This window comes from Pseudomonas sp. PDM20 (assembly GCF_014852575.3).
GTDB lineage: Bacteria > Pseudomonadota > Gammaproteobacteria > Pseudomonadales > Pseudomonadaceae > Pseudomonas.
This window is the reverse complement of sequence record NZ_CM181224.1, coordinates 1979298-2036266: the sequence shown is the minus strand read 5'-3', so window position 1 is coordinate 2036266 and position 56969 is coordinate 1979298. Positions and strand designations below refer to the sequence as shown.

The window sequence follows — 56969 nt, the reverse complement described above, 5'->3', positions numbered from 1 at the left end:
GTTGCCATGAGCCCCAGGCAGAAACGCGAAAGCCCCGACGTGCGGGGCTTTCAGCGTGCTCAAATTGGCGGAAGCGTAGTCCGCCAGCCGTGAGTCCCAGAACATCCCTCGATATCCAACAGCCATTTGATAACAAAGGAATTTCTCCTTTCAACCGTCCCATAGCGTCTTGCAGCGTTTGGCAGAATCCCGCTATAAGACGTGGGTAGAAATGTGGGTATCAATATGACTCGAGGCATCAACAAGCTTTCCGCTCTCGCGGTACAGAAGGCCAAGGAACCGGGCTACTACGGCGACGGTGGCGGCCTATGGCTTCAGATCAGCAAGCTAGGCGGCAAGTCCTGGGTGTTTCGCTATACCCGCCATGGCAAGACCCGGGAGATGGGCCTTGGGCCGGTGCACACCGTTTCCCTGAGCGATGCCCGCCTGAAAGCCCTCGAGCACAGGAAGAGCCTGCTCGAAGGTACCGACCCGCTGGAAGAAAAGAAGGCCAAGGCGCAACTCGCCAAACTGGAGGCTGCGCGACACAAGACCTTCAAGGAATGCGCCCAAGCCTATATCAAGGCCAATCGGGCCAGCTGGAAGAATCCCAAGCACGTCCAGCAATGGGAAAACACCCTCGAAACCTATGCCTTCCCCATCATTGGCGAGTTGGCCGTAGGCACCGTTGACACCAACCTGGTGTTGAAGGTGCTGCAGCAAGAAGTGACGTCAGGAAAGGAAACCGCGCAGTTCTGGTATGCGAAGGCAGAGACGGCCAGCCGGCTGCGAGGCCGTCTTGAAAACATTCTCGACTGGGCAACTTTCCGCGGCTACCGCCAGGGAGAGAACCCTGCGCGCTGGAAAGGCCACCTGGAGCACGAGCTACCCGCACGGAGCAAGGTGCAGAAGGTTGAACACCATGCCTCCCTCCCCTACACGGAAATTGGCAGCTTCATGAGCGAACTCCGGAAGCGCCCTGGCATCTCTGCTCGAGCGTTGGAGTTTTCCATCCTTACGGCCTCTCGCTCAGGGGAAGTGCGCGGTGCGCAGTGGGACGAGGTGAACCTCAAGGAAGGCGTCTGGACAGTGCCAGCAGAGCGAATGAAAACCGGCAAGGAACACGCGGTGCCGCTTTCGTCAGAGGCGATACAACTGCTGGAAAACGTCCCAAGAGTGGCCGACAGTCCCTATGTCTTCCCATCGCCAAAGGGCAAGCAGCTCTCGGACATGTCGCTTACGGCCGTCTTGCGGCGCATGGAACTTGGGCATCTGACCCAGCACGGCTTTCGCTCAACCTTCAGGATCTGGGCGGCAGAGCAAACGCACCATCCACGAGAAGTGTGCGAGCATGCTCTTGCACACAAGCTGCCGGACAGTGTCGAGGCCGCTTACCAGCGCGGGACCTTATGGCCAAAACGGATCCAACTCATGGGTGATTGGGGTGTTTACTGCTCACAATCCTAAGCAAATCGCTCCTCAAAATCGGAGGCCTAAGCAGGCAGCTTTCGGCCGATTTTGTTGAAAAAGTCCCGACTGCGTAATTGCATTGCACTTGACCACCCAGTTGCATTGCCGTTGACCAGTCAATTGCATTCGTGCTGACCACCGTTTGCATCCGACTTGACCTGTACCCAGAAGAGGCGGCCGGCAGAGAACGGCCACATGCGGGCTTCCATATGAGGCTGAGATCGGGATCCTAGCGCTCGTGGAGCAATTTCCCGCTTGGGCGTGCAAATTGAATTGCGCTGGCTCGTGAAAGGGAGGAAGGTGGTAAAACTTTGCGCCCGAGCCCTGGCGGAATCCCTCTTCCACTGTTCGGTCGTCACCGAGGATGGTATGGACCACGAACGCTTCACCCGTGGACTGAACATCGCAGCGTGCTGCTTGAGTGTGGCGATGGAAGATATCTTGGCCGAAGAATACGTATCTGACTCTGCAGCCTCAACGCAGCGCCTCTCGACAATTCGCCAAAACATCCAAAGCTGCGCTCTAATTCTGCAGTCACTCCAGATGCACCAAAAGAAATCGCAGCGACCGAGCATATCCGATCACTGGGACTGTCTCCCTATCTCAGATAAGGTATGCCAATGCAGTTCTAGTTGGCCTTCTGGTCTCCGATCTCGACGGAGCACTGCTGCACGCCACTGACGATGAGAACTTCAGTTCCGCACAATTCACCAGGAACACAACACCGAAAGCAGTACGGTCTGGCGAACAGACCCCACAAGCCCAAAGGCCGCATCCCAATGCGGCCTTTTTCATTTCCTGTGTCCTGTCCTGAATAAGGTTTACACCTTGGCCCTTATTTCAGGAGAGTTGCGATGGCAGAAGGTGTGCGGCGTAGCCAGCGTGATTACACGCTAGCTTTTAAACTGGCGGTGGTCGATCGGGTCGAAAAGGATGAAATGAGTTACAAGGAGGCTCAGGCCCGTTTTGGCATCCAGGGTCGCTCGACGGTGCAACGCCCCTCAAACGGGGCTAGCTAGGTGCCTTCATGTGCTTTGGAAAGTTTTCAGCGCCTTGGCGTTGGGAATGCGGCAACTCCTGAGGCCTGGCCATAACGATAGGCCTCGACTTTTTTCTGCTATACGGCTAAGTGCCTTTCACCTTGGGCTTAGCTTGCTGCTTAACCCACTGCCCCTTTTGAGCATTCCGATTCCAGGCTGTCTCACCTGCTGGAATTTTTTCGATCCTGCCTCCTTTCGACAGGAATACATCAACCTGAACGCTTAGAACGTTTCTCGCTTCATTTTCCGGAGAACCTCTCACAGCATACCTCTCAATGGGGAGCCCTTCAGCTGAAGAACCTGCCGGGACTATACAGGTGCTCGTCCACAATCACAGCAAAGGCGACCGACCGTCGAATATCAGGGCTCAGCCAAAATATTGCTATCTAATCCCTGCAACATCTGTATGCTGACTTAGCTGCCTGTTAGGTTTAGCGGTTCCGTCTTGATGTTTAGTCTGTTTGATCTCCATCTCCTCGGCTTCTCTTCACTTTGCATCCAGTCTAGTCAGGCCTAATGCCTGAAACTTTACATACCTTGGAGATTCACATCATGGCAACCCGCCAAACCGGTATCGTCAAATGGTTCAACGCTGATAAAGGCTTCGGTTTTATTACCCCTGAAAACGGTCCGGACGTCTTTGTTCACTTCCGTCAGATCGAGTCCAGCGGCTACAAGTCCCTCGATGAAGGCCAGAATGTCAGCTTTCTCGTAACCGCCGGCCCCAAAGGCCCGCAGGCCGAGCAAGTGCAAGCCATGTAAGGCTACTGTCGCACCTGAAAGCCCCGCATCGCATTGCGGGGCTTTTTGTTTTCTGTAACCGAAAATCTCCAGTTTGATTAGAAAGACACCTGTGACCTGCCCCCAGTTTTAGTATCGCTACCTAGTTAGTAGGCCTTGGGGTTGATATCAATTTTTCCTGTTTCGGCTGCTGCTGGCGAGTTCGCCAACTTGCAGCAAATTCTGCAGGGTAAGATTGCCAATACCGACCGACTCCTTGGCGAAGGCATCGACCATCGTTAGGCATTTGATCCGCCGCCCGGTGCTCAGTGCATCGAAGACGAAGTCCATCGACCAGACCTGGTTTGGTGCGTTTGGCAAACTCAGACGTTCGCGCTCCACCGCGACGCCGTAGCGGCGCCGCAGCCGTTTCACCATCAAGCCGGCAGCGCGGTACAGGCGATAGATCCGCTTGTGGTTGACCTGCACACCGGAACGCCGCAGCAGGAAGCGTCAAACCAAGGCTCGACGCTTCGACTGTTCAAGCTGCTCGCAAAGTGAGCGCCAGTCTGTACGTTAGGGAGCGTTAGTGCTGCCTCTCAGTCACCCACTTCTCGCCAGGCCATTCTAGCTAGGGGATCTTGGTGCGGTGACGTACAGACCCCTCCTCCAGGCCGGCTGCAACCTACACAAAGACAGGCCATTGCCATGCAGTGGAAGGAGGCATCAAATGTTCGAAGCTCTCGTACTAACGCTACTGGCCCTGTGGGCACTAGGGTTGATCACCTCGTACTACATGGGAGGACTGATTCACATTCTGCTGCTCGTGGCAATCGGACTGGTGGTGTATCGATTCAGACGAAGACCGCTGCCGTAACATCTGTACATTGCACCAAGGCTCATTCCGAGCTCGCACCGTTACGGGCAGTCGGCAGGCAGACGATGGCAACCCAGGACCATTGCGTCGAAGCGTCGCCATGCATCCCTCCACAGACTTCCGAGTTGAGTGCCTCCGCACGGACTGCCCTGGCGCCGGGTACGCCGCGGGCGAGCATCACGGCACGCGCACGCTCGGCATCGTTATGCAAGGTCCCACGAAGAGTGACCACTCCGTCGCAAGTGTTCACTGCAACGGCCGAGCCACGGATGTCCTCCATGGACACCAAGGCCAGCATCACTTTGGTGGTTATCCAGATATCGTCGGTGGCCAGGCCGAACTCCGTGGCGAAAACCCTGCAACGTCCGTCATTCACCGGCGCCTGCCCTGGGCTCTTCGATTCGACCTCCACCTTCGCTCGAACGACCGATGCCTGCGGTAACGGTCGTGCCCCGGTGATCCGGTTGTCCACCGAGATGATCCCCGCAACGCCCATGGCGATACGCGCAGCCAGCCTCCTGGCCCCCCCGTCGTCGACGCGCCCGCTCAAGATGGCGCGGCGTGCCTGCACGAAGGCTTCCAGGTTGCTGGTACGCAACTCGGGGCGTTGCGCATACCCCGTGAGAATCGATATCTCCAGGCGTATGTCGGCAGCGTCCTGCGCCCCCTGTTCGGCGGCGATGGGCGCAGCGCTCGCGGCCAGCAAGAACCCTGCGAAAAACCCACGCACGATCGTACCCGGCCTGAAAAGCCTGCATCCCATGGTCCTCGCTCCTGAACTTGATATTTAAATCATGCCACCGGCGAGTTCCAGCATCGGTGCGCTGGCGTACCCTTGAGCTCGCCTCGGCGCCCCTGCTGCGGTAGCGCTCTGTACGCTTGCGCACAGATACCGGGGGTGCTCATGCGTAGGCTGGAGCCAGGTCGCAAAGAGGCGGCCCTTTTCCAGGAGAATCGCCATGGCCGGCTATCGCCATCAGGTATCGGGCGTGTTTGCCCACCGTGCACAGGCCGAAAGCGCACGTGTCCGGTTGAGCGAGCGCGGAATACACGACCGGCAGATGCGGATACTCGGCGCCGAGGACCTGCCTCCTGCTAACGGCTCCAGACAGATCAAGCGCACACTCCGGCAAATACTAACAAGTGGTGCGGTCGGGACTCTGCTCGGCTTGGCGGTGAGTACGCTGACCGCCATCGCCCTGACCCGCACCAACGCCGGGCTGTTCAGCGGCCCCCCGCTGGTTCTTGTGGGCTGGGGAAGCGCCCTAGGCGCCCTGCTCGGAGGAATGATCGGAACTTCGGCGAACGCCGGCCAGGTTGACAGGACCTTCCGCTATGCCATTGCCCATGGCGACGTCGTCCTGCTGGTGGAGACCCTTTCGGAACGCGAGACACTGCTCGCCCGCGACACCATCGAAGCCTCCCTAGGCGTCGGTACGCACATGGACATCAGCCTGGTCTGAACCTGCGCAAGAGCAGGCCGGGCTTAGCCAATGGGCGCCCCTTACGACGGAGCCCTTTCATCACCGACCAGTCGGTGCTCCCCAGGTTACCCAGGGTAGCGGGGCGCGGCTGGCAGCCAACGAGGTTTTCCCATGAGACCACCCCGGCAACTGCACGACCTCGGCCAGAGCCTGTGGCTGGATAACATCACCCGCGAGCAGCTCGACAGCGGCACCCTGCGCCGCTACATCGACGAGCTCTCGATCAGCGGGCTGACCTCCAACCCGAGCACCTTCGACGCCGCCATCGGCAACGGCAGTGCCTATGACGCCGGTATCCGCGAAAAAGCCCAGGACGGGCTCTCCGGCGAGGCGCTGTTCATCGAACTGGCCCTGGAAGACCTGCGTCGCGCGGCGGACCAGTTGCGTCCGCAATTCGAGGCGAGCCACCGGCTCGACGGCTGGGTGTCGATGGAAATCTCGCCGAACCTGGCCGACGACAGCGCCGCCAGTCTCAAGGCGGCACGACACATCCAGAGCCGGGCCGCGCGGCCCAACCTGCTTGTGAAGATTCCCGGCACCCGCCACGGCATCCCAGCAATCGAGGACGCGATCTTCGCCGGCGTGCCGGTCAACGTCACCCTGCTTTTCTCTCCAGAACACTACCTGGCTGCCGCCGAAGCCTACCTGCGTGGTATCGAGCGACGCATCGCCGCCGGCCTGGATCCGCGGGTCGGTTCGGTCGCTTCATTGTTCGTCAGCCGCTGGGACGTGGCGGTGAACGACCAAGTATCGGCCGAACTGCATAATCGCCTGGGCCTGGCCATCGCCGGGAAGACCTACCACGCCTATCGCCAACTACTCGCTTCGCTACGCTGGCGCCGCCTAGCTGCGGCCGGGGCACAACCTCAGCGGCTGCTCTGGGCCAGCACCGGCAGCAAGATCCCCACGGTCGCCGATACCTTCTACGTCGAGGCCCTGGCCGCACCAGACACGATCAATACACTGCCAGAGAAAACTCTGCAGGCGTTTTCTGAACACGGTTCGCTGACGCAGACCATGGCCGAGGACGGTGCTGACGCCGAAGTGCTGCTCGCGCGCTTCGGCCAGGCCGGAGTGGATATCGGCGCTCTGGCGGAACGCCTGCAGAAGGAAGGCCTGGAGGCATTCATCAAATCCTGGCGGCAGTTACTGCATCGTATCGACGAGAAGAGCGCGGGCTTCGCCCCGCGCCGACGCTGGGTAAAATGACCGCCATCGGGCCGCCAGAGTGCGCTAACGCACTGACGGCCGCCCCCATCACTGACAAAGTACTGACTCCGGCCGCCACGAGCACGGTATGTACCGGCTCCGCCATCCAGCGGCCCTTCCCTTGCGCTACCGTTGGAGCGTGCCCCGTGAACGAAGATCAAGTGAAAGGCAAAGTCAAACAGGTTTCCGGCCAAGTCAAGGAAACCACTGGAAAGGTGGTCGGCAACAAGTCGCTGGAGAACAAGGGCAAGGTGCAAAAGACGATCGGAAAGGTCCAGGAAAGCGTTGGCGACATCAAGGAGGATATCAAGAAGGGAATCTAGCCTTGGCCATATGGTAGGGACAGGCCACGGCCTGCGATGCCTGACTGGAGGCAGTGAAAAAGGCTCCGCCTCTTACCCGATGATCGTTGTGAGGCGGAGATCATCAAAACACTCTGTCGCGGTCGCTTGGCGATACACAGCAGTGCCACCTCCAAGCGACCAGGAAGGTCCCCCATGATCACTCACTTCAAAGTCGACGGACACCTGGCCTGCGGCCGCCATGGCAGCAACCTCCTTTCCACTGGCGAACCTAGCCGCGTGAAGTGTCGCAACTGCAGAGGCACCGAGGCTTTCCAGAGAGCCCGCAAGGACATGAGAAATGCCGCGCGCAGAGCCACCCGCAAGTCTCTGAAAGTCCATACGAAGCAAAGCTGGCGTGCATTCTGGCTGGAGAAGCTCACTGAGATGCCCGGGTTGCAGCGCCTCCCAAGAGGCTTCAGTGGCCAACCGTACATCTAGTAGTAGCCACCGCCCAGGCAGCCAAGCCTGGCTGCACCGTACCGGCACCCTCCACATCGGTCCCGTTCTCGATTCCCCGCCTCCGAAGCCAGGGGCGTCGTTGGCGGGGCTATTATTATCGGCCGTCGCCGGCATCAGTGTCTCTGTCGGGGTAATGGCCATGACCGGTCGTCAGGCCGCTCAGCGCTTGATCCTGGAAATTTTGGTCCCCTCGATACTGATGCCGGCCATCAGCCCCTGCTGGTCGAAGACGAAGGCATAGGCGTCATCCTTCAGCGTCGAGGTCGAGAGGTTCTTCGCCACCCCCTCGTCCACCACCACCACGGTGGGCCCAACGCCGATCTCCCAACCTTGGGTGGTGCTGACGTACTGGACGGCCTTCTCGGTCATCAGGAACACAACATAGCCATACGACTGGGCGCCCGCCTGCAGGCCCCAGGAACCGGTCACGGAGTTGTAGTAGCCTTCGACCTTCGAGCCCTTCAGCAACTCGCCTTCACCATAGCTGCCGCCGAACACCAGGCCTGCCTTGATGACCTTGGGGAACACCAGCACAGCCTTGGCATTGTGGGAAATGGTCTCGGCGAACGGGGTGGCCTTGTAGAGGATCTGCAGGGCCTGGAGGGAGTCCTTGTCCAGGTCCTCGGCAGTGGCCCCCCTCGCATCGGTCATGAACCCCGCCGAGACGAGCGAGAAGAAGGCAAGCATGAGCAATGGAACGAAAGTTCGTGAACTGATCATCGTCGTACTCCACAGGTAGATGAGGACTCGGTCATGAATGGCCTGCGCTTGCAGGTCCACGCCCGAGTACCCGGGTGATAGCACCGATGCACATCGCGGCGTGTCGATCATGATGTGGGGAGAATGGCAATTCTTCCGTACGCTAGCGCACCCACGGCACCAGGACTCCCCCGGCGTTACACGCCTTCCGTGCCTATGGAAACGCCATGACGGCCGGTGTTCGGAATCACTGCTCAGCAGACGGGTCATCGTCGTCGGGAAGGAGAATGTTCTTCAGTTGCGGCCACTTCGAACCGTAGCTCGTCGGCTCCTCCAACGGCACAAACGCCGGCTCCTCCGGGGGCTGTACCTCGTCTGGTTTGCCGCCGGCTGCCTTGCAGCTGCCACGGGAGGAATAGCGTTCAGCAGCCGATTCATATCACTGAGCCAAGGGAATGCCCTCGCCTGTCGACGGCTTCTCGATGGTGGATTCAATACGCTTGCACATGGTGCTCTCCAGGTACGGCTTCGGGTTTCAACAACAAAACGATGAACGAAAATCGCCGCCGCGTCGGTGCGTAGGCGTACAGACCAGGCCCACCATCGGCTGCAGGACGAAACAAGTTCATCGCGCAGTTGCGCAGAAGCTCGAAAAATGGACAGCCTCACCCTGAGCACCCAGCAGTACCCGCCCGACGCGGCGCCAAGTGCACCGCAACGCCTGTATCTGCAGAAACTCAGCGGTGTTCGCTACCTGGACATCCTCGAGATCGACGACACCTACACCCTCATACCGGCCTACGGATGCACCAAGCACGTAACGGGCGAAGACCTGACTAACACCGATGCCTGGAAAAAGCAGCATTGAACGGCAGCCCCCGGCCCAGTTGCAGCCTCTTGCCGTAACCGGTGGGCAAATGTTCGATAGCGTACCGACTGGCCCTACCGATGCTGCAAATCTTGATTCCCCGCAGCCCTTCAATGACGAGGGGCGCAAGACAACAGTGAGGCCGCCATGAACAAGTACACGCCCACCGAACACGGCGCGATCGAGAAAGCACCGAACCAGCAGCGCCGCACCGAGCACGACTCCCCCCTGGCCCACCGGGCCGAACGTTCTTCAGACGGCAAGCCGCGGGAGAGCAGTCCGGCCCCCGCCACCACGACGGAACCCACGAACCGGGGGAGAAAACCGTTACGGGCCAGCGATCAGAAGGGCTAGACGCGTTTCCGGAGTACCAGGGCCTGGCGGTCGTAGCCCACTCCCGACGGTACGTAAGGAGTCAAAGACGATGCTGACATTCCAAGATGCAAAACAACGGCTCATGTCCGCCTTCACGCCCTTCACCTGTACCCCCTCCAAGAGCTGGGATGGCTCGTTGAGCCTGCTTTCAGGAACCCGGGGACGGGAGCCATCGAGACCTTCGTCACCGCCATCGGACCTGAGCAATGGCAGAGCGAAGTCGCCATCGCACGACTCATCGGCGAGTTGCGCCTGGAGGCAAACACCTGGAATTGCGGCCATTTGTTTGCCGACGACTTGGAGCACGACGCGAACGAACGGCCCCCAGAACAATCACTGGAGGCAGCATGAGTACCTTTACCATCGAAGGCTGGTGCAAGGCTGGCAACGAACAGAAGGCCGTCGCGCTGGAAGGCATCCACTTCTGTCTGAATGGCAACGATCACCTGCTGCTGGAACAGGCGCAGGAACGCCTGCAAAGAACCCGTGAGCCGGACGTCATGGTCTACATCAACCTGGCCACGCTGGAACTGCGCCTACCGCCAGGCTATGGTCCCTTGTCCGACTGCGGGATGCGCGTTTACCTGGACTCGACCCAGCGCGGTCAGTTCCACTTGGTCGGCCACCGGGCCAGCGACGGCAGCCTCATCTATAGCAACGCGGTGCTGATTGATCAGTTGATCTAGATACGGCCACCCCGCATGACCACACTCGAGCCGGCGCTAGCAACGGTACTGGCGCGATCCAGCATACGCCATGACGGTACCCGGAAGACTTTGACAGCGGGCTAATTCTCCGACCATTTGCGCGCGTTTTCCGCGCGCGTGGCCGGGTCGTCCGCCCTTGGTGGTTGCCGGAGCGAACTCCTGGCAGTGCTTGCACTCACCCGGCCCCAAGCCCGCCGACAAAGTACCAAGGCGTGCCGCCATTGCCGTTTGAGAGCGGCCGCCACGGAGCGTTTCATGATACCTGCGGCTCCTGGCTCATCAGATCATCATCGCCGCGGGCGGCGTGACGTTCCGCTTCGGGGGTTCCCTTCGATGCCGTCGATGGGCGGGGCAACTCGGTATCCGCGGCCTGACGAAGAGCCTCGTCGGCGCGGGTCTTCGGGTTGGAGTAGTTTTCCGCCGGGGACAGCCGAGGTGCTTCGTGGCGGGGACCTTGTGGGTGGGATTGCCCCTTCGGGCGACTGGAGTCATTGTTCGGGCCTTGCTTGCCTGGCTTGTCCATGGTGACCTCTTGGCTCATCCCGCTCTCGCATCATTGCGAGGCGTCGGGGGTACTAACAATGGCAGCCCGCGGCCACCATGTCGGTGCGTTAGCACGCATACCCGGAGGCCAGAATTGTCTTCGCGGTGATCCTGTCCCCGTCGACCTCGGCCCGCCCCGCATCGGGGTGAGCGACCGGACTCGGCCACTGGGTGCGCTACCGAACAGACAGTGGAAGTCCGGGCTCGCAGGGTAGATACGCGACAGATCGCCTGGCGATCCCATCTCCAGGACGAAAAAGAGATGACAGTTGCGCTTTCCAGCCTCGAAGAAGGAGTACCCTGATGCCGACCGACCATTCGGATGCTTTCGTCTTTTTCGGCGTGCGGGGCGACCTGGCGCAAAAGAAAATCTTCCCGGCTCTGCAGGCTCTCACCCGTGCCGGCGAACTGGACATGCCGGTCATCTGCATCGCCCGCGCGGGCTGGACTTCGGGGCAGTTGCAGGAATGGGTGCGCACCAGTCTCGAAGAACACGGTGGAATCGATCGCGACGCCTTCGTCCGACTATGCAGCCGCCTGCGCTACATCGATGGCGACTACGACGATGCGCAGACCTATGCCCGGCTCAGGCAAGCCTTGGGCGACGCGGTCCGGCCGCTGTACTACCTGGGCATCCCGCCGAGCCTGTTCGACAGCGTGGCCCGGGCCCTGGCTGAATCCGGCTGCGCCGGCAACGCCCGGGTGGTCCTGGAGAAACCCTTCGGCCACGACCTGCGCTCCGCCCAGGCGCTGAACCGCTCGCTGCGCGAAGTCTTCCCCGAGCCAGCGATCTTTCGCATCGACCATTACCTGGGCAAGGAGGCGCTGCTGAACCTGCTGTACTTCCGCTTCGCCAACGCCTTCCTCGAACCGGTGTGGAACCGCAGCTACATCGACAACGTACAGATCACCCTGGCTGAGCGCTTCGGCGTGCCAGGCCGCGGCCATTTCTACGAAGAAGTCGGAGCGATTCGCGACGTGGTGCAGAACCACCTGCTGCAAGTCATCGCCCTGCTGACCATGGATGCGCCGCAGGGTACCGACAGCCGCTCGATGCGCGCCGAGAAGCTGCGGCTGCTGCAGGCCATGCGCCCGATCGACACGGCGCAGGCGGTACGCGGCCAATTCCACGGCTACCGGGACGAGCCGGGCGTCGCGGCGCACTCCCAGGTGGAGACCTTCGCCGCCCTACGCCTGTACATCGATACTTGGCGCTGGGCCGGCGTCCCCTTCTACATCCGTGCAGGCAAGTGCCTGCCACTGACTGTCTGCGAAGTCCTGGTGACGCTCAAACGCCCACCGCTGGCAGTGTTCGACGCGCGCCCGAAGGCCCGCCCGAACTATTTCCGCTTCCGCCTCGGCCCGCAGGTCACTCTCGCTACCGGCGCCTACGTCAAACGCCCTGGCGAAGCGATGCGCGGAGAGACCGTGGAACTAGTGGCGCACCATGCCCCAGGCAATGAGGAGCTACCCTATCAACGCCTGCTCGGCGACGCCCTGCGCGGCGATGCCACCCTGTTCAGCGGAGACGAGTGCGTCGAGGCGGCCTGGCGCGTGGTCGAGCCTATGCTGTGCCAGCCAGGCGTGCTGCACACTTACGCCACCGGCAGTTGGGGACCTGCGGCCGCGGCCAGCGTGCTGGACAGTGGCGACGACTGGTACGACCCGCAAGCGGAGGCCCTTTCGCCATGCTGAAACCGGTCCCACTGGTCTTCCTCGTCGACGTCGACAACACCCTGCTCGACAACGACCGCTTCATCGACGACCTCTCAGCGCACCTCGTCCAGGCCTTTGGCAGTGAGCAGAGCAAGCGCTACTGGAGGGCCTTCGACGAGTTGCGCAGCCAGCTCGGCTATGCCGATTACCTGGGCGCCGTGCAGCACCTGCGCAACGGCTGCGACAACGAGGAGGAGTTGCTGCGGATGTCCAGCTTCCTGCTCGACTATCCGTTCCGCGCACGGCTGTATCCCGGCGCCATGGCCCTGCTCGCGCACCTACGCACGCTGGGCCAGACGGCGTTGCTGTCCGATGGCGACATGGTCTTCCAGCCACGGAAGATCCAATGCTCCGGGCTGTGGGAGGCAGTCGGTGGCCAAGTCCTGATCTACGTTCATAAGGAACGCATGCTCGCGGCTATGCAGCGCCGCTTCCCGGCCCGCCACTACGTGATGATCGACGACAAGCCACTGCTGCTGGCAGCGATGAAACGCGCCATGGGTTCACGCCTGACCATTCTGTTCGTCCGCCAGGGCCACTATGCTGCCGAAGCCATCAACCGCCGCATCTCACCAGCGGCGGACATCAGTGTCGAACGCATCGGCGACCTCTGCGCACTGAACATGTCGGACCTGAGCATCGCCGCAGCGACCGACCTGGCGGCCAACGAGGACATGCCATGATACCGGCCCAGCAACTGCACGACCTCGACCGGCGGGACACCGAGCCGGGCAAGGTCTCGGCCGGCAGTCTGCCCCGGCACGCTGGCCAGTTACAGGAGCCCCTCCCATGAGCAACGGCATCAGCCCCCTGGCCGGACAGTTGGCCCCCGCCGCGTCGCTGGTCGACGTCGCCGCCCTGCTCGCCGCCTACGCCGACCTGCGCCCCGATCCGGCGGAACCGGCGCAGCGGGTCGCCTTCGGCACCTCCGGGCACCGCGGCATCCCGTTCGAGCGCAGCTTCAACGAGTGGCACGTGCTGGCGATCAGCCAGGCCATCTGCGACTACCGCAGGCTGCAGGGCATCGACGGCCCGTTATACCTCGGCGCGGACACCCACGCGCTGTCGCAGCCGGCATTCGAGAGCGCGCTGGAAGTGCTCGCCGCCAATGGCGTGGAAAGCATGATCGCCAAGGGTGGCGAGTTCACCCCGACGCCCGCCGTGTCCCATGCCATCCTGGCATACAACCGCGGGCGCGGCAGTGCGCTGGCCGACGGCATTCTCATCACTCCGTCGCACAACCCGCCGGACAATGGCGGCTTCAAGTACAACCCGCCCGACGGCGGCCCGGCTGCCGACGAGGTCACCGGCTGGATCGAGGCCCGCGCCAACGCCCTACTCTCCAGTGGCCTGCATGGCGTGCGGCGGATGCCCTTCAGCAGCGCCCGCCTCGCCGCCAACACCCATGGCCACGACTTCCTCCACACCTACGTCAATGATTTGGTCCGGACCATCGATTTCGCCGCGATCCGCGCCGCCGGTCTGCACCTGGGTGTGGACCCGCTCGGCGGCGCCGGAGTGCATTACTGGCGGGCCATCGCCGAGCGCTACCGCCTGGACCTCGACGTGGTCAGCGAAACCGTCGACCCGACCTTCGGCTTCATGCCGCTGGACTGGGACGGCAGGATCCGCATGGACCCCTCCTCACCCTACGCCATGCAACGTCTGCTGGCCCTCAAGGACCGCTACGACCTGGCCTTCGCCTGCGATACCGACCATGATCGCCACGGCATCGTCACCCGCGGCAGCGGGTTGCTGCCGGCGAACCATTACCTGGTGGTGATGATCGACTACCTGTTCCGCCACCGCCCACTGTGGCCCCCCTCGGCGGCCGTCGGCAAGACTCTGGTCAGCAGCGCGCTGATCGACCGCCTGGCAGCCCACCTCGGGCGGCGCCTGTACGAGGTGCCGGTGGGCTTCAAATGGTTCGTCGACGGCCTACTCGACGGTGCTCTGGGCTTCGCCGGCGAGGAAAGCGCAGGAGCCTCCTTCCTGCGCCAGGATGGCACGGTCTGGACCACCGACAAGGACGGTATGGTCGCGGCCCTGCTGGCTGCGGAACTCACCGCGCGCAGCGGCCGCGACCCCGGCCAGCGCTACCGCGAGATCGCCGACGCGCTCGGCGACCCGCTGGCCGACCGCGTCGAGGCGCCGGCCAGCGCCGAGCAAAAGGCGCGGCTGGCGAAGCTCTCGGCGGTCCGGCTGAACGCCGGCGAACTGGCCGGCGAGAAGATCACCCAGGTGCTCGACCGCGCGCCGGGCAACCAGGCGCCGATCGGCGGCATCAAGGTATGCGCCGCCAGCGGCTGGTTCGCGGCGCGACCATCCGGCACCGAAGCGATCTACAAGATCTATGCCGAGAGCTTCAAGGACCCAGCTCACCTGCAGGCCATCCTGCAGCAGGCGCAGGGCATGGTCGACAGCGCGCTCACGAGCCCTTGAACCCCGGCTGCGGAGGCAATCATGCCCAGCGTCCTCGATCGGCAATGCATCGATACCCTGCGTTTCCTCGCGGTGGACATGGTGCAACGGGCCAACAGCGGCCATCCCGGCCTACCACTGGGCGCCGCCCCCATGGCCTACGTACTGTGGACCCGCTGGCTGAAAACCAACCCGGGCAACCCGGACTGGCCCGACCGCGACCGTTTCGTCCTCTCCGCCGGGCATGGCTCGGCGTTGCTCTACGCCTTGCTGCACCTCAGCGGCTATGACCTGTCCCTGGAGCAGTTGCAGCGCTTCCGCCAATGGCGCAGCCAGACTCCTGGCCACCCCGAGCGCGGCCATACCGCCGGCGTCGAAATCAGCACCGGGCCGCTCGGCCAGGGCCTGGCCAACGCGGTGGGCATGGCCGTGGCCGAGGCGCAACTGGCCGCGAGCTACAACCGCCCCGGGCACAGCGTGATCGACCATCGCACCTTCGCCCTGGTCAGCGACGGCGACCTGATGGAGGGCGTAGCCAGCGAGGCCGCCTCGCTGGCCGGGCATCTCGCCCTGGGTAAGCTCACCTGCCTATACGACGACAACAGCGTGACCCTGTCCGCCGGTACCGCCATCGCCTTCAGCGAGGATCGCGCACAGCGCTTCGCCGCCTATGGCTGGCACACCCAGGCGGTCGAGGACGGCAACGACCTCGACGAGTTGGAGGCCGCCCTGCGCGCCGCCCAGGCGCAGGTTTCCCGCCCCTCGCTGATCCTGGTGCGCACGCACATCGGCTATGGCTCGCCCGAGCAGGACAGTTTCAAAGCCCACGGCGCGCCGCTGGGGGTCGAGGGCGTGCGCCTGACCAAAGCCAGGTTGGGCTGGCCTGCGCAACCGGCGTTTCTCATCCCGGACGTAGTCCTCACGCACTTCCGCCTGGCCCTGCAACGCGGTGCCGGTGACGAGGTGGCCTGGCGCCAACGCATGGCGGCCTACGCGCAGGCCTTCCCGGTGCTGGCCAAGGAGCTGGCGCAACGCCTCGATGCGCAACTACCGACCGACTGGGACGCCGACATTCCGGTGTTTCCCACCGACGCCAGCGGCCTACCCAGTCGCGATGCCTCCGGCCAAGTCATGAACGCCATCGCCGCGCGGCTGCCGGCACTGGCCGGCGGTTCCGCCGACCTCGATCCCTCGACTCGGACTGCTCTCAAGGGGCTGGGCGACTTCAACGCGGCGCCGGCAGCGGGCGAAGACCTGCAAGGCTCCGATAGCGCCGGCTGGAGCCGCTCGGGGCGCAACCTGCACTTCGGCGTGCGCGAACATGCCATGGGCGCCATGCTCAACGGCCTGGCTGCCCACGGCGGCTTCATCGCCTACGGAGCAACCTTCCTGGTGTTCTCCGACTACCTGCGCCCAGCGCTGCGCCTGGCGGCGCTGATGGGCCTGCACCTGGTCCACGTGTTCAGCCACGACAGCGTGGCCCTTGGCGAGGACGGCCCGACCCACCAACCGGTGGAGCATCTGGCCAGCCTGCGGGCGATCCCCGGCCTGCTGCTGATCCGACCGGCCGACGCCAACGAAACTGCTGTGGCCTGGCGGGTCGCCGTCGAGACCCGCGACCGCCCGGTGCTACTGGTGCTCAGTCGGCAGGCGCTGCCGACACTCGACCGCATGCGCTACGCCGCCGCCGAGGGGCTCAGGCAAGGCGCCTACGTGCTCAGCGACCCGGTGACCGGTCCGCCCGAACTGATCCTCCTGGCCAGTGGCTCGGAGGTAACGCTGATCCTCGCCGCCGCCAGGCGCCTGGCGGGCAAAGGCATCGCCGTGCGCTGCGTCTCGATGCCCTGCTGGGAACTGTTCGAAGCGCTACCTCAGGCCGAGCGCGAGGCTGTGCTGCCGTCTCAGGTAACGGCACGGCTGGCGGTCGAGTTGGGCGTGCGCCAGGGCTGGGAGCGATACATCGGCGCCCACGGCGAGATGCTCGGCGTCGAGCGTTTCGGTGCCTCGGCGCCGGCCGAGGTGTTGCTGCACGAATACGGCTTCAGCGTGGACAACGTCTGTGCCCGCGCCGAGGCGCTGCTCGCCCGCTGCCACACAGGCCCTATTCCTTCCTGAGCTCGTGGCCACCGAACTGGTTGCGCAGCACCGCCAGCAGGCGATCGGCGAAGGACTCGGGGTCGCGCGAACGTAGCCGGGCGATCAGCGCGTGGGTGATGACCGGTGCCGGCACGCCCAGAGCGATGGCCTCGTCCACCGTCCAGCGGCCCTCGCCGGAGTCGGCGACGTAGGGCGCGATGTCGTGTAGGCCCGGGTGTTCCGCCAAGGCCTTGGCGGTCAGCTCCAGCAACCAGGAACGTACTACGCTGCCATGGCTCCAGATATCCGCCAACTGCTGCAGGTCGAGGTCGAATTCGCACTTGTGGCGCAGGATCGAGAAACCTTCGGCATAGGCCTGCATCAAGCCGTATTCGATGCCGTTGTGCACCATCTTGGCGAAGTGCCCTGCCCCGGCAGGGCCAACGCATCCCCAGCCGCGGTCAGGCACCGGCGCCAGGCATTCGAACAGCGGGTACAGGCGCTCCACCACCGCCTCGTCGCCACCGATCATCAGGCTGTGGCCCTCAGCTAGGCCCCAGACGCCGCCGCTGGTGCCACAATCCACGTAGCCGATGCCATGTCCAGCGAAGGTCGCGGCCCGGCGCAGGCTGTCCTGGTAGTGGGAGTTGCCGCCGTCAACCAGCGTATCACCGGCCTGCAGCAGCGGCAGCAGGCCATCCAGGGTGGCGTCGGTGACCTCGCCGGCAGGGACCATTAGCCAGAGCACCCGCGGCGGCTGCAACTTTGCTACCAGTGCGGCGAGGGACTCCGCGGTTTGCGCGCCCTGCCCTTCGAGGGCCTTGCGGGCCTCGATCCTGGGATCGAAGCCGACCACCGGGTGCCCGCCGCGCCGCAGGCGCTGGGCCATGTTGGCGCCCATGCGCCCCAGTCCGATCATGCCGATTTTCATGGGAAGTCCTCCTTGCGGGCCGTGGGTAATCGTTCAACGCTCCAGCCAGCGCATCAGGCGCGCCCTGATCCGGGCCGACAGGCGAGTCCGAGTGTAGGCGTCGGCCGCCATGCGGATCGCCTCGGCCTGGGTCGGGTAGGCATGCATCACCCTGGACAGGCTACGCAGGCCAATGCCCGCAACCATGGCCAAGGTGACCTCGTTGATCATGTCGCCGGCATGCCGGGCGACTATGGTCGCGCCGAGGATCCGGTCGCTGCCTTCGCCGACGTGGATTTTCACGAAACCGTCGGTTTCGCCGTCGGTTACCGCACGGTCAACCTCGTGCATCGGGATGGTGAAGGTCTTCACCGGGATGCCCCGCTCGTTGGCCTCGCGCACATAGAGCCCGACATGGGCGATCTCCGGGTCGGTGAAGGTGCACCAGGGCACGACCAATGCGCTCATCCGCCGGCGGCCGCGGAACAGCGCGTTGTGCACGGCGATGTGTGCCGAGGCCGCCGCCGTATGGGTGTACTTGTGTTCCAGACAGACATCGCCGGCAGCGTAGACATTCGGGTTGCTGGTGCAAAGGAAATCGTCGACGCGGATGCCGTCAACGGCGCCGTGGTCGATGCCAGCGGCTGCCAGACCTAGCCCCTGCACGTTCGGCGAGTGGCCAATGCCGGTGAGGATGGTGTCGACCGCAAGCGTGTGCCGATAGTCGTCGCAGAGCAGCTCGACGCGCTTCTCCCCCGCCACCGCGCACACGCCCAGTATCTGGGTGTTCAGGCACACCGCGATGCCGTCGCGGGCGAAGGCGTCGGACAGCAGCTGCGCGGCATCGCGCTCTTCGTTACCGAGGAACAGCGGCATGTCCTGAACGATGGTGGTCCGTGAGCCGAGACGGCAAAAGGCCTGGGCCAGCTCGCAGCCCAGCGGGCCGCCACCAATCACCAGCAACCGCCGTGGCAGGTCGAGGAGGTCGAAGACGTTCTCGTTGGTCAGGTAGCCGGCCTCTGCCAGACCGGGAATCAGCGGCACACTAGGCCGGGCACCGGTGGCGACCAGAGCCTTGCGGAAGCGCAGCAGCTGCCCCTCGACTGCCAGCGTATCGGAGTCGACAAAACACGCCTCGCCGAAGAACAATTCGACGCCCAGCGCGCGCAAGCGCAGCGCCGACTCCGCCGCGCTCAGGTGGCCGCGAATATGCCGTACGCGTGCCATCGCCGCGGCGAAATCGACCTGGATATCCCCTGGTATTCGCGCGCCATAGCGCTGCGCATCGCGCATCTCGGCGTACAGACGGGCCGTACGGATCAACGTCTTCGAGGGCACGCAGCCATCGTTCAGGCAATCGCCGCCGATCAGCCGGCGTTCCACCAGGGCCACTCGCGCCCCCAGCGCCAGCGCGATTTTCGCGGCAGCCAGGCCGGCCGGACCGGCACCAACGATCACCAAGTGGTAGCGCCCGCTGGCGCGGGGGTTGCGCCAATGCAGTGGGGGCACGTTGGTCACCAGGCCCGTCTTGGCGGCAGCTTGCGGAGGCCGGTCATCGTCGGCCATCAGTTCGCTCCCCATGCACCAGCCAGCCGCCCTGGAAACCGGCGCGACGTAGGCCGGTGCGCAGATAGGGTGAGCGCCGCATCAGCTGCCAGAGCCCCTGGTTGCAGTGGTTCTCGATCATCAGCAGGACGATGCCCTGGTCCAATCCAAACTGCCCGGCAGACACCCAGGCACGCCCATCGGCTCCAGCCAGGCCTGGGTTGAAGCTGCTGGCCAAGCGCCCTTCGCGGCACATTTCCGGGTAGCACGCGAGCATGTGCCGTAGTGCTGGCAGAACGATTTCTGCGGCGAAGGGCAACGACGCCAGCAGCGCCGGCGCCGACAGTGAACCGTCATCGGGGCCGTAAGGCACGCCGCGGGCGGCATAGCCGAACAGCCGGCGGCGTTCGTTGGCTTGGTCGGTCTGTTCGTCGCTCGGCCCGTCGCAAGCCGACAGGCCCCAGCAGTTTTCCGCGTAGCCGGCAAACCCGTGTGGGTTGTGCCGCGCGTACTCGCGCTGGATGTAGGTGGCACGCCGGCTGTTCTCGAAGTAATCCGAGCGTTTCTCGCCCATGAACGGGTCGCGAATGCCGCGGAAGTCGATCCAGGCATGGGAGAACTGGTGGATGAACAGCGGCCCGGCATACAGGTAGTCGTGGTCGTAAAGGTTCTCCCACTGGTAGGTGGCGGTCCAGGCGCGGTAGCCGTCGGCAGCTATCGGCTGGCTGGGCGAGCCGAGGGCCAGCACATACAGCAGAATGGCCTCACTGTAGCCCTCCCAGCCGTAGTGCAGGAAGCCACACTCAGGCTTCCAGCCCTGACGGATGGTCGCTTCGCCGCCCTGCGCCCAACACCAGTCGACCCGCCGGTAGAGTTGCTCGACCAGATCGCGCAGTTCGTGTTCCGCGGCGTTGGCTCCGCTGAAGAACTCGCTGGCGGCGAACATCCCGGCGATCAGCAGCGCGCTGTCGATCATCGACAGTTCCGAACGCCAGGCCCGCGCGCCGCTACGGAAATCCAGAAAGTGGTAGTAGAAGCCCTTGTAGCCGCTGGCCATGGGGTCGTCGCTCTGCTCGCTGCTGGCGAAGAAGCGCAATGCCGCGAGACTGGAGCGCAGCGCTTCGACACGAGTCAGCCAGCCGTGCCGCACCGCCAGCGGGTAGGCGCTCAGGGCAAGACCGACCACCGCGATGCTCACCGGAGAGTCGGGCCGCGAGGTGTCGGCCACCAATCCGTTACGCGGATTTAGGTTTTCCCGGAAGTAGCTGAAAGCCGCACGCTGCAGGTGCTCCAGCAGCGCCTCGGCGGGCAGCGTGGAAAGTCGCGTCGGCGAATACGGGCTGCAAAAGTCCATTTCGCCGGCTATGACCGGAGCATCCGCTCGATCAGCAGCACCAGGGCGAGTAGCGCAAGGATCAGCAGGACGTGGATGAAACCACCCAGGATGTGCGAGGTCATCATCCCCAGCGACCACAGGGCAGCCAAGACGACCACTATGCCTTCGAGCATGCCGATTCTCCTCCCCTACCGCTGGCAGGGTTGCATGACAGCCCCAGCGTGCACGCCCGGAGCCGTGCTGGTCTGTGCGCCAGCGTACCCAGGAGCACTGGCTAACGGCGGCGCCAGGTGTATGCTGAACGGCGGGTGAGGTGAAAGGCTTCCACCGAGAAAGGATACGGCTATGCAAGAGTCCCCTTCCCCCCTGCAGAACCATTTGCTGGCCGCATTGCCGAGCACCGTGCAGGAGCGCCTGTTCCCCCACCTGGAGCTGCAGCACCTCGCCCTCGGCAAGGTTCTCTACGAGTCCGGGGACGCCATGCGCCACGTGTTCTTCCCCACCGACGCCATCATCTCGCTGCTGTACGTGATGGAAAACGGCGCCTCGGCGGAAATCTCGGTGGTTGGCAACGAGGGCCTGATCGGCGTCGCGGTGTTCATGGGCGGCGAAAGCACCCCGAGCCGGGCCATCGTGCAAAGCGCCGGCAATGTCTACCGGTTGTCCGGGCAACGCATCAAGGAGGAGTTCAACCGCCACGGCGAGATGCTCCAGCTGATGCTCCGCTACACCCAGGCGCTGATCACCCAGATGGCCCAGACTGCGGTGTGCAACCGTCACCACTCCATCGACCAGCAGCTCTGCCGCTGGCTGCTACTGTCCCTTGACCGCCTGCCGAGCAACCAGTTGACCATGACCCAGGAGCTGATTGCTAACATGCTCGGCGTACGCCGCGAAGGCGTCACCGAGGCCGCCGGCAAGTTGCAGAAGCAAGGGGTGATCGAGTACAGCCGGGGGCGCATCACCGTGCTCGACCGGGCCAAGCTGGAAGAGCTGAGCTGCGAGTGCTACGCGGTGGTGAAGAAGGAAACCGACCGCCTGCTGCCCTATGTCCCCACTTGGCCATCCGTCCCCTCCGGGGGGCAACGACGCAAGGAGTAGGTCCGCAGCAATCCGGCGAACTCGTGCAGCGCATGCAGTTGGCTGGCCTCCGCCTCGCTCACCCACTGCACGATGGCCTCGCCCAGCCCTGGCCCGGCGGCCCTGGCCCAGATCCGCTGCAGAGCCATGCGCCGTTCGTAGGCTACGCCCAGTACCCGACTCACTTCCAGCGTAGCGTTGACGAGCGCCTGCTGGTGCTCGTCGAGCAAGCTCGGCTCGCGCCCCAGCAGCCGCCGCGCGCGCCGGATCAAGCGACGCAGCGAGGCGTCGGCATTGGCCAGCTCCTGCGCCACCAGCGGCGCCATGACCTGCTTGCGGTACTGCGCCATGACCTGGAAGCGATCGTTGAAGATGGCCATGGCGGTGTCCGCATCCAGGCTCCGCTTGCCCTGCAGCCGATAGGCGACAGGCGCCACCCTTAGCGCCCGGGCCAGTCCCAGGCCGCTGAACAGGCGGATCCATGCCCAGCCCAGGTCGAATTCCCAGGATTTCACCGACAACTTGGCCGAGTTGGGATAGGTGTGATGGTTGTTGTGCAGCTCCTCGCCGGCCACCACCAGGCCCCAGGGCACCAAATTGGTGGCGGCGTCGCGGCATTCGAAGTTGCGGTAGCCGACGGCATGGCCGAGGCCATTGACCACGCCGGCGGCCCAGAAGGCGATCCACATCATCTGTACGGCCCATACGGTCAGGCCCGCCACACCGAACAGGGCCAAGTCGAGCAGCGCCATCAGCATCACCCCGCCATTGGGGAAGCGGCTATAGAGGTGCCGCTCCAGCCAGTCGTCCGGGCAGTTCTTGCCGTACAGGCGCAGCGTCTCCGGGTTCCTGGCCTCTTCGCGATACAGCTCCGCACCTTGCCAGACAACCCGGGACAGGCCCTTGTAGCGCGGACTATGTGGATCTTCGGCGGTTTCGCAGCGGGCGTGGTGCTTGCGGTGGACGGCGGTCCACTCGCGAGTGAGCATTCCGGTGCTCAACCATAGCCAGAAACGGAACACATGTTTCAGCGCGGCATGCAATTCCAACGAACGGTGCGCCGAGTACCGATGCAGGTAGAGGGTGACGCTGAGCGTGGTGAGGTGGGTGAGCAGCAGCGTGACGGCAATCAGTTGCCACACCGATAGATCAAGAAGGCCGGAATACCACATGGCGGCGTTGCCTCATGGTGAGTGCGGATGGCCCTTCGTGGAGCCACCCGCATGGCACTAGGCTCCGACTCCCGAGATCAGAGCCGCCGGCCCTGTAGCACCCGGAACACCACGGCCATGAGTGCCAGAATCAGCAGGATGTGAATGAAGCCTCCCAGAGTGTACGACGAGACCACCCCGAGCACCCACAGGACGATCAATAGAACCGCAATGGTTTCGAGCATTTTGACACCTCCGCTATCGACAGCTTCAGTCTGGGCAGCCCGGGCGCGCGTGTCTGTTCGTCAACGTACGCAGGAAAAAGCATCGAGGCCGGAGTCATTCATCAGGGGACGGCGCGCGCTCTTCCTGATCCTGCCGGAGCGGCGCGGCTCCGGTCCGGAGTTGGCGGATCAGTACCGCAGTCCCTTCGCCTGCACCTCCCTGACGCCCCGCACGTTGGACGCCAGCTCGATGGCCAGGCTCCGTTCCGCTCGGCTGCCCAGCCCACCGCTGAGGGTGACGATGCCATTGTGGGTGCTCACGGTAATATCCGAACTGCTGACGTTGCGCGAATACAGCAGGGTCGATTTCACCTTGGTGGTGATCCAACTGTCGGAGATGCCCTGCCCGGCGGCATTCACCGTGCTCTTGCCGGTGGCCAGCGCAGTTTTCGGCTGTTCAGCCTTGACCTGGATGCCGTTGTCCACTGCAACGACACCCTGGGTGGTCGAAGCCAGGCGGCCGGCCGCGGTACGTGCGGCGGAACTCGTGGCGGTGCCACGCAAGGTCACCTTGCCGGCGGTGGTTTCGACGTTGGTCGACAGGCCATCGGTGTATTTGCTCCACAGCAACTTCGACTTGACCGCGGTGGTAATGCTGGCGTCGTCGATCGTCTGGCCAAAACCACGGACGCCATCCTGCTTCGGCGGCAGATAGTCGGGCTTGACCAGGATCTGGTTGTCCACCGACTTGATCCCCTTCACCCCCATGGCGATCTGCGTCGCCAGGTCCTTGCTGGTGCTTTCCTCCACGGTGCCGCGCACGGTGGCCTTGCCGTCGAGCACCGAGACCTCGAGGCCGTTGTCACGCAGGTACGGGCTCAGGGAGTAAGTCGTGGCGATCTGCGATTCCTGCCGCGCGTCCATGACCTCTTGCGAGGTCGGGCTTGCGGCGAAGGCCGGGCCGCCCGCCGCCATCGCCATGGCGATGCAGGACGCCACCTGCAGTTTGCGGAAATAACTGTGCATGCTGTTTCTCCACCAGGGATAGCGTTGCGTCCGCCCCTGGGCGGCCCCGTCCCTGGGACCTGCCGCCCACTGCAGCACACGGCAGCACACGGCAGCACACGGCAGCAGCAGGACGGCAGGTTCGTACCTAGGGTTGGTGCAAGGTGCTGTGTCGGGTATACGCGCCACAACGGCACGTCGGCGACGTCTGTGGCCATCAGGTTTCCTTGGGCTCGGCCTTTTTCATGCCAGGCTTGGTTTCCTGCGTGCGTTCCGTGCGGGTATCGGTCGGTGACTGCGGATGAGTCTTTTCAGCGGCCTTGGGAAGGCCGCTACCAGGGTTGTGCTTGTTCGTTCTGTTCATACTGACCTCTGTGTGCCGGGATTCGCGAAACTGCGAGGAAACCGGGAATGAGACAGTGACAGGCGTGCCCCCGGGCGTCGGTGCGCCGACGCATTTATCCGCAGCAAAAGGCTGCGATAGCGCCCGGAGACCTGCCCTACGTGCGCTAGCAGACAGACCGCCGCTGCCGCCGTTACGGATGCTAGAAGCTCAGTCCGAAGGCCCATTCCCGAGCCTTCGCCCTCACCGATCGGGGACCAGCATGAAGCTGCTCAAGTTGGAGCACAGCCCGGCAGCCTACCTCGCCGACTTCATTCTCTATGGCCTGGCCAGCCTGGCCCTCGCGGGCCTGCTCGCAGCTTTCTGCCCACCCGTGCTGCGTCTGCAGAGCCTGCTCCTCGCGCTGCTCGGCCTGCTTGGCTGGACGCTGCTCGAATACCTGCTGCACCGCTTCGTGCTGCATGGCCTGCAGCCATTTCGCGACTGGCACCTGCAGCATCACCGACGCCCCACCGCGCTGATCGGCATACCCGCGCTGCTCAGCGCCCCGCTGATGGCGCTGCTGGTGTTCCTGCCGGCCCTGCTGCTGCTCGATGTCTGGCGCGCCGGGGCGCTCACCCTCGGCGTGCTCGTCGGCTACCTGCTCTACTCAATCACCCATCACGCCCTGCACCACTGGCACGGCATAGACAATCGCTGGCTGTCACGGCGCCGGCGCTACCACGCCTGGCACCATGGCACGCTGGCGCAGCCTGGCCACTACGGGGTGACCAGTGGCTTCTGGGACCGCCTGCTGGGCAGCGACCGCCAGGCGCTGGTGCGCGGCCGGCCCACACCGGGCGCAGTGAAGGCGGCCGGATTGGCGCCACCACGCTCGCTGGCCGCCGAAGCCGCGGGCCGGTTGTTGCAACGCCTGCTGCGCGGTACCGGCGCGAGCTTCGCCATCCGCCTGTGGGACGGCGACGAACTGCATTTCGGCAACGCCGGGGCACCGCGCTTCACCCTGGTCTGCCGTACTCCCGCGGCGGTCCAGGCTCTGGTGCTGGGGCACGACCCACTGCGCCTGGTCGAGTCCTACTTGCGCGACGACATCGACGTCGAAGGCGACCTGTTCGCCGCCATCGGCATGAAGGATTTGCTGCAGGACAACCCACTGCCCTGGCACCAGCGCCTGCGCATCGGCCTGGAGGCCTTGCGGCTGCCTTGTGCCGGCAGCGGCGAAACCCTCACCGGAGGCTACCGGCGCCCGGTGAGAAGCCATACGAAGCAAGAGAACCGCGACGCCATCGCCTTTCACTACGACGTCTCCAATGCCTTTTACGGCCTCTGGCTAGACGCCGACATGGTCTATTCCTGCGCCTACTTCGAACACCCCGGCGACAGCCTGGAGCAGGCCCAACACGCCAAGCTCGAACACATCTGCCGCAAGCTGCTGTTGCAACCCGACGAGCAACTGCTGGACATTGGTTGCGGCTGGGGCGCGCTAATCATCCACGCCGCCCGCTATCACGGCGTGCGCGCTCACGGCATCACGCTCAGCCGCAAACAGCTGGAATTGGCCCGCGAACGCATCGCCCAGGCAGGCCTGGACGACCGGGTGACGGTGGAGCTGTGCGACTACCGCGACCTTGAAGGCGCCGCCCGCTACGACAAGATCGCTAGCGTCGGCATGTTCGAGCACGTCGGGCTGGCCAACCTACCGCTGTACTTCGCCACCATGCAGCGCCAACTCAAGCCTGGCGGGCTGTTCCTCAACCACGGAATCACCAACACCCGCGAGGGCTGGAAAACCACCACCGGCACCCGCTTCATCAACCGCTACATCTTCCCCGACGGGCAACTGGATAGCATCGGCAACATCCAGCGCGCCATGGAGCGCGCGGACTTCGAGATCACCGACGTCGAGGCCCTGCGCCGTCATTACGCGCTGACACTCAGGCACTGGGTCGCGCGCCTGGAACAGCACCACGCGGAGGCCTTGCAGCACGTCACCGAGCCAATCTACCGCACCTGGCGCCTATACATGGCGGCCAGCGCGCTGGAATTCGAAGCCGGCGGCCTCGGCATCTACCAGATTCTCGCCAACCGCCGCGCCGACGGCGCCGCCAGCCCGCTGCCGCTGACCAGGCGGCACCTGTACGCACAGTGACAGTGCCAAGGGTATCGCATAGACGAGTGAACGCCCCACGCGCAGCGTCAAGAGAGCCCCCATCATCGCACCGTCGGAGGTCCCACCATGAACCCCATCACCCTGTTCATCGTCACCGTACTCACGGCCATCGGCGCCGTGCTCTTCTACAACGACCACCTGGCGGCCGGCATCGCCCTGCTGGCCAGCGCCCTGGTGGTCTCGCAGGCACTGAAGATGGCCAATACCTGGCAGAAATTCGTGGTGCTGCGCGCCGGCAAGCTGCAGGGTGTCCACGGCCCGGGCCTGTTCGTCATCGTTCCGGTGCTGGACAGCGTGGTCGCGGTGATCGACGAGCGCATCCAGACCACCGCCTTCAACGCCGAACAGGCGCTGACCCGCGATACCGTGCCAGTGAACGTTGACGCCATCATCTTCTGGCACGTGCATGACGCCCGCAAAGCCGCGCTGGCAATCACCGATTACCGCCAGGCCATCGACCGCGTGGCGCAGACCTCGCTGCGCGAGATGATCGGTTCGTCGATGCTCGCCGCATTGCTTTCCGACCGCCGCAGCTCCGACCGGCAGCTGTGCCGAGAGATCGGCGAAAAGACCCTGGAATGGGGCGTGACCGTCACCTCGGTGGAAATCCGCGACGTGGCCATCCCGGAAGCCTTGCAGGATGCCATGTCGCGCCAGGCCCAGGCCGAACGCGAGAAGCAGGCGCGGATCATCCTCGGCTCGGCCGAGGCGGAAATCGCCGGGCGCTTCGTCGAGGCCGCCAAGGTCTATGCCACCCAGCCCTCGGCCCTGCAGTTACGGGCGATGAACATCATCTACGAGACCACCAAGGAACGCGGCACGACCATCCTGATTCCCAGCGCGATGGTCGACAGCATGAACCCGGCCGCCGTCGCCGCGTCCCTGGCGGCACAGCCAGGCGTGGTCTACGCCGGTGTCGGGCCGGCGTACGAACGGCCCCATGGCAATGGCCAGACGCCCGAGGAAAGACGCCAGGCCGCCCGCCTCAACGAAGCGCTGTCAAAGGAACAGTTGTAGATGGTGCTCGCCCGTCTCCAGCCGGACGCGTATCGTGCCCTCATCGCAAAGCAGCGGCCTGTCGTCGAGCAGCGCCCGCTGTATTCCCCGACAGCGCAGTCCGGCGGACACCAGGCTGATCTCGTAGCGGCAGCCTTCCAGCGAAACAATGGCCTCGAAGCCCGGCCAGTCCCTCGGGATGCACGGGTCCATGACCAAGTTCGCGCCCTCCCGGCGCAAACCGAGAATGCCCTCCACGCCTGCCCGGTACATCCAGGCGGCGGAGCCGGTGTACCAGCTCCAGCCACCCCGCCCGATGTGCGGGGCGACAGAATAGACATCGGCGGCGACCACATAGGGTTCGACCTTGTAGCGCTGCACTGCATCCGGCGTAAGCGCATGGTTGATCGGGTTGAGCAGCGCGAACAGCCTGGCGGCCTTGTCGCCCTCCCCCAGGCGCGCCAGCGCGAGGATATTCCACATCGCCGCGTGGGTGTATTGCCCGCCGTTCTCGCGCACGCCCGGCGGATAGCCCTTGATGTAGCCGGGGTCACGCTGCGTGTGGTCGAAGGGTGGGGTGAACAGTAACGCCAGGCCGTCTTCCTGGCGGATCAGCCAGCGCTCCAGGGCATCCATGGCGATGGCCGCGCGTACCGGGTCGGCGCCGCCGGAGAGCACCGCCCAGGACTGGGCGATGGCGTCGATCCGACATTCCTCTCCGGCTGCCGTACCTAGCCAGGCGCCGTCGTCGAAGGTCGCCCGGCGATACCACTCGCCATCCCAGGCGTCGCGCTCCAGGGCGTGCTGCAGCCCCCCCGCATGTTCGCGCCAGCGCTCGGCACGTTCGTCGTCACGGCCATCGGCCAGGGCGGCGAAGCGCTCCAAGGTATGCAGAAGCAGCCAGCCCAGCCAGACGCTCTCGCCCTGGCCACCTGCGCCGACGCGGTTCATACCGTCGTTCCAGTCACCGCCTCCGATCAGCGGCAGGCCGTGGGCGCCGGTCAGTTCCAAGCACTGGTCGAGGGCGCGGGCGCAGTGCTCGAACAGCGAGGCGCTCTCCTCCGCCGGCAGCGGCTGGAAGAACGCATCGCTCTCGCCGGGGTGCAGTTGCGGCCCTTCGATGAAGGCTACCGACTCATCCAGTACAGCACTGTCGCCCGAAGTCTCGATGTAGCTGGCACAGGCATAGGCCAGCCAGACCCGGTCGTCGGAGATCCGCGTACGCACGCCCTGCCCCGTCTGCGGCAGCCACCAGTGCTGCACGTCGCCCTCGACGAATTGCCGGCCGGCGACGCGTAGCAGATGGCGGCGGGTTTCCGCCGGGCAGGCGAACGACAGCGCCAGGCAGTCCTGCAGCTGGTCGCGGAAGCCATAGGCGCCGCTGGCCTGGTAGAACGCCGAGCGCGCATGGATGCGGCAGGCCAGGGTCTGGTACAGCAGCCAGCCATTGAGCATGAGGTCTATGGCGCGATCCGGTGTGCGCACCCGGACCGCGCCGAGCAGCCCTTCCCAGTGCGCAGTCACCGACGCGAGCAGCGCATCCAGGTCGGCCACGCGGTAACGCTGGAGCAGTTCGCGCACCTCACCGACTGAACTGGCCTGGCCTAGCAGGCCCAGCACCTCGACCGACTCGCCGGCAACCAGTTCGACCACGCACTGCAGGGCCGCGCAGGGATCGAGCCCGGAGCCGCAGGCCCCGGTCAATGGCACAGAGCCCAGCAGCGCCTGTGGCGCCGCCAGGCTGCCGGTATAGCCGATGAACTCGCTGCGGTTGGCGCTCCAGGCGCTCTGCCGGCCGCCGAGGTCGGCGAAGGCTAGCGGGTCGGCAAAGGCGATACTCCAGGGGTTGCGCGCCAGCAACGCGCCGCTGGCGGCATCCACCTCGGTCTGGATGAACGGCGCCGATGACCCGCGCGCGGTCCCTAGCACCCACTCCACGTACGCCGTGACCGAGAGCCGGCGCGTGCGTCCGGAGGTGTTGCGCAGGGTCAGCCGGGAGATTTTCAGCGGATCGTCCAGCGGTACGTACTGCAGCAGTTCCGCCTCGATGCCGTGGGCGCAATGGCTGAAGCGGCTGTAACCGAAGCCGTGTACACAGTGGTAGACCCCTCCATCGCGGATCGGCTGCGCGGTGACACTCCACAGCGCCCGACTCTCCTCGTCGCGGATGTAGAAGGCCTCGCCCGGCGGATCGACGACCGGGTCGTTGGACCAAGGGCTGAGCTGGTTGTCCCGGCTGTTGCCGGCCCAGGTGTAGCCACTGCCCTCGGCCGAGACCTGGAAGCCGAAAGCCGGGTTAGCGACTACGTTGATCCATGGCGCCGGGGTGGTGCGCTCGCCGTCCAGGTCGATGCGGTACTCCCGGCCGTCGCGGTCGAAACCGCCCAGGCCGTTGAAGAACTCCGGCCGCTCGCCGTTTTCACCGGCGGCCGCCGGCAAGACCGGGGCGATTGCCTGCGCATGCCTGGTCGGTGGCACGCGCAGCTCGGCCGGCGGCAGGTGGCTGAGCTGTGCTGCGATCAAGCCGCGCCGTGCCGGCAGGCTGACCCGCGCCACCGATTGCAGCAGCTCCCGTGCTTCCAGCGTCATCAGGTCGGCGCGCAGGGTATACACGCCACCGCGCAGGGCCTGACCGTTGGCACGCGGACGCGACGGGCTGCTGCGCACGGCGGTCTCGATGGCCACCTGCAGGTCCTGCACATAGGACGAGGCGCGTTCGTTGACAATCACCAGGTCGATGTCCAGGCCCTTCATGCGCCAGTATTCGCGGGCACGCAGCAATTGCCGCACCAGTGCCAGGTCCTCGATCTCGTCGATGCGCAACAGGACGATCGGCAGGTCGCCGGAAATCGCTAGCGGCCACAGCCCCGACTGGCGCCCGGCGCCGCGCCGGAGCGCCTCGGGCGGCGCGCGGAAACGCCGGTCGGCGTACAGGATGGGCGCAGCCAGGCGCTGGAAGTCCGCGGCTTCCTCGACGTCGATGCCGAGGTCGCGCAGCTCTACCTGGGCCTGGGTCCAGGCCAGGGTCTTGGCGCGTTCGAAAGCGCTGCGCTCGTGGTGCTTGTCGATCAGGTCCAGCAGCGCCTCGCGGGAGCCCGCCACCAGGGTCCAGAACGCCACCCGCGCGACCTTGCCCGGCGCCACCCGCAGGCGCTGGCGCAGCGCGAAGATCGGGTCGAGAACACTGCCCTGGCTATTCGACAGCGGCCGGTGCGCATGGATAGCCTGCGCTTCGCGCAAGCTGCGGCCTCTGCCGAGGAAGCGGGCGCGGTCGGACTCGTACTGCGGCTCAGCGGTCAGCTCGCCCTCGACCACAGTGAAATGCGCCGCCCACACCGGCTTATCACCAGGCGAGCGCGGGCGGCGGGTAGCCATCAGCGCGCCGAACTCGGCGAGGTACTCGGTCTGCACGAACATCCGCGAGAACACCGGGTGGGCAGCATCGGCGGCCGGGGTCGCGAGCACCACCTCGGCATAGGAGGTCAGCTCGATTTCCCGCGGGCGGCGACCGTGGTTGGTCAGCGAAACCCGTCTCACCTCGCCGTCGTCCTCGCCGGACACCAGTACATCGAGGGTGGTCACCAGCGAAGCGTCGCGCTGGATGAACTCGGCGTGGTCCTCGTCGAACAGCACCTCGCCGTTCTCCACCGCCTGCCCGCTGGGCTGCATGGTTGGCGACCACAGCGCCCCGCTCTGCATGTCGCGCAGGAAGATGAAGCTGCCCCAGTCGTCGCGGGTGGCATCCTCGCGCCAGCGGGTCACGGCGATATCGCCCCAACGGCTGTAGCCGCCACCGGTGGCGGTGAGCATCAGCGCGTAGCGGCCGTTGGAGAGCAGATGGGTAATGGGCGGTCCGCCGAGCGCAGCCTCGACACGGCGCAGCGTCGACACCTCGCCACGGCCCTCTCTGGCCGACACCGTGACCTCCTCAGCGCGCGGATGGGCCAGCGCCACATCGCGCGGCACGCGCTCCTGCAACAGCAGCTCACTGGCCTGGATCATCGGCTCGCGGTGCAGGCGGCTACGCATGCACCCGTCCTGCAGAGCATTGGCGATGGCGACGATGCTCATGCCCTGATGGTGGGCCATGAAGCTTCGCACGATCGCCACGCTTTCCTCGTCCTGCAACCGCGAACGGGTGAAGTCCAGCGCTTCGTAGTAGCCGTAGCGGCCGAGCGCACCGATATCAGACAGTCGTTCGAAATTGCGCTGTGCCGCCTGCGGGTCGACCATCGCCGCCAGTGCCGTGGCATAGGGTGCGACTACCACGTTCTCGGCCAGCCCACGCTTGAGGCCAAGCCCCGGCACGCCGAAATTCGAATACTGGTAGGTGAACTCCAGGTCGCGGGCGTTGTATGCCGACTCCGAAATGCCCCAGGGGATGCCCAGGGTGGTGCCATAGGCCTGCTGCTGCGCCACCACGCACCAATTGCTCCGCTCCAGCAAGCTGCCGGCCGGTGCGCGCATGACCAGCGATGGCATCAGGTACTCGAACATCGAACCGGACCAGGAGATCAACGCCGAACCACCGGCCACTGGTGTCGCGGTACGGCCCAGATGGAACCAGTGGCGGGTCGGTAGGTCGCCCTTGGCGATAGCGAACAGGCTGGCAAGGCGCGCCTCGGAGGCCAGCAGGTCGTAGCAACTCGGGTCGAGGCGATTGTCGTCCACGGAATAGCCGATCGACAGTAGCTTGCGTTCCGGGTTGAGCAGGAAGCCGAAGTCCATCTCCAGCGCCAGCCGTCGGGCAGTGTCGGCCGCGGCCTGCAGGCGCTCCGCCAGAGCGTCCCGATAGACCGGCAGACGATCGCGGCTGTGCTCGACCAAGGCCTTGCGCAGGGCCTCGATCCAGTACAGCAGGTCGCTCACAGCGCCCTCTTCCCCAGTCGGCACCAGGCAACCGGCCGCCTTGGCAGCCTTCTCGGCCAGGCGCCCGAGGCTCGGCAGCAGCACATCGAGCGCCTGCGGACCGCTCAGGGCAACGTGGATTTCTTCCAGCTCGGCCTGCAATTGCCGCAACGGCTCGCCACCGACCAGCGGCTGCCCAGCGATGCCATTGGTGACCTGTAGCGCCAGTTGCAGGTCATCCAGCAGGCCCTGACGCGCCTGGGCCACCGTTGGCTGGTCGCACCATTGCTCGCAGGCATTGGCGAGCACGATCAGGTGCCCGGCGAGGTTGCCGCTGTCTACCGAGGACAGGTACATCGGATCAAGGATGCGCAGGTCTCGGGTGCCGTACCAGTTGAAGAAATGGCCGTGGCTGCGCGGTAGTTTCTCCAGCACCGCCAGGGTGCCCTCCAAGCGCGCCAGCGTCTCGTGGGCGCCAGCCCAGCCGAAATCGCGCGCGGCCACCGTTGAGAGCAGGTAGAGGCCGATGTTGGTCGGCGAGGTGCGATGCGCCAGTACCGGCTTAGGCTGCTCCTGGAAATTGTCCGGTGGCAGCATACTGTCCGCCGGAGTAACGAAAGTCTCGAAGAAACGCCAAGTACGCCGGGCAGTCAAGCGCAGGGCCTCGGCGTCCTCCAGCGACAGGCTCAGCCGCTGGGCCATACGAGTTGGCCGGCTGCTGTACCAGGCGAGAACCGGTGCGCCCAGCCAGAGCAGCGTCAGCGGCAGAACCAACGGCCAGTTCGTCGGCGCCAGGGCTAGCCCGGCGAGCCCCGCCAGCAATGCCAGCGTGGTGCCCGCTGCCATCTGCCGGTAGCTGCCGCACCAACCGGGCATTGGCCGGCTCGACGACTGCGCGGCCGTGGTCCACTCCAGCAGGTGCCGTTGGCTGACATACGTTCGCCACAGGGTACGGACAATAGCATCGCCCATGCTCCATGCCTGGTTGGGCAGAAAGGCCAGCGACAGAAGCATCTGCAGCGCAGTACGGCGTAGGTCGGCCCCGAGCATGGCGAAGTGACTGCGCAGGCAGATCGCCCTGCGTGCCGGCAACAGCGCGCAGGCGATCGGTAGCAAAGAAGGGATCGCCTGGGTGACCAGCACCAGCAGTGTGGCGAGCAGCGCCAGGGGAAGCGGCAGCCACCAGCAGAGCAGCAGGCTAGCTAAGGCGAAGGGTGAGACCAGCGAGCGACGCAGGTTGTCGAGCATCTTGCAGCGGCCGATCAGCGGGACCGCATGCGGTCCCGTCCAGTGCCCGAGCATCCAGGGCAGCAGTTGCCAGTCGCCGCGGGTCCAACGGTGCATGCGCTTACTAGCCACGTCGAAGCGCGACGGCGACTCCTCGACCACCTCGACGTCCGAGGCCAGCCCCGCGCGGGCGAAGATGCCTTCGAACAGGTCGTGGCTGAGCAGGCGATTATCCCCTACCCGGCCGGCCAGCGAGGCCTCGAAAGCATCCACGTCATAGATACCCTTGCCGGTATAGGAACCCTCGCCGAACAGGTCCTGATAGACGTCCGATACGGCCGCCGCGTATGGGTCCATGCCGGCGGGGCCAGAGAACACACGCTGGTACAGCGAGCCCTCGCCGCCTATCGGCAGCGACGGCGTCACCCGAGGCTGGAGCACCGCGTGGCCGTTGACTACGCGTTGCAGCGCCGCGTCGAAGCGCGGCCGGTTCAACGGATGGGCCATCTTGCCGATCAGGCGTATCGCCGCCTCCCGTGGCAGGCGGGTATCGGCGTCGAGGGTGATGACCAGTTGCACGTGGGACGGGACCCGTGGCGGCTCCCCGGCGACCGGCAGGAAGCTGGTATCGGTTGCGCCACGCAGCAGGCGGTTCAGCTCATGCAGCTTGCCGCGCTTGCGCTCCCAACCCATCCAGCAATTCTCGGCGGCATTGAAGCGCCGACTCCGGTAGAGCAGAAAGAAGCGCTGGCCGTCGGGGCCGGGGCCATAGCGTCGGTTCAGGCGCTCAATCGCCTCGGCCGCCACCGCGAGCAAAGGCCCATCGCTGTCCAGTACCTCCTGTTGCGCATCGACCCCATCCAGCAGCAGGACGAACGCCAGGTCGCCGCCGATGCCCGCCAGATGGTGCACCTCCAGACGCTCAATCTGCTCCAGCAAGTCGGCCTCGCTGGTCAGCAGCGTCGGTACGGCGACCAGCGTACGCAAAGCCTGCGGTACGCCGCCCAACAGTTCCAGCGCCGGCAGGGTTATGGCGCCGAAGCTCCAGGTGACCAGGCGGTTGATCAGGGCGGTTGCCGCCTCGGTCACCGGCACGCACAGGCACAGCAGGAACGCCAGTATCCAGCCCCAGGGGAGTGCCGGGCGGTATAGGAGCTGCGCCGCCAGCACCAGCAACAGGGCGCTGAGCAGCAGGATGGCGCCGATGTAGCCGCCTATGCCCTGGCGTACGTTGAAGCGACTCAGGCACAGACGCAACGGCGCGCGGAACGCGATGGCACGTTCCAGCGCCGGACGCCCCTCGGCAATCAGGTGAAAGCCCGGATCGGTGGCGCGGCGGGCCTCGACACCTTCCTGTCCGTCATGGGCAGCCCGGTGGGTGGCCTCCAGTACCTGATCGACCACTTGCAGTTCACTGAGCCTGCAGCCTCGTGCCAATTGCTCGATGGCGTTGCGATAGAGGTTGCGGGTTGGGAAATCCATGGCAGCAAAGGCACTGCCGGCACGCAGATGCGCATCCACCAGGCTGACGCTCTCGAACAGCCGGGCCCAGTCGATGTCGGAAATCAGCCGCATGCTGGTGATCACGTTGCGTACCGTAACGTTCGAGGCACCCTGGCGTTGCTGCGCGTGTTGCACCACCTCTTCGACCGTGGTGCCCTGCTCGCGCAAGCGCTCCTCCAGCCAGCCGAGCGTGGGGGTCGTACGCGGATCCTGGTCGCGCAGGCGCTTGGCCAACTGCGCGGCGAACAGCTCGGACAGCGGCCCCCGCGGACGCTGAGCGATGTCCGCATCCAGCGCCGAACGGGCGCACCCGGCTACCAGCAGGCGGTCGGCCAGCGCATCGGCGTCGGCCCGGGTCTCCCGGCCGCTGCCGATCTGTTCGGCGAGCCGTCGCAGGTTCTCGATCAGCACGATGCGCAAGGTGATCGCCACCGCCCACAGCTCGCCGATGGTCAGCGGCTGGACGTGCTGGTAGGCAGTGATGAAGCGCCGCAGCAGATCCACGTCCAGGTGGCTGTCGGTATGTGCGACGAAGGCCCAGGCCAGCCCGAAAACTCTCGGGTAGCCGGCGAACGGCCCCTCGGCGAGCTTGGGGAGTTGCCGATAGTAGCCCGGCGGCAGGTCATCGTGGATCTCGCGGATCTGCTCTTCGACGATGTGGTAATTGTCCAGCAACCATTCGGCAGCGGGCACCACCGCATGACCACTCTCCAGTTCAGCGGCACTGGCCCGGTAGGCCGCCAGCAGGACAGCGGCGTTGTCGTTCATCCGAACATGCAGAGGCAGCACCGACGGCGGATGCTCAGTCACCTGCTGGGCAAGGGCCAGGCTTTGAGCATGCTGTTCGAGTCGCTCGACGCCGAACAGTTCTTCGCGCACAGGGGTCAGGCTGTCCCAGGGAGGGAATGAACGGCTACGGACAAAGGCCCGTCGAAAAAACGATGTCATAGGCAGGACTCCGGGTCCGTGGCAAAAACCTTGGCCCCTTCAACAAAAGGCAGGGTCAGCCATGACGGTGCAGATACTGACGCCTCGATTCGGGTGAACACTCGATAGGAAGCAAAGCGGCGCTGGGTACAGTTCAGGATCAGTCCCGACTGAAAAGCTTCTGCGCCATCCGATTGGCCTCATCGCGAGTCATGGAATAGCGCTTCTGCACCACACCCAAAACCTGTTTCTTTACCTGAATCACCTGTTTGAAGCGTTCCCGACTCCAGATCACCTTTATGGCGTCAACACGCCTCCGCCATTTGGCGAGCAGGCTGGCTTCAACAAGACATTCGAACGAATCGTTGCCAGTCTGGGGTAAGGCCGCCCCCCATGCGGGGGAGTATCTAAGGCCGAATGGTCAGCCCATTTGTCAGAATCAGGGGTGTCGTCCTTCGTCTTGGGCAAGTCGGGCGCTTTCGACTCAACAACTGCAGTCTTCACGTCGGAGAGCGGCCTGAACTCCTCGCCATCGATGGGTGCTTTCATGTAGACCTCTGAAGCGAACCGGCAACGCACGAAATTGTCCATTGTCGGTCTTCTCAGACTGACGGTCTTACCTGGCAATGTCGGTGCGCTGGCGCACTTACATCATCAGCACAACCCTCCGAATGAGGATAAGCACAACCGTCTCGCCGCTTATTGGGGCCAGTTCAGCCTCAGTTCTCGAGAGATGCCTGCCCCTATACCGAACTCACACCCCTCAGACATGAAGTCGACATATACACCCAAAGCAGGTCAGGCAAGGCTGGACTGCTCTCATTACTGCCGAGGCGGCCAACGCGACTCGGGCGACCATGAAGACATCACCATGTACGCAACGGCGCCCATGGCGGTGCCGCCACCGACGCCCCGCACCAGCGAACACAAACCGCGCATCCTGCTGCTGTACGGATCGCCCCACGAGCGCTCCTTCAGCAGACTGCTGGTGGAGGAAGCCGCGCGCCTGCTGGAGCACTTCGGTATCGAAACTCACCTCTTCGACCCGTCCAGCCTGCCGCTGCCTGATGACGCGCCCGTGGGTGCAGGAGCTGCGCGACCTGGTGCAGTGGTCGGAAGGCCAGGTGTGGTGCTCCCCCGAACGCCACGGCGCACTGTCCGCGGTATTCAAGGCGCAGATCGACTGGATTCTCCTAGCGCTTGGCGCCGTCCGCCCCACGCAGGGCAAGACGCTAGCGGTAACTCGCAGCGCATCAGCGAGGTATTCGAGGACTACCTGTGGGATGACCATGGCCGGAAATCCGAACAGTTCAGTGACAAGGGTATCCTGCGCTACCAGCGGCCTCTGGCTATATGCCTCATGCGCGTTGCTCTCGGGCGTCAGCACAAAGCGTGTTCCCGAGCAGACGCCATGCCGTAGTGATATTCGAGCGTCTCTTTCGAAATATGGGGAGCGAGCGCGTCCAGTTCGAAAGGAAGCTAGGGGAGTTCGAATGCCATGGGTGTTCTCCGTTTGCGATGGCAGGTGTCATCCGACAGGAGCTAACCGGCGGATCGCGAGGCGCCAACTCTGGAATCACTTCAGGGAATGCCGGTTGCGCACCGGCAGGCATATGCGCTCAGTTGGCGCGGAACTTGGGCAAGCCGATGTCGCCGCGGACAAAATTGCCCAGCATATAGCAGAGCGCGACTTTCAGGACGGATTCGTCCGGGCGGGCCTGTCCCTTGCACGCGATGCGCATGAGCTGGTGCGTGTACCAGATGATTTCCATCATCCGTGACCGGTCGATGGCCTCCACGCCGGAACCCCTGGGGCTGACCTCATGGCTACCGCCCTTGCGGGTGGCCGAGATCAACGCAAAGTTACTCATCATTGGCAGCCTGCTAATAGCCGTAACGTACTACTGGGATCTGCTGAGAAAAACGACGGTCATGCTCTACGACATCGAGTCAGAATTCGCCGGTGTCGTCGAGCAATTGCATACCGCCTTCGACGGCGTTCGAAGCTGTCGCGCAACTTGGCATCTTCAGGCGCAAGGGAAGGTGCTTGATCGCAAGTACCACGCCGGCGCCAGTCACCTGGTGACCAGAAGCTCGATCGCACTCGGACTGCAAAACCCGCCCTTCGTCAAAACCAACGTTGCCACCCCCAGCATCCCCGTGGGCCGCCAGACCCTCTATTTCTTCCCGGACAAGGTGCTCGTGTTCGAAGCCAACGGGGTCGGCGCGGTGTCCTATGAAAACCTGCGAATCGACATCGCTACGACGAACTTCATCGAAGACGGCGCCGTCCCGAAAGACGCCGAGATCGTCAGCAGAACCTGGAAGTTTGTGAACAAAAAGGGTGGCCCAGACAGGCGCTTCAAGAACAACCGAGAACTGCCTGTCGTGCGCTATGAGGAGGTTCAGTTTTCGAGCAACACCGGCTTACTCGAGCGCATCCAGATCTCCTGCGTAGGACGCACATCCAGCTTGGCCCAAGCTATCGGCAGCATCGGCAGAGCAAAAGGCGAGCGCCAGTAGCCATTGCGTAGTTGCTACCACGTCCGCAGCGACGAGGCGAAGGAGCGGGATGTAGCCACTCAGCGTGCTGATTGAGCGCCGCTGAAAGGGCTTGGCCACGACCGGCCAACGTTTTCTCGCAGACCAGGAGGCGCTCAGCTCTCTGGCAGATAGAATGGGCTTTCTCGTTTCAAATTGGAAAGTGGGCGATGTCGGAGCGGACGTACACGAAGGAACAATTGCAGGTCATCGAGCACGCAGGTGCCCATGCAATTGTGGCGGCAGTGGCAGGCTCGGGAAAAACCGAGACGCTGATTGGCCGCGTCCGGCATCTTCTGCGCGACATCAGCCCAGCCCATATCGCCGTCGTCATGTTCAACAGGGACGCCGCCCTATCGTTCCGGCGGCGTTTCGAGCAGGCAGTCCAAGGTACTGCGCCTGAAATCAGGACGTTCAACTCGATGGGCAACAAGATCGTCAATCGACTTGTCCAGAACGGGCTGCTTCCAGAAGCCAGGATAGAACCCAAGGATCATCTGCGGACGAAGATTGCCAAGGACGCTTTCACTCGGGTGTTTAAAGCGATCAACGGCAGCAACGTCACGCCGGACAAGGAGTTGATCGATGGATTCATCGCCTTCTTGCTGCTGGTCAAGTCGAGCACGCACAGCCCCGAGGAGGTGTTCGAAACACGCCAGTACGGGCCGATAACCCAAGGGTACGTCGAGGCATTTCGTCTCTATGAAGAGCACCGGGCGCAGCTGAAGGTCAGGTTTTTTGAAGATCAGCTGTACGACCCCGTCAAGCTGATGCTGAGGCAACCCGCGACACAGCGATACGTTCAGAACCGGGTTGATCACCTCATCGTCGATGAAGCCCAGGACATGAACGGCATCCAGATCGCTCTGCTGAAAATCCTCGCCGGCGACCGGGCCAAGGTCATGCTCGTCGGGGATGAAGACCAGGCCATCTATGATTGGCGTGGTGCCGAACCCGACTACCTCATCCGGGGCTTTGAACAAGACTTTCCAGAGGCCACCCGATACACCCTGCCGCACACGTTCCGCTTTGGCCACATGCTTTCGATCGCGGCCAGCCAGGTAATCAGCTGCAACACCAATCGCAACCCCAAGATCAGCATCTCTGCCGAGGGCACACCGCGCACGCGTATCCACTGCCTGCCGCTGGCCCTCGGGCTGGCTGACCTGGGAGAACACGTAGCAGAGCGGCTCACCTCCGGGGTGAAGCTCCAGGACATCGCGGTGCTGGTGAGGACCTACGACCTGAGCGTTACCTTGGAGCTGGATCTGCACCAACGCAGCATCCCCTATCACGTCTATGGCCGGCCGCCGCTGATGCGTATTCCCGAGATCAGCGCGCTGCTCGGTGTCCTCCAGTTGGCCAGTGGCCGCTGGAAAACCTTGGATGCCGACCAGCTCCGATACGTCATCAAGAGTTTGCTGTACCGCCCTACCCTCTACTTGGACAAGGCAGCAATAAACCGTGTCGTAGAGCTCGTCGTGCGTCAGCCAGAATGCCTTGTTGAAGCCATCCGCTCGACCATCACACTGCAAACCAAAGACTATCAAGCCAACCAGATTCGTGACCGTGCGGATTTGCTTGAGATCCTGGCGACCGCCACCGATCCGCAGGATAAGGTGCTCACCGTCCTGGATCGCTATCTGCTGGCAACGGAGTTCGAACGCAATATCGAAAAACAGTCCCCCACCGCGGATCAGGCGGCTGCCGTCATGGCGAACGTCCAGGCCTTCCGTCTCATTGCCAGCCGGCATGAAGGCAGCATCGACGCGTTTCTGGATAGCATCGACCCGCTCATCGACTCATCGGCCATGGAACCACCGACAACGCCACACGTGTGGATCAGCTCCATTCATCGAGCGAAAGGGGCACAGTGGTCAAGGGTCTTCGTACCTGGAGTCGTGAGAAGCGGCTTTCCCAGGGACGACCTAAGCGCCGATGAAATCGAGGCAGAGCGCCGGCTGTTCTACGTGGCCATCACGCGCGCCGTCGATGAGGTTTTCATTGCTCACCCCAACGACCTGGAGTTTCAGCGCAGCCTGGAGCGCCCGGATATCACTGAAACGCACCCGGAAGCGAGCTCCGTATCTCGCTTTCTTTGGGAGATGGATATTGCCTTGGCTCGGCATGCAGGAGCCGCTGTCGAAGAAGAACGCTTCGCGGCCCTTGGAGAGGTAGACCGCCCTGAGATCGCGAATACCTATTTCGCGACCTTCCCCTTCTCTAAAGACTGGCGCTATGCAAAGCGCCCACAGCCGTCCTCACCCGCGTCCGTGGGAGCAAACCACGACATCTTCGGCGCGGCAAAAGGAACGCGGGTAATTCATGCCATCTTCGGGAGTGGAACCATCGACAGATGGATCGACGATCGCGTTCTGCGAGTCGTTTTTGACGATGGGGATACGCGTCTACTGGTGGCCAGCATGGCACCGATGGAGATAGCGTCGGCATAAAGGCGGTACTCTAGGTCAGTAAGGGCGTCACTCGACAGCCATGTACAAGCCAAAGGGCATCACATTGCGCGGAGTTCTATCCCATTTCCACGGGCAGTGTGAAAAGGGCTGAAAACTTCGAATCTTGCCGGGCGACTCATGGGTTAGGGCTTAGTAATCGCGAAGGATGCGGCCAACCCGGAACGTCCTTGCCCCCACTGGCTTCACCCGTAACGATTGGCCATCCTCTATCAGGTAGTGGCAGGCCTTGATCACATTGCGCCTACCAACTGCGTCCTTACGGCTGAACATCCCTACCCCACGGTCATCCTCATACTTTTCTTTCTCGTGGTTGCAACTGTGGAAGTACCCCCAACCCACGGTGATCTTCCTCCACAGCCCACCGATGGCCTCAGCCTTGGCATAGTCACTGCGCACCTCCCGACCATCGAAGAAGAACGCTGCGTGGATGTGGTAGCCCATGTCCGCGCCCTGCTCCACAGCGCAGATGTAGCCCGTCTCGTGCTGGAAAACCGGATCGTATTCCCGAGCCCGGATCAGCCTGTCCAGATCCTCGAAGACGTCCTCTACCTTCAGGCGATTACGTACAGCCTCCCGGTAGTACAGATTCACCCTCACCACTACAGTGCGTGAACGGCTATCCAGTACCCGTTCCACGTATTCAGTCACTGTCTGCCGATTCCCCTTCTCCCGGTAAGTACGGTCATTCTTCCCACGCTTGAACCACTTGGTCTGTACGTGCTCCCGGATCCTCTCCACGAGCCAGTTGTAGGTCTGGGCCTCTGACAGGAGCCCTCCCTCGCTCTCGTCCATGCACGTCATCCCGAACATCCCGAACTCAATGCCGATGTCGTAGCACGCCTCCTTGAATGCGAGCAGGTGTTCACTCAAGGCGTACGTCTCGTCATGCACCAGGTGATACATCTGCCGAACGTGATCGAAGTACCGAGAGAGCCTGGTTCTCTCGATGACCTCATCCCCCTGTGCGTCGTAGCTGATCCTGAATGCAGGACAGTCATGACGGATCACTGCGTTCACGAGTCGTTCGATCTGGATAGCGATGTCAGATTGAGAGAGGTGTTTGGCTGTTTGATTGGTCATGGTGCGTACCTGGTTGGTTTAAGGCATACCAAGTACGGAGTGGGTATTTTTAAACTGGAGAGATGGGTAGCTAGGTTCCGGGTAGTAGCTAGCCATGACTGGAGAGAGGTGGGTGGATTAGAGATAGGTTATTGGAGATGGAGTAGGTGTATGGATTAGATAGATGGTTAGAGATAGTTAGTAGCTATATCAATAAACCACACCGCCCTGATCGCCAAACAACAAGCGCCATCGAGCATCCAGACGAAGAACACCAAGCGTAGCCGGGAAAAATCACAGAGCAGGTAACTGGGAGTTATCTGAGAAAGAGCACTAACCTAAGCAGACGGCAGAGATACCCGATGACCAGGGACTCCCTGGTCATCGGGTAGCTCTATCGCCATTAATGCTTACCTACAGCCTGGAGTTTCTCATCACGCTCAGCGATCCGCTCAAGGATCCATTCGTGCACTTCGCTCTCCAGCCAGCGAACGCAACGCTCCCCCACAGATAACGGAAGCGGGAACGTGCCGAGAGCGATGTACTTATAGATAGTCGAGCGAGCAAGACTGGTGAGGTCCATGACCTCTTTCAAACTGATGATCCTCATGGACATGGACGGTGCTCCTGTATTGGTCCAGAGGATGGGCAACGTTCATAAAATTTAACCAGCCGTACTCTCTGCCACAAAGGAGACCAAGCCATGCTTGGAAAGCTGCTCTCGAGAAAGGTCAGACTCTTTCGTCCAGATCTCGACGTGCCCCTTGGTGCCGCTTAAAGAAACTATACATTCAGGACCTTCTCCCTTGGGCTCTTGAGCAAAAACCAAGGTCATCGAATCATCCGTGTCTCTATTTTTGGCAGGGAACGCAAGCACCCTCCGCCCTACCAAGCTCGCAAAAGCGCTATCCCCCGCTATTCGATTCTTAACCCGCGAAGCCAAATGGAAAGCCCACCAGCACATTTCAGTAACCATGACCTCAAGCGAGGAATCATCTTTACCCGACGCATGGAGGCTTTCAGTCATGATTTTCTCTAGACCATCAATTTGGGGGAGACGGACGGACTCACCCAAGACGCTCCAGTGATTCGAAAGAAGCAGGCTTACACCTTGATAGATCTTCCAGACAAGCATTTCATAAGTGCGGCCTAGGCCCTGAAACGCCCCTTGCACCCGCGCAAATCGCTCCGCAAAACCATGGCGGCTCTCCTCAGAGCGCATTGCCTCACCATAAAAAGCTACAACTGGGCTGCTGCAGCCCGCCGAAGCAAGCCCTGGATGGTTCAGGTTCAGGATATAGCTGCTGGTCACTTTCGTATCGGCATAGAGCGAGTCCGAGAGCCCCGCTATCTTTCGGCGAATGAAGCCAAGCTGTAGGAGTTCCTTCAGCCACCTGTCGACCTTCTCCTCGTCCGCCCCCAATAACTGTCGGAGTTGAGCGAGCCCGAGGTTATCTACCAGTCCCAGTTCATTGGCATGAGCGAATAGCGTTGCGAGCAATAGGCGGAGTTGCGGTCTCAGAAGCTCATTCGATGATATCGGCGTTCGGTTGGCCTCATAGTCACGATAGATCGCACCGCTGAAAAGGTGGCGCAGAACGGGCCCATGATGGGATGCCGAAGTGCTGAGGTCACCAAGTTTGCTGGCCAGCCCCCGGCCCACCTTCAGCCCGAGAGTGGGCCTCCCTCCAGTAGGAGCCTTGTGGCATTCAAGGCATTGGTGTTCAATCAACGCTTTGCGGGCCCTGGATACCGCCCCAGCGGTCACCTTCAAGGACGAAGCCAACTCACTCACTGGCATCTCCACCCAGCGTGTAGCGCCAAAGCGATAGATGAACGCAATGAGGAAGTACTTCGCCTCAGCCCCAACGCCAGCTATCGGCGCAGTCAGCAGCCTCTCGCCCATGCAATACCCCCCCTTTTTTTAGATTTTACCCCCTATACCGCACTTGAACCTCAAAAATCCATAGCGTAACGTTACCGTAACGCAACAAAATGGACAGACGGCATGGCTAGGGAAATAGAATCATTCTCAGTATGGGCACCAAAAAATCTTCATGCGGAATCCGATATCGCCTGGGTACAAAACTACCTGCATGAAAAAGGGGAAATATCTCTCCATGGGCCTGTAGATTTAGATCGACTTATTAGAGCGGGAGTACAACTCGAGAAAAGCGACTCAGGAAGAAATTCCCTTAGACAGTTAAAGGCTGCCTATAGGACAAGGAAAAGCAGGAGTGCGGAGGAAAGATCAAGCGCTGGAGACATAAAACCTGCAGAGCAAAACCTTCCCTCTCAAAATAAGAATCACAAAACCCTAATAAAATTAGCCAATGAAATACTAAAGTCCGAAGAATCACTTAAACAAAAATCAAAAACCCTAGAAAGCCAGAAAAAAGAATTAAAAGAGAGAGTGTCAAAATCTCAAAAAATCACACAAAAGGCCCTCAATAAAATAAAGAAAATAGAACGAGAACTTAACACCCTTCGAGGAAAAGAATCCCACAAATCAGAAATAGAAAAAGTCATACTGAACAATGAAGAAATAAAAGAATTACTTGTAGACATACTAAATATTCTAGATCCACGCCCTATCAAAAGTCGCCCTTTAAGAAAATCAGACATAACGAGACATGCAAACAGACAAAAACTAAAAACCAAAAGCCCAGAAAGCCCAGAAACTAAAAATAAAAACTCCAAAAGCATCCCAACAACAGTGCTTGAACTAATAAACAGAATAAATAAGCAAATCGCAGAGTAAAATCAAACAGAAACAAGACAAAATAGCCGAGAAAATCATACATCACGCACATAAACACAATTTAAAAATCAAACAATCTCCAGTCTCAAATTCAAGTCAGCGGATCGACAGACCTCAGGAAAAACCATCATGGACGAGCAATCTAAAACCAACTTAAAGACCAGCCAACTATACGACCCCTAATACGCGCACCATTCGTCTGATGGTAAGACCGAGATATTTTCTTAGCAGACCCTTTGCTCTTTTCCTCGCGACCGACCGCCGCCATTGGAAATTTTCTTTCACAGCTCTACCACAGTTTCACATGCTTGTCTTGAAGATAGAGCGATTACAGATCACAGGATTTGCACAGCGACTGAACCTTCGAAAGCTTTGATCGGGCGCTATAAAGTTGAGACACAGCCGTTGGCAGCTGAGATAGCCCACCTCTCGCGGGATGTTCTACATCCTCATGCACCGAAGCACAGGGGAACGAGGTAGATGGCTTGAACAACCGGAGTGCCTATCGTGGCCTCCTACGCTTTGAACGCGACCGATCATCGATCAGGCGGTACGCGCCATCAGCGACATGACCATCAGACCGATACGATTGCTCCATGCGGATCTGATGTCATCATTCTCTGTATTACGACAAGCTGAAAGGAAGGAATCAGGCATCGTCAGTCAGAGTCAAACTGACTCCTGCTTGCGCAAGCCCGCCATGTGTGCGTGCTGTAAGCCCCCCTGAGACTGTGCGTGGAGCACCTCGAGGTAGTTCACAACCATCGCGACCACTTCGTCTTCAGTCCAGTTTTCACCTATGCGGATGATGCTGCAGCCAAGCGCAGTGAGGGCAGGTACTACCGTTGCTTCGCCACCTGAGAACCGCTCTGAGGTCTGGGTACTGCTTGCCGGACGCAACGCAGGCAATCGCCTTGAAGTCGTAGCCCGCACCCGTCCGAGGATCCCGCCCCCGGTAGTCACGTGACTTATCGAATCCATAACGAGTGGGGAGACCGTCCTGCCCAAGGCTACGAACTCGTAAATGGCTTCTTGTACTGCAACTCGGTCTGTTAGTTGCGTAAGCAATGTCATTGGCGACTACATCCATTGCAGGAAAATAGATCCTGCAACAGGCCTGAGACTGGCTTCAAGACGCGGAGCATTGCCGCATCCACGATGGAAAGCCTTACAATCTGTCTTTCAGAATGTTCGGCAAGTCATTTCAGACAGACGAGCTGATCGCCAAACCCTATCTGGAGGCTTTGCATCCCTTGGAACCTCTCGTCGATGTATCCCCTCTTGCCGAGGCGCTTGAAGAGTTCGCAAGCGCTCGGAACTGGCATCAATTCCACTCCCCGAAGAACCTCGTCATGGCCCTGACCGGCGAGACCGGCGAGCTGACGGAGATATTTCAGTGGATGAGCGAAGAGGATTCGCGATCGGCGGCCAACCACCCAGAGCACAGTCAAGCCATCAGAGAAGAGCTGGCAGACGTCTTGATGTACCTGGTCAGGCTGGCGGACGTGCTGGGTGTGGACCTCAACGCTGCCGTCAAACAAAAGCTGAAACTCAACGGGGAGAAATACCCCGTCAGCAAGGCCCACGGCACTAGCAAGAAATACGACCAGCTTTGAAAACAGGTTCAGGGAAGAGAGCGTGATCGTCTACGAAGCCACCAAGCAGCAATTCCTCCACGACAGTGACAACGACGATATCGAGGATGTGATTCTCGCCCACTACACGGCGAAAACGGGCAAGGGGGTCGGCCGCTCTGAAGTTGCTTCCTGGAAAGGCTCGCTGGGGTACATGGCCAAGGTCCTACGTGATGAGGCGGTACCGAATGACACCGGCCTCGCAATCGAGCTACACCTGCCGCAATCGTCCAAGCGAATCGATTTCACGCTGACCGGCCATGGCGAAGCAGGCGAGAAGAATGCAGTCCTCGTTGAACTCAAGCAGTGGAGTTCCTCAAAGCTGTCGGAGAAGGATGCGATCGTCGTCACTGCGCTTGGCAAGGGCTTGAACGAGACAGTCCATCCGTCCTACCAAGCCTGGTCATACGCCTCTCTGCTCGAAGGCTTCAACGAAGCGGTCTATGAACGGAGCATCGCGCTTCGCCCATGCGCCTACCTGCACAATTACGCCCGTGACGGCGTCATTGATGCGCCTCACTACCAGCCCTACATCGACAAGGCCCCCCTCTTCCTCAAGGGAAAAGACGAACTCGAGCAGCTCAGAGCCTTCATTCGCAGGTACATCCACTCCGGCGACAACAAAGCCGTACTGTACGAACTGGCCAATGGCAGGATTCGTCCGTCGAAAGCCCTGGCCGACTCCCTTACGGGTTTACTGAAGGGCAATCCGGAGTTTGTCCTTATCGATGACCAGAAGGAGGTCTATGAAGCAGCGCTCGCAGCTGCAAAGTCCTCCTCGGCCGAGCAGCCAAGGGTACTCATCATCGAAGGCGGACCAGGGACAGGCAAAACCGTCTTGGCGCTGAATCTCCTCGTGAAGCTGACTTCACTCGGGTTGGTCGGCAAGTACGTCTCGAAGAATGCAGCACCACGACGGGTCTACGAGACCAAACTGGTGGGCACACTCACCCGCACGAAGTTCTCACACATGTTCACCGGCTCCGGCTCGTTCATCGATGCCGAGCCAAACCTCTTCGATGTTCTCATCGTGGATGAGGCGCACCGCCTGAATGAAAAGAGTGGCTTGTATGCCAACCTGGGTGAGAACCAAATCAAGGAGCTAATCGGGGCGTCCAAGTGCACGGTCTTCTTCATCGATGAAGACCAACGCGTAACGTTGAGCGACATCGGCAGCAAGCAGGCTATACGGCATTTTGCAGAAGCCAAGGGAGCAGTGGTCGAAGGGTACAGCTTGGCATCACAGTTCCGCTGCAGCGGCTCGGATGGCTATCTTGCGTGGCTCGATAACGTGCTGGACATTCGGCCGACCGCCAATGATCGCCTCGACCCACACGACTACGACTTCCAGGTGTTCGATAGTCCTCAGGCGCTGCATGAGGCCATCGAAGCCCAGAATGCCCATAACAAGGCTCGAGTAGTAGCGGGGTACTGCTGGCCTTGGCGCAGCAAGAAAGATCCATCAGCCGATGACATCGTCATTGGCGATTACCGACGGCAATGGAACCTAAGCCAAGACGGTAGCCTATGGATCATTGCCGACCGCTCCATCGAGCAGGTGGGATGCATCCATACCTGTCAGGGCCTGGAAGTGGACTACATCGGCGTGATCATTGGTCCCGACCTCATCGTACGTAACGGACAAGTCATCACAGCTCCCGAGAAACGCGACCAGCACGATAAGTCCATCCGCGGGTACAAGAAGCTGAGCAAGGCCAATCCTGAATTTGCCCGGCGAGAAACTGATCTGATCATCAAGAATACCTATCGGACGCTCATGACCAGGGGCCTGAAAGGCTGTTACGTCTACTGCACAGACGCAGAGACTGCAGCCTTTTTCCGCTCAACATTGACCTGACGGCAAGGCGGGCGAACACCTCAGTGTCTCCGCAGGCTCTGACTAGGTGACTCGCGAGGAGGGCGCCCGGCGCGCATCTTTCAGGTGAACGCCAACGGCACGGCATGCCCCCAAGTTCCTCACGGAACGCGACGAAATGCCAACTGATCATCCGCTGGTGCGCCGAGTAAGATGCGGTTCCCAGACTTCAGCGAGCCCCGTCCGTGAGCAGCACCCTCCCCTTCGGCACAGGCGATACCTCCTACCAAGCCGCTGGCGGCATCGACGGCCTGCGCCGCCTGGTCGACGACTTCTACCGGCTGATAGACGAACTCCCGGACGCGGCCGACCTACGCCGTATGCACCCGGAAAACCTGGAACAGTCTCGCGACAAACTGACCTGCTTCCTCAGCGGCTGGCTGGGCGGCCCAAGGCTGTTCCGTGAAAAATACGGCTCCATCTCCATCCCGTCCTTCCACGCCCAATGGCCGATCGACGAAGCCCGCAGCGCCGCCTGGCTGAGCTGCATGGAGCGCGCAATTGCCCTGCAGCCCTTCTCGCTGGAGTTCGCCGAATACCTGCTGACGCAACTGCGCGTGCCGGCACACCGGGTGGTGCAAGCGAGCCAGACGCGGTACGGCTGAGCCACCTCCACCACCTGCCCGGCCTTTGCCCACCCGAGGTTCCTTTTGGCCGATGTCTGCCCGTCGTGACGGGCAGACATCGGCCAAAAGCGGCCCCCTCACATCAGGCGACTTTCGATCTCAATCGGCCCCTAACGATTAAATTAAGGGGTAGCGGAACGCGCTTCCAACGAACGATTTGAGCGCATTGTTAGCCCTTCAAATGTTTGACCATTAAACGCTCAAGCAATAAAACGGAGCTCTCGAAGTTTAAGCTTCGCTCGTTTCCTTTTGATTTTGTGTCGAAGACATCTCGGCGTAGCATCATAGAGAAATCTTTGTCGACGGACTTAATATGGCTAGATTTTTCTTCGATAAGAGCCTCTATTGACGCTCGAAGTCTTATGATGTGCTGCATGAAGTCTTTTGTTGCGCCGACTACATATTTTTCCAGCAAGATCTCTGCCTCGATCATGTTTAATTCGATTTCTTCTATCGTAGGAGAGAAAGGCTCCCAGCGTTTTTGAATACATGAGCATAGCCATTTTCTTCTTGCTCGGGAGTTCTGTCTGGCGATGCGTCTTTATATTCGACAGGGAATTCATGTGAAAATATTAGAGGTGATCTTACTGATGCAATGTATTGTCTAGCCTTATACACAGACCGCATCAGGCCTCTTGCAGCATCAAATTCAGCCCTTCCTTTGAGCTCAGATCTCCATGTGTTAACTCCTATTGCGGCGGTTATCGCGCCTGCGCTGGCTGCGATGGCTGTAATAATTTCCGCTAATGATGAGTCGGGCACAGAAACCCCTAGCGGCTAACGTTTAGTTAAGTGGCCGACTTTAGCCGGTCCCGAGCGAGCGAAGCGAACGACTTGAACCGTTTGTTAGATGCATACTGCCAGGCCTTCTAGAGCCTCATAGCTAGCATGAAGGTCATGAAGGAAATCCTCAGCTAACCCCGGCAGGCCGTAGATATAAGTATCTCTACTTACGATATTGAATAGCTTGTAATTTTTCATACTGCCAATGCGCCCTGTGGATACGGGTTTAAATGGCCTACTTCTAATTATATTATTATTAAGACATTTTTCTTCAATAAAATTGTATTGATCGGCTGTTAAGTCAATTGCAGTTTTTTTGTACTCGAGCCAGTAATGGGATATTGCATCATCCCCACCATGATTGATGGCTCTTCCGCTAACGCCATATATGACAATAGACGGCCATTTTTGCAAGGCATGATAAGTAAACAGCAAGGAAGATAGCTTGCAGTTCATGACCGGAAAATCCTCCGTAATTAACCGGATATTCGCTTTTTTGGAACACTCCAACTTGAGTCTGAATTTTTTCGCTTCAGTGACTACTTCGCTTATGTCTGGCTCGGCCATGATTCTATGCACCTATCGATTAAGCTAAGGGGCCGGCTTTAGCCGGTCCCGGCGAGCGAATTGTTAGAGGTTTGCTCAAAGCGAGCGGTAAGAATTTTTAATTAATAGTGCGCACCAATAATTGTAATGACTGTTACAGAAGAGCCGCGCTTTGGCTTTTTCTTTGTAGTTGAATTGTAGTAGCCAACAGCCTGGACCAATTCTGGACGGGTCAGCGCTCGGTAAGCCATTACATGATAAGTAATATCTTTGGCCGAATCTTTAATCGAGTTGCGTACAGAAGGTGCTTCCATTTCTACCTCTAACGATTAAGCTAAGGGGCCGGTTTTGCCGGTCCCGGCGAACGAAGTTGCGCTTTGAGCGTATTGTTAGAAAATGCCCAGCTCGGAAAGTAGTTTCTTGGCGGTAATTTTAGAGCCTAGCTTGTTAATTGCGTCAGCTGCTGCGTTGTAGGCTCTGATTTTCATTGCGTCGGTGTTACCTTTTGCATCGACGTCATAGCCAAGCTCTTTTAGTACTCTGACTTTAAAGCCAAAACCATCCCACCCTGGGCCACCTAGCGAAGAGAGCGCTCCTTCAATTTTCAGATGATTTGGTAGCGGGCCTTCGACTCTGTACAGATCTTCAATATTTACGTGCTCGAGCATAAATTTTCCTAGGAGGTTCCTAAGGTTTGGTTAAGGGGCGGGCTTTAGCCCGTCCTAGTGAGCGAAGCGAACACTTTGAACCATCTGTTAGCCTTTGGAGGCCAGTAGAAGATTTAGCTTTTTATGGAACTCCATTGCATTGGAAATTGATAGGGCTAATCCCGAGCCAAAAATAAATATAGCTAGGCCGACATATATCCAGACTGAAAGATTAAGTATTAGCACTACATTTGCGACGCCAAGTATTAGCAGAAATGTAAGTGAAATTATTGCTAGTAAAATAGCCAACTGACCAGCAAGGCTCCTCCAGTGACTTGAGTTGCTTTCGTTTGCTGGCACAGGCAGCAGCATGCTTAGGTAATGAAATGAGAAACAGCCGCCCCAAAAGAATACTGCGAATCTTGAGAATGCAGCCTCATCAAGACCTCTCATGTCGGTTAGGCTTATCGCGTATAAAAGCGCGCTTGTAAAGAGCACGTACATGAGAATTACAAACCGTTTTAGGGCTTCGTATTTGTTTGTCATGCGCATACCTAGGGCTAACTATAAGTAGGCGACACATGCTGGGTGATTTTTTACGTCACTTATGTCGCATAACGTTCCTTGTCGCCCTGTCAGTCCTTCATCAGCTAGCAAGGCGCGGTTGAAACGCGACATGGGGCAGGGAGAAAAAGCGACATGGCCTACATGGAGATTACGAAGTCGCTAGCAGTGTGTCCATCGCCTGGTTTGGCCGGTTACTGCAGTTCGTGACAAGGCTTCAGCCACCTTACTCGAGGAGCCGCTTCTGGCTGATTGCTGCCTGTCGCGAAGAGCAGAAAAGGGGAAGATGCACCCGCCCCGCCAAAGAGCAGAGTGTTGTTGCCTATCTGCGCAGCAATCCTATTACCCCTGTGAGCTCGCCCCAAGCCAGTCAGCAAATGCATCGCCCCCATCCAATGCCTGAAGGGGCCAACTCACCATCAAAAGAAGGGAGATAGCACTCCAAAATCTCGGGTGGGGCAAAAAGTGGGGCAAAAAGTGGGGCAAAATTCAGAAGCGCCACAAAAGCATCAGGCATAAAAAAATCCAGTCACCGCTAAGTGACTGGATTTTCTAGGGATTTTTGGTCGGGACGGAGTGATTCGAACACTCGACCCCTTGCACCCCATGCAAGTGCGCTACCAGGCTGCGCTACGCCCCGACGTTGCTTCCAAGTTCCCTCAGAAGCGGCTCGCACTATACTCCAAGCATTTGCTTTGGAGAAGTGCTTTTTTCATTTTTTTCAGTTACTTGCGCAGCACATGCAGCACATCTTCCAATTCGGCGATCATCTGCCGGATCAGTTGCTTGTACTGGGTGGCGTCCTCGCGGGCTTCATCGCCGGTAAGGCGCTGACGGGCTCCACCGATGGTGAAGCCCTGATCGTAGAGCAGCGCACGGATCTGGCGAATCATGAGCACGTCCTGGCGTTGATAGTAGCGCCGGTTGCCCCTTCGCTTGACCGGGTTGAGTTGCGGGAACTCCTGTTCCCAGTACCGCAGCACGTGCGGCTTCACCGCGCAAAGGTCACTGACTTCACCGATGGTGAAATAGCGCTTGCCCGGGATGGGGGGCAACTCGTCGTTATGACTTGGTTCCAGCATAAGCTTCAACCCTGGCCTTCAGTTTCTGCCCTGGACGAAAGGTGACGACGCGCCGGGCTGTGATCGGGATTTCCTCTCCCGTCTTCGGGTTGCGTCCGGGACGCTGGCGCTTGTCGCGCAGATCGAAGTTGCCGAAACCCGACAACTTCACCTGTTCGTTATGCTCCAGCGCCTGGCGGATCTCTTCAAAGAAGAGCTCCACCAGTTCCTTAGCTTCCCGCTTATTCAGGCCCAGCTCTTCGTACAGACGTTCAGCAATTTCAGCTTTCGTCAGAGCCCCCATACGCTACTTCCTTAACGTGGCGTTGAACCTTTGTTCCAGCGAGGCGACGATATTCTGCGTAGTCGCGTTCACCTCGTCATCATTAAGAGTGCGTGATGGATGCTGCCAGGTCAAGCCAACGGCCAAGCTTTTTCTAAGCGGATCAATGCCTTTACCGTGGTAGACGTCAAAGAGCCTGAGGTCCGTCAGCCATTCGCCCGCCGTTTCACGGATATTTGCCAGGACGAATTCGGCCGGGGTATCCAGATCGACGATCAGCGCGAGGTCACGGCGCACTTCGGGGAAGCGCGACAGCTCGCTGAATTTCGGCAGGCGGCCCTTGGCGACTTCGGCCAGTACCAGCTCGAAGACGTAGACCGGGCGATCCAGGTCCAGCGCCTTGGCCAGCTCCGGGTGCAGGGCGCCCAGGTAGCCGACCAGCACGCCATCGCGTTCGATCTTGGCGGTCTGCCCCGGATGCAATGCCGGGTGTTCGGCCGGGGAGAAGGTGAAGGCTTCGAGGGCGCCGGCGTTACCCAGCAGCGCCTCGACGTCGGCTTTCACGTCGAAGAAATCGACGCTCTCGCGGCCGTTGGCCCAGCCTTCCGGCTGACGGGCACCGCAGACGACGCCAGCGAGCATGTTTTCCTGCACCAGACCTTCCAGCTGGCCGACGAAGCGCAGGCCGCTTTCGAACAGACGCACGCGGGTCTGCTGGCGGTTGAGGTTGTGCTGCAGGGACTTCACCAGACCCGGCCAGAGCGAGGCGCGCATGGCGGCCATGTCGGCGGAGATCGGGTTGGCCAGCATCAGCGGCTCGACACCAGGGTGGAACAGCTGGAACAGCTTGGGATCGATGAAGCTGTAGGTGATGGCTTCCTGGTAGTCGCGCGCGACCAGCAGGCGGCGCAGTGCCGGCAGCTCCGCCTGGGACTCGGACTTGGTGTTCGGTGCCAGGCGAGCCTGCGGGTAGCGAACCGGCAGACGGTTGTAGCCGTACAGGCGGCCCAGCTCTTCGATCAGGTCAACTTCGATGGAGACGTCGAAGCGATGGCTCGGCACACCCACGGTCCAGGCATCGGCACCGGCCTTCTGGACGTCGAACTCCAAGGCAGTGAGCAGACGCTCGATCTCGGCGTTTTCCAGGGTCATGCCCAGCATCTGGGTGACGCGCTCGGCACGCAGGGTGACCGGTGCGACCTTCGGCAGATCGGCTTCGCTGGCTTGCTCGACGATCGGGCCAGCTTCGCCGCCAACGATCTGCAGCAGCAGTTCTGTGGCGCGCTCCATGGCGCGACGGGCCAGCTGCGAATCCACGCCACGCTCGAAGCGGTGCGAGGCATCGGTGTGCAGGCCGTAGGAACGGGCCTTGCCGGCGACGGCGATGTTGTCGAAGAAGGCGCTTTCGAGGAACAGGTCGCGGGTCTTGGCGCTGACGCCGCTGTGCTCGCCGCCCATCACGCCGGCAATGGCCAGGGCGCGTTCGTGGTCGGCGATCACCAGGGTATCGGCACGCAGGGTGACTTCCTGACCATCGAGCAGAACGAGCTTTTCGCCCTCCTCCGCCATGCGCACGCGCACGCCACCTTTGATCTCGTCGAGGTCGAAAGCGTGCATCGGCTGGCCCAGTTCGATCATCACGTAGTTGGTGATGTCGACGGCGGCGTCGATGCTGCGGATGTCGGAACGGCGCAGGCGCTCGACCATCCAAAGGGGGGACGGCTTGCTCAGGTCGACGTTGCGGATAACGCGGCCGAGGTAGCGCGGGCAAGCCTTGGGCGCCAGCAGCTCGATGCTGCGAACCTCGTCGATGCGCGGGGCAACGGCATTGACCACCACCGGCTTGACCTCGGCGCTGTACAGCGCGCCGACTTCGCGAGCGAGGCCGGTCAGGGACAGGCAGTCGCCGCGGTTCGGGGTCAGGCCGATCTCAATGGAGGCGTCGTCCAGCTCGAGGTAGTCGCGCACGTTGGCGCCCACCGGCGCATCTGCGGCGAGCTCCATCAGGCCGGCGTTCTCTTCGCTGATTTCCAGCTCTTTGGCCGAGCAGAGCATGCCGTTGGATTCAACGCCGCGCAGCTTGGCTTTCTTGATCTTGAAGTCGCCCGGCAGTTCGGCGCCGATCATGGCGAAGGGGATCTTCAGGCCCGGGCGCACATTGGGCGCGCCACAGACGACCTGGAAGGTCTCCGAACCGTTGCTGACCTGGCAGACGCGCAGCTTGTCGGCGTCCGGGTGCTGTTCGGTCGACAGCACTTCGCCTACGACCACACCGCTGAACTGGCCGGCAACCGGGATCACGGCGTCGACCTCAAGGCCGGCCATGGACAGACGAGCGACCAGCTCGTCGCGCGATACCTGCGGATTTACCCAGCTCCGCAGCCACTGTTCACTGAATTTCATCCTGCTCTCCTAAATGCGTTGACGGTCGTGCGGGCTAGCGGAACTGGCCGAGGAACCGCAGATCGTTGTCGAAGAACAGGCGCAAGTCGTTCACGCCATAGCGCAGCATGGCCAGGCGCTCGATCCCCATGCCGAAGGCGAAGCCCTGGTATTTCTCGGGGTCGATGCCCGACATGCGCAGCACGTCGGGGTGGACCATGCCGCAGCCCATGACTTCCAGCCAGCCGGTCTGCTTGCAGACGCGGCAACCCTTGCCGCTGCAGAGCACGCACTGGATGTCGACTTCCGCCGAAGGCTCGGTGAAGGGGAAGAAGGACGGACGGAAGCGGACTGAGAATTCCTTCTCGAAGAAGGCGCGGAGGAATTCCTCGATGGTGCCCTTGAGGTCAGCGAAGCTGACGTCTTCATCGACCAGCAGACCTTCGACCTGGTGGAACATGGGCGAGTGGGTCAGGTCGGAGTCGCAGCGGTAGACGCGGCCCGGGCAGACAATGCGAATCGGCGGCTTCTGGTTTTCCATGGTGCGGACCTGTACCGGCGAGGTATGGGTGCGCAGCAGCATGTTCGCATTGAAGTAGAAGGTGTCGTGCATGGCACGAGCCGGGTGGTGGCCCGGAATGTTGAGCGCTTCGAAGTTGTGGTAATCGTCTTCGACTTCCGGCCCCTCGGCCACTTCATAGCCGATGCGGGTGAAGCACTGCTCGATGCGCTCTTTGGTGCGGGTGACCGGGTGCAGGCCACCGGAGGACTGGCCACGGCCCGGCAGAGTCACGTCGATGCGCTCGGCAGCCAGCTTGGCGGCGAGGGCGGCGCCCTCAAGCTCAGCCTTGCGGGCGTTCAGCACATCCTGAACCTTTTCCTTGGCGACGTTGATCAGCGCACCGACCTTGGGGCGCTCTTCGGCCGGCAGGTCGCCCAGGGTCTTCATGACCTGGGTCAGCTCGCCTTTCTTGCCGAGGTAGTGAACCCGGATCTGCTCCAGGGCGTTGACGTCTTCGGTGTTCCGCACGGCGTCCAGGGCCTGCGAGACCAGCGCGTCCAGGTTTTCCATGTACCAACTCCAGATACAAAATAGGGGAAGAGCGGTAAGGCTCTTCCCCTATCGGTGACGTTACGTCCGGACCGAGATCCGGTAACTGTCGTGGGGCTTAAGCCAGGCTGGCCTTCGCTTTCTCGACAATCGCGGTAAACGCCGCTTTTTCGTTCACAGCCAGATCGGCCAGGACTTTACGGTCGATCTCGATGGCCGCCTTTTTCAGGCCAGCGATCAGACGGCTGTAGGACAGACCGTTCTGACGAGCACCAGCGTTGATACGGGCGATCCACAGGGCGCGGAACTGACGCTTGCGCTGACGACGGTCACGGTAGGCGTATTGGCCGGCCTTGATTACCGCCTGTTTGGCAACACGGAACACGCGCGAACGCGCGCCGTAGTAGCCTTTTGCGAGCTTCAGAATCT

The 56969-nt window shown here is 61.6% G+C and carries 49 protein-coding genes, 1 tRNA gene and 4 pseudogenes (2 of these 54 cut by a window edge); 25 read left to right on the top strand and 29 right to left on the bottom strand.

Annotated elements, in window-relative coordinates; genetic code table 11:
• On the bottom strand, positions 1–8 hold the start of the coding sequence (locus IB261_RS09650) for a hypothetical protein (protein WP_192382163.1). Its footprint begins 691 nt before the window's first position; only the first 8 of its 699 coding nucleotides appear in the window; the start codon lies at positions 6–8; its stop codon lies off the left edge, out of view.
• A 217-nt stretch (positions 9–225) separates the two neighbouring features.
• On the opposite strand from IB261_RS09650, the gene IB261_RS09645 reads away from it, so the two are divergent.
• The 3 genes and pseudogenes from IB261_RS09645 (at position 226) to IB261_RS09635 (ending at position 3251) form a co-directional block, all read left to right on the top strand.
• Positions 226–1446 carry a tyrosine-type recombinase/integrase gene (locus IB261_RS09645; RefSeq protein ID WP_192382161.1) on the top strand — a complete coding sequence of 407 codons (1221 nt, stop codon included), beginning with the start codon at positions 226–228 and terminating at the stop codon, positions 1444–1446.
• An 857-nt stretch (positions 1447–2303) separates the two neighbouring features.
• A pseudogene (locus IB261_RS09640) lies at positions 2304–2441 on the top strand (IS3 family transposase); the annotation flags it as partial.
• A gap of 600 nt (positions 2442–3041) precedes the next feature.
• Positions 3042–3251 (top strand): cold-shock protein, encoded by a 210-nt coding sequence (locus tag IB261_RS09635; protein WP_192382159.1) that lies wholly within the window; start codon positions 3042–3044, stop codon positions 3249–3251.
• Between the two features lie 121 nt (positions 3252–3372).
• Here the strand turns inward: IB261_RS09635 and IB261_RS09630 are convergent.
• Positions 3373–3716 (bottom strand): annotated as a pseudogene (locus IB261_RS09630) (IS3 family transposase); the annotation flags it as partial.
• A 223-nt stretch (positions 3717–3939) separates the two neighbouring features.
• On the opposite strand from IB261_RS09630, the gene IB261_RS09625 reads away from it, so the two are divergent.
• On the top strand, positions 3940–4086 hold the full coding sequence (locus IB261_RS09625; protein WP_141679858.1) for a lmo0937 family membrane protein: 147 nt from the start codon (positions 3940–3942) through the stop codon (positions 4084–4086).
• 22 nt (positions 4087–4108) lie between these two features.
• Here IB261_RS09625 and IB261_RS09620 read toward each other — a convergent pair whose 3' ends face one another.
• Positions 4109–4849 (bottom strand): BON domain-containing protein, encoded by a 741-nt coding sequence (locus tag IB261_RS09620; RefSeq protein WP_192382157.1) that lies wholly within the window; start codon positions 4847–4849, stop codon positions 4109–4111.
• Positions 4850–5045: 196 nt separating this feature from the next.
• Between IB261_RS09620 and IB261_RS09615 the strand changes: the two genes are divergently transcribed.
• The 4 genes from IB261_RS09615 to IB261_RS09600 all read left to right on the top strand — a co-directional run bounded on the left by IB261_RS09615 (position 5046) and on the right by IB261_RS09600 (position 7561).
• Complete coding sequence (locus IB261_RS09615) at positions 5046–5549, top strand: hypothetical protein (RefSeq protein WP_192382155.1); 504 nt, start codon at positions 5046–5048, stop codon at positions 5547–5549.
• 132 nt (positions 5550–5681) lie between these two features.
• Positions 5682–6779, top strand: coding sequence for a transaldolase (gene tal, locus IB261_RS09610; RefSeq protein WP_192382153.1), 1098 nt, complete (start codon positions 5682–5684; stop codon positions 6777–6779).
• 146 nt (positions 6780–6925) lie between these two features.
• Positions 6926–7102: a CsbD family protein gene (locus tag IB261_RS09605; protein WP_082996391.1), complete on the top strand. Its 177-nt coding sequence runs from the start codon at positions 6926–6928 to the stop codon at positions 7100–7102.
• Positions 7103–7276: 174 nt separating this feature from the next.
• A complete protein-coding gene (locus IB261_RS09600; protein WP_225605999.1) occupies positions 7277–7561 on the top strand; it encodes a hypothetical protein in 285 nt (94 codons plus the stop codon).
• 180 nt (positions 7562–7741) lie between these two features.
• On the opposite strand, the gene IB261_RS09595 is transcribed toward IB261_RS09600, so the two are convergent.
• Entirely contained in the window at positions 7742–8302 is a 561-nt protein-coding gene (locus IB261_RS09595) for a lipid-binding SYLF domain-containing protein (protein ID WP_412548389.1), read from the bottom strand.
• 634 nt (positions 8303–8936) lie between these two features.
• On the opposite strand from IB261_RS09595, the gene IB261_RS09590 reads away from it, so the two are divergent.
• From IB261_RS09590 to IB261_RS09580, 3 genes are all read left to right on the top strand, one after another.
• Entirely contained in the window at positions 8937–9149 is a 213-nt protein-coding gene (locus IB261_RS09590) for a hypothetical protein (RefSeq protein WP_192382151.1), read from the top strand.
• A gap of 147 nt (positions 9150–9296) precedes the next feature.
• The gene (locus tag IB261_RS09585; RefSeq protein ID WP_192382149.1) at positions 9297–9503 is read left to right on the top strand and encodes a hypothetical protein; all 207 of its coding nucleotides are present in this window, start codon (positions 9297–9299) and stop codon (positions 9501–9503) included.
• Between the two features lie 368 nt (positions 9504–9871).
• The gene (locus IB261_RS09580; protein ID WP_192382147.1) at positions 9872–10210 is read left to right on the top strand and encodes a hypothetical protein; all 339 of its coding nucleotides are present in this window, start codon (positions 9872–9874) and stop codon (positions 10208–10210) included.
• Positions 10211–10484: 274 nt separating this feature from the next.
• Here the strand turns inward: IB261_RS09580 and IB261_RS09575 are convergent, their stop codons facing one another.
• Positions 10485–10772 carry a hypothetical protein gene (locus tag IB261_RS09575; protein ID WP_427871368.1) on the bottom strand — a complete coding sequence of 96 codons (288 nt, stop codon included), beginning with the start codon at positions 10770–10772 and terminating at the stop codon, positions 10485–10487.
• Positions 10773–11077: 305 nt separating this feature from the next.
• Here IB261_RS09575 and zwf point away from each other — a divergent pair, with 305 nt between their 5' ends.
• From zwf to tkt, 4 genes are all read left to right on the top strand, one after another.
• Positions 11078–12469: a glucose-6-phosphate dehydrogenase gene (gene zwf / locus IB261_RS09570; protein ID WP_192382143.1), complete on the top strand. Its 1392-nt coding sequence runs from the start codon at positions 11078–11080 to the stop codon at positions 12467–12469.
• The gene (locus IB261_RS09565; RefSeq protein ID WP_192382141.1) at positions 12463–13173 is read left to right on the top strand and encodes an HAD family hydrolase; all 711 of its coding nucleotides are present in this window, start codon (positions 12463–12465) and stop codon (positions 13171–13173) included. Before zwf ends, IB261_RS09565 begins: the two co-directional genes overlap by 7 nt.
• Positions 13174–13279: 106 nt before the next feature.
• The gene (pgm, locus tag IB261_RS09560; protein WP_192382139.1) at positions 13280–14932 is read left to right on the top strand and encodes a phosphoglucomutase (alpha-D-glucose-1,6-bisphosphate-dependent); all 1653 of its coding nucleotides are present in this window, start codon (positions 13280–13282) and stop codon (positions 14930–14932) included.
• Positions 14933–14953: 21 nt separating this feature from the next.
• Positions 14954–17026: a transketolase gene (tkt, locus tag IB261_RS09555; protein ID WP_192382137.1), complete on the top strand. Its 2073-nt coding sequence runs from the start codon at positions 14954–14956 to the stop codon at positions 17024–17026.
• Here the strand turns inward: tkt and gnd are convergent.
• From gnd to IB261_RS09535, 4 genes are read right to left on the bottom strand one after another with little or no spacing between them, the layout of a single operon-like run.
• Positions 17013–17918, bottom strand: a complete 906-nt coding sequence (gene gnd, locus IB261_RS09550) for a phosphogluconate dehydrogenase (NAD(+)-dependent, decarboxylating) (protein ID WP_192382134.1) — start codon at positions 17916–17918, stop codon at positions 17013–17015. The two genes, tkt and gnd, sit on opposite strands and share 14 nt — an antisense overlap.
• 33 nt (positions 17919–17951) lie before the next feature.
• Complete coding sequence (locus IB261_RS09545) at positions 17952–19463, bottom strand: mercuric reductase (protein ID WP_225605998.1); 1512 nt, start codon at positions 19461–19463, stop codon at positions 17952–17954.
• Positions 19450–20796 carry a glucoamylase family protein gene (locus tag IB261_RS09540; protein ID WP_058487460.1) on the bottom strand — a complete coding sequence of 449 codons (1347 nt, stop codon included), beginning with the start codon at positions 20794–20796 and terminating at the stop codon, positions 19450–19452. The genes IB261_RS09545 and IB261_RS09540 overlap by 14 nt, the downstream gene beginning before the upstream one ends.
• An 8-nt stretch (positions 20797–20804) precedes the next feature.
• A complete protein-coding gene (locus IB261_RS09535) occupies positions 20805–20951 on the bottom strand; it encodes a lmo0937 family membrane protein (protein WP_192382130.1) in 147 nt (48 codons plus the stop codon).
• Positions 20952–21123: 172 nt separating this feature from the next.
• Between IB261_RS09535 and IB261_RS09530 the strand changes: the two genes are divergently transcribed.
• The gene (locus IB261_RS09530; protein WP_192382128.1) at positions 21124–21879 is read left to right on the top strand and encodes a Crp/Fnr family transcriptional regulator; all 756 of its coding nucleotides are present in this window, start codon (positions 21124–21126) and stop codon (positions 21877–21879) included.
• Here the strand turns inward: IB261_RS09530 and IB261_RS09525 are convergent.
• From IB261_RS09525 to IB261_RS09515, 3 genes are all read right to left on the bottom strand, one after another.
• Positions 21825–23030 (bottom strand): DesA family fatty acid desaturase, encoded by a 1206-nt coding sequence (locus IB261_RS09525; RefSeq protein WP_192382126.1) that lies wholly within the window; start codon positions 23028–23030, stop codon positions 21825–21827. The two genes, IB261_RS09530 and IB261_RS09525, sit on opposite strands and share 55 nt — an antisense overlap.
• 77 nt (positions 23031–23107) lie before the next feature.
• A complete protein-coding gene (locus IB261_RS09520; RefSeq protein WP_141679854.1) occupies positions 23108–23254 on the bottom strand; it encodes a lmo0937 family membrane protein in 147 nt (48 codons plus the stop codon).
• A gap of 168 nt (positions 23255–23422) precedes the next feature.
• Positions 23423–24259, bottom strand: coding sequence for a BON domain-containing protein (locus tag IB261_RS09515; protein ID WP_192382124.1), 837 nt, complete (start codon positions 24257–24259; stop codon positions 23423–23425).
• A gap of 584 nt (positions 24260–24843) precedes the next feature.
• Here IB261_RS09515 and IB261_RS09510 point away from each other — a divergent pair.
• Both IB261_RS09510 and IB261_RS09505 read left to right on the top strand, forming a co-directional pair.
• Positions 24844–26730, top strand: a complete 1887-nt coding sequence (locus tag IB261_RS09510) for a class I SAM-dependent methyltransferase (RefSeq protein WP_160329389.1) — start codon at positions 24844–24846, stop codon at positions 26728–26730.
• Positions 26731–26817: 87 nt separating this feature from the next.
• Entirely contained in the window at positions 26818–27768 is a 951-nt protein-coding gene (locus tag IB261_RS09505) for a slipin family protein (protein WP_082996389.1), read from the top strand.
• Here IB261_RS09505 and IB261_RS09500 read toward each other — a convergent pair.
• Complete coding sequence (locus IB261_RS09500) at positions 27751–36204, bottom strand: glycoside hydrolase family 94 protein (RefSeq protein WP_318653050.1); 8454 nt, start codon at positions 36202–36204, stop codon at positions 27751–27753. The genes IB261_RS09505 and IB261_RS09500 overlap by 18 nt on opposite strands.
• 919 nt (positions 36205–37123) lie before the next feature.
• Here IB261_RS09500 and IB261_RS09495 point away from each other — a divergent pair.
• A pseudogene (locus IB261_RS09495) lies at positions 37124–37493 on the top strand (NAD(P)H-dependent oxidoreductase); the annotation flags it as partial.
• A 175-nt stretch (positions 37494–37668) separates the two neighbouring features.
• On the opposite strand, the pseudogene IB261_RS09490 reads toward IB261_RS09495, so the two are convergent.
• Together IB261_RS09490 and IB261_RS09485 are read right to left on the bottom strand one after the other, a co-directional pair.
• Positions 37669–37752, bottom strand: a pseudogene (locus IB261_RS09490) (superoxide dismutase [Fe]); the annotation flags it as partial.
• Between the two features lie 119 nt (positions 37753–37871).
• Positions 37872–38024, bottom strand: a complete 153-nt coding sequence (locus IB261_RS09485) for a hypothetical protein (protein WP_192382120.1) — start codon at positions 38022–38024, stop codon at positions 37872–37874.
• On the opposite strand from IB261_RS09485, the gene IB261_RS09480 reads away from it, so the two are divergent.
• Both IB261_RS09480 and IB261_RS09475 read left to right on the top strand, forming a co-directional pair.
• Positions 38014–38775 (top strand): hypothetical protein, encoded by a 762-nt coding sequence (locus tag IB261_RS09480; RefSeq protein ID WP_192382118.1) that lies wholly within the window; start codon positions 38014–38016, stop codon positions 38773–38775. The two genes, IB261_RS09485 and IB261_RS09480, sit on opposite strands and share 11 nt — an antisense overlap.
• Positions 38776–38963: 188 nt before the next feature.
• Entirely contained in the window at positions 38964–41246 is a 2283-nt protein-coding gene (locus IB261_RS09475; RefSeq protein WP_192382116.1) for an ATP-dependent helicase, read from the top strand.
• 150 nt (positions 41247–41396) lie between these two features.
• Here the strand turns inward: IB261_RS09475 and IB261_RS09470 are convergent, their stop codons facing one another.
• The 3 genes from IB261_RS09470 to IB261_RS09460 all read right to left on the bottom strand — a co-directional run bounded on the left by IB261_RS09470 (position 41397) and on the right by IB261_RS09460 (position 44232).
• Positions 41397–42347 (bottom strand): YagK/YfjJ domain-containing protein, encoded by a 951-nt coding sequence (locus IB261_RS09470; protein WP_192382113.1) that lies wholly within the window; start codon positions 42345–42347, stop codon positions 41397–41399.
• A 382-nt stretch (positions 42348–42729) separates the two neighbouring features.
• Entirely contained in the window at positions 42730–42936 is a 207-nt protein-coding gene (locus tag IB261_RS09465; RefSeq protein WP_024128445.1) for a helix-turn-helix transcriptional regulator, read from the bottom strand.
• A gap of 54 nt (positions 42937–42990) precedes the next feature.
• Positions 42991–44232: a hypothetical protein gene (locus IB261_RS09460; RefSeq protein WP_192382111.1), complete on the bottom strand. Its 1242-nt coding sequence runs from the start codon at positions 44230–44232 to the stop codon at positions 42991–42993.
• 102 nt (positions 44233–44334) lie between these two features.
• On the opposite strand from IB261_RS09460, the gene IB261_RS09455 reads away from it, so the two are divergent.
• The 4 genes from IB261_RS09455 (at position 44335) to IB261_RS09440 (ending at position 49202) form a co-directional block, all read left to right on the top strand.
• Complete coding sequence (locus tag IB261_RS09455) at positions 44335–45087, top strand: hypothetical protein (RefSeq protein WP_192382109.1); 753 nt, start codon at positions 44335–44337, stop codon at positions 45085–45087.
• A gap of 1187 nt (positions 45088–46274) precedes the next feature.
• Complete coding sequence (locus tag IB261_RS09450) at positions 46275–46703, top strand: nucleotide pyrophosphohydrolase (protein WP_079383335.1); 429 nt, start codon at positions 46275–46277, stop codon at positions 46701–46703.
• A gap of 22 nt (positions 46704–46725) precedes the next feature.
• Positions 46726–48579, top strand: coding sequence for a DNA/RNA helicase domain-containing protein (locus IB261_RS09445; RefSeq protein WP_192382107.1), 1854 nt, complete (start codon positions 46726–46728; stop codon positions 48577–48579).
• 203 nt (positions 48580–48782) lie between these two features.
• Entirely contained in the window at positions 48783–49202 is a 420-nt protein-coding gene (locus tag IB261_RS09440; protein WP_192382105.1) for a group II truncated hemoglobin, read from the top strand.
• Between the two features lie 190 nt (positions 49203–49392).
• On the opposite strand, the gene IB261_RS09435 is transcribed toward IB261_RS09440, so the two are convergent.
• The 11 genes from IB261_RS09435 to rplT form a co-directional block, all read right to left on the bottom strand.
• Complete coding sequence (locus IB261_RS09435; protein WP_192382103.1) at positions 49393–49656, bottom strand: hypothetical protein; 264 nt, start codon at positions 49654–49656, stop codon at positions 49393–49395.
• Between the two features lie 413 nt (positions 49657–50069).
• A complete protein-coding gene (locus IB261_RS09430; RefSeq protein WP_071537465.1) occupies positions 50070–50573 on the bottom strand; it encodes a hypothetical protein in 504 nt (167 codons plus the stop codon).
• A gap of 101 nt (positions 50574–50674) precedes the next feature.
• Positions 50675–50866 (bottom strand): hypothetical protein, encoded by a 192-nt coding sequence (locus tag IB261_RS09425; RefSeq protein ID WP_126633096.1) that lies wholly within the window; start codon positions 50864–50866, stop codon positions 50675–50677.
• A gap of 75 nt (positions 50867–50941) precedes the next feature.
• Positions 50942–51220 carry a helix-hairpin-helix domain-containing protein gene (locus tag IB261_RS09420; RefSeq protein WP_124122237.1) on the bottom strand — a complete coding sequence of 93 codons (279 nt, stop codon included), beginning with the start codon at positions 51218–51220 and terminating at the stop codon, positions 50942–50944.
• An 87-nt stretch (positions 51221–51307) separates the two neighbouring features.
• Positions 51308–51745, bottom strand: coding sequence for a hypothetical protein (locus tag IB261_RS09415; protein ID WP_124122238.1), 438 nt, complete (start codon positions 51743–51745; stop codon positions 51308–51310).
• 581 nt (positions 51746–52326) lie between these two features.
• Positions 52327–52403 (bottom strand) — tRNA-Pro (locus IB261_RS09410).
• Positions 52404–52488: 85 nt separating this feature from the next.
• Positions 52489–52845, bottom strand: coding sequence for a MerR family transcriptional regulator (locus tag IB261_RS09405; RefSeq protein ID WP_015476661.1), 357 nt, complete (start codon positions 52843–52845; stop codon positions 52489–52491).
• Positions 52826–53128, bottom strand: a complete 303-nt coding sequence (gene ihfA / locus IB261_RS09400; RefSeq protein ID WP_003090661.1) for an integration host factor subunit alpha — start codon at positions 53126–53128, stop codon at positions 52826–52828. The genes IB261_RS09405 and ihfA overlap by 20 nt, the downstream gene beginning before the upstream one ends.
• A gap of 3 nt (positions 53129–53131) precedes the next feature.
• Entirely contained in the window at positions 53132–55510 is a 2379-nt protein-coding gene (pheT, locus tag IB261_RS09395) for a phenylalanine--tRNA ligase subunit beta (protein ID WP_192382101.1), read from the bottom strand.
• Between the two features lie 34 nt (positions 55511–55544).
• Complete coding sequence (gene pheS / locus IB261_RS09390; protein ID WP_024763164.1) at positions 55545–56561, bottom strand: phenylalanine--tRNA ligase subunit alpha; 1017 nt, start codon at positions 56559–56561, stop codon at positions 55545–55547.
• 97 nt (positions 56562–56658) lie between these two features.
• Positions 56659–56969, bottom strand: the 3' portion of a protein-coding gene (gene rplT, locus IB261_RS09385; protein ID WP_003099086.1) for a 50S ribosomal protein L20. 46 nt of this gene lie beyond the right edge of the window; only the last 311 of its 357 coding nucleotides appear in the window; its start codon lies off the right edge, out of view; the stop codon is at positions 56659–56661.

Excerpts from the sequence above, each read along its gene's own strand:
- IB261_RS09645 (WP_192382161.1), top strand. The coding sequence starts at position 226 with ATGACTCGAGGCATCAACAAGCTTTCCGCTCTCGCGGTACAGAAGGCC.
- IB261_RS09635 (WP_192382159.1), top strand. The coding sequence starts at position 3,042 with ATGGCAACCCGCCAAACCGGTATCGTCAAATGGTTCAACGCTGATAAA.
- IB261_RS09625 (WP_141679858.1), top strand. The coding sequence starts at position 3,940 with ATGTTCGAAGCTCTCGTACTAACGCTACTGGCCCTGTGGGCACTAGGG.
- IB261_RS09620 (WP_192382157.1), bottom strand. The coding sequence starts at position 4,849 with ATGGGATGCAGGCTTTTCAGGCCGGGTACGATCGTGCGTGGGTTTTTC.
- IB261_RS09615 (WP_192382155.1), top strand. The coding sequence starts at position 5,046 with ATGGCCGGCTATCGCCATCAGGTATCGGGCGTGTTTGCCCACCGTGCA.
- tal (WP_192382153.1), top strand. The coding sequence starts at position 5,682 with ATGAGACCACCCCGGCAACTGCACGACCTCGGCCAGAGCCTGTGGCTG.
- IB261_RS09600 (WP_225605999.1), top strand. The coding sequence starts at position 7,277 with ATGATCACTCACTTCAAAGTCGACGGACACCTGGCCTGCGGCCGCCAT.
- IB261_RS09595 (WP_412548389.1), bottom strand. The coding sequence starts at position 8,302 with ATGATCAGTTCACGAACTTTCGTTCCATTGCTCATGCTTGCCTTCTTC.
- IB261_RS09590 (WP_192382151.1), top strand. The coding sequence starts at position 8,937 with ATGGACAGCCTCACCCTGAGCACCCAGCAGTACCCGCCCGACGCGGCG.
- IB261_RS09585 (WP_192382149.1), top strand. The coding sequence starts at position 9,297 with ATGAACAAGTACACGCCCACCGAACACGGCGCGATCGAGAAAGCACCG.
- IB261_RS09580 (WP_192382147.1), top strand. The coding sequence starts at position 9,872 with ATGAGTACCTTTACCATCGAAGGCTGGTGCAAGGCTGGCAACGAACAG.
- IB261_RS09575 (WP_427871368.1), bottom strand. The coding sequence starts at position 10,772 with ATGAGCCAAGAGGTCACCATGGACAAGCCAGGCAAGCAAGGCCCGAAC.
- zwf (WP_192382143.1), top strand. The coding sequence starts at position 11,078 with ATGCCGACCGACCATTCGGATGCTTTCGTCTTTTTCGGCGTGCGGGGC.
- IB261_RS09565 (WP_192382141.1), top strand. The coding sequence starts at position 12,463 with ATGCTGAAACCGGTCCCACTGGTCTTCCTCGTCGACGTCGACAACACC.
- pgm (WP_192382139.1), top strand. The coding sequence starts at position 13,280 with ATGAGCAACGGCATCAGCCCCCTGGCCGGACAGTTGGCCCCCGCCGCG.
- tkt (WP_192382137.1), top strand. The coding sequence starts at position 14,954 with ATGCCCAGCGTCCTCGATCGGCAATGCATCGATACCCTGCGTTTCCTC.
- gnd (WP_192382134.1), bottom strand. The coding sequence starts at position 17,918 with ATGAAAATCGGCATGATCGGACTGGGGCGCATGGGCGCCAACATGGCC.
- IB261_RS09545 (WP_225605998.1), bottom strand. The coding sequence starts at position 19,463 with ATGGCCGACGATGACCGGCCTCCGCAAGCTGCCGCCAAGACGGGCCTG.
- IB261_RS09540 (WP_058487460.1), bottom strand. The coding sequence starts at position 20,796 with ATGGACTTTTGCAGCCCGTATTCGCCGACGCGACTTTCCACGCTGCCC.
- IB261_RS09535 (WP_192382130.1), bottom strand. The coding sequence starts at position 20,951 with ATGCTCGAAGGCATAGTGGTCGTCTTGGCTGCCCTGTGGTCGCTGGGG.
- IB261_RS09530 (WP_192382128.1), top strand. The coding sequence starts at position 21,124 with ATGCAAGAGTCCCCTTCCCCCCTGCAGAACCATTTGCTGGCCGCATTG.
- IB261_RS09525 (WP_192382126.1), bottom strand. The coding sequence starts at position 23,030 with ATGTGGTATTCCGGCCTTCTTGATCTATCGGTGTGGCAACTGATTGCC.
- IB261_RS09520 (WP_141679854.1), bottom strand. The coding sequence starts at position 23,254 with ATGCTCGAAACCATTGCGGTTCTATTGATCGTCCTGTGGGTGCTCGGG.
- IB261_RS09515 (WP_192382124.1), bottom strand. The coding sequence starts at position 24,259 with ATGCACAGTTATTTCCGCAAACTGCAGGTGGCGTCCTGCATCGCCATG.
- IB261_RS09510 (WP_160329389.1), top strand. The coding sequence starts at position 24,844 with ATGAAGCTGCTCAAGTTGGAGCACAGCCCGGCAGCCTACCTCGCCGAC.
- IB261_RS09505 (WP_082996389.1), top strand. The coding sequence starts at position 26,818 with ATGAACCCCATCACCCTGTTCATCGTCACCGTACTCACGGCCATCGGC.
- IB261_RS09480 (WP_192382118.1), top strand. The coding sequence starts at position 38,014 with ATGATTTCCATCATCCGTGACCGGTCGATGGCCTCCACGCCGGAACCC.
- IB261_RS09485 (WP_192382120.1), bottom strand. The coding sequence starts at position 38,024 with ATGGAAATCATCTGGTACACGCACCAGCTCATGCGCATCGCGTGCAAG.
- IB261_RS09475 (WP_192382116.1), top strand. The coding sequence starts at position 38,964 with ATGTCGGAGCGGACGTACACGAAGGAACAATTGCAGGTCATCGAGCAC.
- IB261_RS09470 (WP_192382113.1), bottom strand. The coding sequence starts at position 42,347 with ATGACCAATCAAACAGCCAAACACCTCTCTCAATCTGACATCGCTATC.
- IB261_RS09465 (WP_024128445.1), bottom strand. The coding sequence starts at position 42,936 with ATGAGGATCATCAGTTTGAAAGAGGTCATGGACCTCACCAGTCTTGCT.
- IB261_RS09460 (WP_192382111.1), bottom strand. The coding sequence starts at position 44,232 with ATGGGCGAGAGGCTGCTGACTGCGCCGATAGCTGGCGTTGGGGCTGAG.
- IB261_RS09455 (WP_192382109.1), top strand. The coding sequence starts at position 44,335 with ATGGCTAGGGAAATAGAATCATTCTCAGTATGGGCACCAAAAAATCTT.
- IB261_RS09450 (WP_079383335.1), top strand. The coding sequence starts at position 46,275 with ATGTTCGGCAAGTCATTTCAGACAGACGAGCTGATCGCCAAACCCTAT.
- IB261_RS09435 (WP_192382103.1), bottom strand. The coding sequence starts at position 49,656 with ATGATCGAGGCAGAGATCTTGCTGGAAAAATATGTAGTCGGCGCAACA.
- IB261_RS09430 (WP_071537465.1), bottom strand. The coding sequence starts at position 50,573 with ATGGCCGAGCCAGACATAAGCGAAGTAGTCACTGAAGCGAAAAAATTC.
- IB261_RS09425 (WP_126633096.1), bottom strand. The coding sequence starts at position 50,866 with ATGGAAGCACCTTCTGTACGCAACTCGATTAAAGATTCGGCCAAAGAT.
- IB261_RS09420 (WP_124122237.1), bottom strand. The coding sequence starts at position 51,220 with ATGCTCGAGCACGTAAATATTGAAGATCTGTACAGAGTCGAAGGCCCG.
- IB261_RS09415 (WP_124122238.1), bottom strand. The coding sequence starts at position 51,745 with ATGACAAACAAATACGAAGCCCTAAAACGGTTTGTAATTCTCATGTAC.
- IB261_RS09405 (WP_015476661.1), bottom strand. The coding sequence starts at position 52,845 with ATGCTGGAACCAAGTCATAACGACGAGTTGCCCCCCATCCCGGGCAAG.
- ihfA (WP_003090661.1), bottom strand. The coding sequence starts at position 53,128 with ATGGGGGCTCTGACGAAAGCTGAAATTGCTGAACGTCTGTACGAAGAG.
- pheT (WP_192382101.1), bottom strand. The coding sequence starts at position 55,510 with ATGAAATTCAGTGAACAGTGGCTGCGGAGCTGGGTAAATCCGCAGGTA.
- pheS (WP_024763164.1), bottom strand. The coding sequence starts at position 56,561 with ATGGAAAACCTGGACGCGCTGGTCTCGCAGGCCCTGGACGCCGTGCGG.